Source organism: Pantoea sp. SM3 (genome assembly GCF_000963995.1).
Lineage (GTDB): Bacteria > Pseudomonadota > Gammaproteobacteria > Enterobacterales > Enterobacteriaceae > Pantoea > Pantoea rwandensis_B.
The window spans coordinates 1-57,671 of the sequence record NZ_JZRD01000032.1; the positions used below are offsets into that span (position 1 = coordinate 1).

Below are 57,671 nucleotides of genomic sequence, written 5' to 3' on the forward strand. Positions count from 1 at the left end.
GCGTCCATCAGTTGAACTCACAGCACAAAACGGACACCCACAAAGTTGCAGCACTGCAGTTAACGAACGTCGCTCGCACCTGACGCCACAATAAAGACCTATGCGTCTAAGTTGATAGCACTCGCAGACTGGTGGCATGCGATATCATTCGCTGATAACTTGAATATGTTCGTGAACATGTGCAGCACGCAGAAGACTCTTCATAAACACCCCAAATCGAGGTTAAGGATGATTTCACTGGGTTTTGTGTCAAAAAAAATGCTTGCCAATTGGAATGGCGCCCCGCTTCACCTGCCTGATTTCCAGTTCCACGAAAAACACCGCGCTGTAATCAAAACGAACTGCCCTGAAAAGATCATGCCGCTTATTAAGGCATTCGATCTTGAGCAGGATTCTGTCATCCGGGCATTGATGTCGATACGACAGTTGCCCCAGAAGTTGCAAGGCAAGGCGCCTAAAACCCATGATGATGAATTCGGACTGCAAACGTTCACGCTTCTTCACGCGTCTGATTTAGAACTTTGCTATGGGTTAAGAGGAGAGTTTTGGCGCGCAGACTTTGGCCTGGAAAAAATTTCTAACGCTGAAAAGTATCAGCAGCCCGCGCGGCCGGGTGCTGCTAAGCTGTTGCTGCGCTATCAAGTCAATCTTATCAATGACAGCCAATCCGAACTTATCACTGAAACGTTCATTCACTGCCCGGATAAAGCTTCTCACTGTAAGATGGCGGCTTATTGGCTGGCGATCAGAGCGGGGAGTGGTCTGATCCGACGCAGAATGTTGAGTTCTGTTAAGCATGAGCTGGAAAATACCCTCATAAAAGGTAAACGGGATGATTTCTAAAGAGAATGCTGAGCATTATGTATGGGGTGATAGCTGCGACGGTTGGTATTTAGTCAATCGTCAGGACATGCTGATTATTCATGAGAAAATGCCTCCTGACACGCGTGAAACGCGTCACTTTCACTCAGTGTCCAGACAATTCTTCTTCGTTCTGCAAGGCGTGTTGACGATGGAACTGGAAGGTGAAAAACATGAGATTAATGCCCAGCAAGGTCTCGAAATCGCCCCAGGGTTGAAACACCAGGCCAGGAACGACAGTGGATATCCCGTGGAATTTCTTGTTATCTCCCATCCAACACCACGAGGGGATCGTACTGATCTTTAAACATGCTGAGTTTCGCTTATGATGAACCCTCGACCCTACATGAAGCCAAGCCATGAATCACGAGCAAGAAGCTGAACATATTATTGATCTGTACAGAGAAGGTGCCGAAGTCTGGGATAACCACCGTACTCAGCATTTCATTGAGCAGCACTGGCTGGCGCGTTTTCTCGAGTTGATCCCTGCAGGCGGAGAGATTCTGGATGTCGGCTGTGGTGCGGGTATTCCGATTGCACAGTACTTTTTGCAAAAGCAGTTCAAAGTCACGGGCGTGGATGCTTCCGAGCCGATGATCGCCCGCTGTCGGGAAAGGTTCCCACAGGCGCAATGGCACATTGCCGATATGCGCACGCTGGCACTCGAGAAGACCTTTAATGGCATCATCGCATGGGACAGCTTCTTCCATCTGACACGCGACCACCAACGGGCGATGTTTCCACGCTTTGCTCGGCATGCTCAGGTCGGGGCTGGCTTAATGTTCACCAGCGGCCCCGATGAGGGTGAGGCGATGGGCACTTTCCTTGAACGTCCGCTCTATCATGCCAGTCTGTCTCAAGATGAGTTCCGCCAACGGCTATCGGATAATGGTTTCAGCGTGGTTAAGCAGGTGACTGAAGATGCGACCTGCGGTGGTAGAACGGTTTGGCTGGCACAGAAACAATGAAACTGCTTAAAGCGCGAAATCCACGTGCTGGCCGCCAGGCATATTCACGCCAATCGTTAATTGCCCGCCCAGCGCCTCGACATAACGCTTTAAAGTGGCAATTTTCAGGTCTTCGCCACGCGCTTCAATTGCAGCAACCGACCGTTGGGCGATACCCATCACCTCCCCTCAATCATCCCCCACATCCCTGCAAACACCCCACTCAAACTTTTGTTTCCCACTTCCGAAAGGTGGTTGTCGTCGCGATACAGCGGCACATTCTCCCTCGCTCCGTAGCAGAAACGGCTGTCACATAATCCCTGCGCGGCATCCAGCAAGGTGACATTAGGTGAAAGCGCCGCGATATTGTTGAGCATCGCCAATGCATCCTGATGACGTGCTTGATAGTCGGCACGAGATTGCTGAATTACCGGTGCTTTGCCACGCATCGCATCGCGTGACATGCGATAAATGACGTCATAACCAAATTCCGGCACCGGCGTCATGATAAAGACTCGGTGATGGCTGGCGAGTTGTTTCACTGCGGCGCCAAAATGCTGTTGATAGGCGGCGATGGAACTTCCGTCCTGCCTGAAACTGTAGGTGGGTGCGCTGCTGCCGCTGCCATACTCGCCGTGCAAATAAAACGACATGCGATTGATGATCAATACCGATGCTTTGGGATATTTGCGTTCGATATCAGCCATCGCCGCCTTCACAAAACGACCGCAATCAGGACTGGCGCTGCGTTGAATATCCGGGACCGAAGGGCAACCAGACTGTGCGATGAATACCACGCCATCCTGCGTACTGGCGCTATCCACAATCGAGGACAACATCGCGGCGGCGTGGCTATCACCCAGTACCACCAGATTCACCCGACTGGCATCGCCAAACACGCACTGCGGTGATGTGATGCCGCTGAGCACAAAGCAATTTTTAGCCAGCGCAAAGCGTTGCTGCGAATAGTGATCGATTGAGGCCACCACTGCGGGCGCACGTGAAGGGATTCCCGCCCTCGCTACGATCGTCACCCCGAATAACATCACCACAGCAGCCTGTCCTAGCGCGATATAGGTTTTCCGGCTGAACCAGCTTTGCCTGTTCTCAACCCAGACGTAAGAAGCCCAACCAGCAGCCAGTGACAGCAGGATCAGCACCAGCTGGCTGACAAACGTGACCGGCCAGTCCGCCAGATGCCAGAACACCCACAAGGGCCAATGCCATAAATAGATCGAGTAAGACGTTTTGCCGATGTGCTGCACGAAGCGATGATTTAACCACCGACTGTTCTGCACCGCCGCGAGAAGAATTAGCGCGGTGAATAAGACGGGTAACAGCGCCATAATACCGGGCCAGGCGATGTTTTCATCAAACATTAACGCACATAATATCAGTGACAAAATACTGACTGGCGGAACCCAACCCTGCCCGCTCAGTCGGGTTTTAGGTGCCAGATACACTAATCCGCCAACCAGCATCTCCCACGCGCGGGTGGGCAACAAATAATAAGTGGCGGTGAGATGATAATCAGTGGCGACCATCGCCAGTACTAATCCAAACGACAACAGCGCAGCGATGCCCATCGCCCAGGCAAATTGCTGGCGCAGGAAACGTGCGGTAAACATTAACGCCAGAGGTAATAATAAATAAAACTGCCACTCAACGCTTAATGACCAGGTATGCAGCAGCCATTTATACACCGAACCGGTATCAAAATAACCGCCCTGTTTGAAATAGACTACATTAGAGATAAAACTAAGGCTGGAGATCGCGTGCTCCGCCATGCGCTGATACTCCGCGGGCGGCATCAAAAAATAACCCATCAGCATTAACATTGCGCACAGCACCATTAATGGCGGGATAATGCGTCTACAGCGCGCCGCGTAAAATGCCATCAGTGAAAATTTATGATTTTTAAGTCGTGACAGAATAATACTCGTCATTAAATAGCCAGAAATAACAAAGAACACATCAACGCCGAGGAATCCCCCGCTCACATGGGTAAAACCAAAGTGATAGAGGAGGACTAACATCACCGCATAGGCACGCAGCCCGTTAATGTCAGAGCGGAAAGTCATGGGAATGATCCGTGAAAGAGGTTTTCAGGATAATGTAAAGATTGTGAAAAGACTCAGCAATCGATGAAATCTCTGTAATTTCATGTCCATGACACAAGAAATGGAACTGTACACCCGATGATTTATCTTAAGGTTATTTAATTACCCCTCGGATAATCATCAGGTTGTCAGACGCGCAAACAGGAACAGCTTTACAAAATCATTATTAACTTAAATGAAATGAGATCAAGATATTCAGAATAGTGGCACACTCCCATCAGCCGATATTAACGTTCCAAAATAGTGAGCCATTAAGTTTTATCGGGTGCTAATACCGCAATGGCACCTTTGATTAAACGATAATGTGCAGGTGTGCGACCAATAATTTCCCCATCAGCATTAATGTCATGCGGACGCCGGGTATGCAGGCTAAATTGGGTGCCGCTCAACGTACGCACGCTGCCCCAGCGACCATGCGTACCACGACGCAGAGAGGGAAAGAGCGCCAGAATTTGCCACCAGTGACGCACTTCCAGGCTATAAGCATCCAGACGACCATCATCGGGTGCCGCGTCCTTCTCTATCGTCATCCCACCGCCGTAAAAGCGGCCATTGCCAACTGAAAATTGCACCGTTTTAATGGCTTCATGCTGGCCAGCATAATGCAGCATGGCGCTAAACGGACGGCTTTGCCGCAGCAGGCGCAATGCAGCCAAAGCATAACCCGCTGTGCCCCACTTTTTCTTGGCTGCTGCGGTGAGATTGCGTGCCAGGCTGGCGGAGAATCCTACGCTGGACACGTTCAAAAACAGATGGCCGTTGACTTCACCCAGATCGATACGCCGCGTGTGTCCTGCGACGATGATGTTGATCGCTGCCTCCAGATTGAAAGGAATGCCCAAGGTACGGGCAAAGTCATTGGCCGTGCCGAGCGGCAAAATGCCCAGCGGCAAGCGGGATTGCATCAGTCCTGGTGCTGCCGCATTCAGCGTGCCATCGCCGCCGCCGACTATCACCACATCCACTTGATGCTGATGCGCCAGAATCAATTCACCGTAACTGCGTTCATCCTCTTCGTGCGGTGTAATCAGGGAATAGCCTGCTGCCGATAATAGTTGATGTGCCAGATCCGCCCACTGTGCACCACGGCGTGCCCGACGATTGACCAGTAGGAGCGCGCGCCGCTGCTCAGGTTGAGCACCAGGATTGGTCATTTCGATATTTCCCTGAAATTAAATGCATCAGGCGAAAGTAAACAGAGATAACGAAACTGGCAATCTTCCTTAGATATCTTTACACCCATAATAGGATTTTTCTATATCTAAAAGTAATTAAGATCCTCTTAAGATTTTTGTGCTTCACTTATTCACTGGCGAACACTGGATTTGACGCATTGCGTTATCACAATACTCTCAATGAGCAAGGGTGAATTATGCTGATAAAACTGAAGCGCACCAGAACACACGTTGAAGATCGTAATCTCGCCCTGTGCCTGGCCACATCAGCGGGATTATTGAACGCCATGGCGCTAGCTGCCTTCGGCTTTTTCCCCTCGCATATGTCCGGCAACATTGCACAAATCTCCAGCGATTTGAACGAGATGGATATTCGTAATCTGAAAGTCTTCATCGCCATGATTGGCGCCTTTGTCACCGGCGCGGTGGTGGCGAGGATTTCGGTGGTGCTTGGCGTGATTAATGGGCTGCGCACCATATTTAGCTGCATTTTACTGGTTGAAGGCGTGCTATTAATATTGACGTCGCTGTTCGAGATCTATTATTTCTCATCAAATAATAACGGCGAAATATTGCTGCTATTGGCCTTTTTGATGGGTGTGCACAATTCTACCTCGACGCAACTTTCGAACGGTCGCGTACGATCCACCCATATTACCGGCACCCTAACCGATGCAGGTATCTCTATGGGTTCGGTATTTGTCGCATTATTGCGCCGCGATCCCTCGAAAAATATTCGTGCCTTTAAGCAGCAACTGAACACCCATCTGGTGACCATTTTCTCCTTCCTGACCGGTGGCATTGTCGGCCTGCTAATCTTCAATGCTTTAGGCTTCGGATCGCTGATTGGCCCCGGATTAATTCTGGTAGTGATAGCCACGCTTTCGATTGTTTTCACGCTTTATAAAGTGAAAAGTCGCAGCTACGCCAAAGCGATCCCTTTTTAATACAGAATCAGCAGTAGTCATTCTGCGATGCAGGCGATATAACAAAAGCAGGACAATCTCATCGCAGAGGACAATATGGCGCTTTCACACGAATTGATTTTGATCTACACCACCTATTTTGTTGCCACCGCCAGCCCAGGCCCGAGCAATATGGCGATCATGGGCACGGCGATGAAGAAAGGACGCGGTGCCGCACTGGCGCTGGCAAGTGGTGTGATCAGCTGTTCGATGATGTGGGCGCTGCTGGCAGCCTGCGGCGTGTTGACCGTGCTGGCAACCTTTGCTCAGCTATTGATTGTGCTGAAAATCGGCGGTGGCTTATATCTGCTGTGGCTGGCCTATAAGGCGGGTAAATCGGCATTACGTCGTCCTGATGCGAATGAATTCAGCGCCAGCGGCGACAAAGTCGCTTTTGTCAGGCTGTTTCGTCAGGGTATTTTGATGCACGTCGGCAATCCCAAGGCGATTCTTACCTGGGTGGCGATCATGTCGGTGGCACTGAAACCGGATGCAGCAGCTTCAACTTTACCGATGATTATCGCCGGTTGTGCCACGATCTGCGTGCTGGTGTTTTGCGGCTATGCCCTGCTGTTCTCCACTGCGGTCATGGCAGCATTTTATCGTCGTATCCGCCGTGGGCTGGATGCGCTGCTGGCGTGCTGCTTCGCCGTTGCGGGTTTGAAACTGGTTTTTAGCCGGAGTTAACCGGAAGCGGTGCTGGCAAGCGCAGCACCGCTTGCAACTCATCAGGAGTTGTTCGGCGCAGCGGCCTGGGTTTCGCTAAAGGTCGGCTTCTGACGTGTCACCGAATAGACCACGTTCTTCGGGCCTTTAGTGTCGGTGGTCACATCCACCGACGCAATGGTCACCTTGCCAAAACCGAACAGCGTCTGCACGTAACCACCGACCTGGTGTTTACCTTCACTCACGCGGATCTCTTTATTCTCGCCTTTTTGCAGCAGCCCGGCTTCCTGACCATCTACCGTCACGTAAACGGAAGACCCGTCATCGGTACGCGTGATCAGATGGGAAACGTTGATCACGGTCGGCCCGCTATCAAACTGGGAAGGAATGTTGTCATTCTCGATGGGGGCAGCAGCTGGAGCGTCAGCTTGCGCGGTAGCGTTGCTATCTGCGGCGTGGCGTGCACAACCGGTAAGCATGAGTGCGGCCGTCAAAGCGGCCAGAGTGAAACGCGAAAACATCGTGACGAAAAACCTTTTGCTAAATGAGAAGCAATTATTTTAGCGTGCCTCGCGGAGTGATGACAGTCACACAAATCCAGTATTTTCCGAAAACCTGTCTCGATGTGTTTCATCCAGGGGAAAGCAGCACGGAATGCAAATGGGTAAATTGAGGGCGCCCGGAAGGACGCCCTGCCTTAGGTTGATTACCAGCTGTAGCTCACAGACGCCACAATCGAACGACCGCTGCCGTAGAAGCACGCGCTGGTGTTGCTACAGGATGCAACATAGTGCTTATCGGCCACATTGTTCACGTTCAGCTGCAGCGTGGTGCCACGCAGTGAGTTAGCCGCTTCGCCCAGCTCATACTTCGCCATCACGTCATACAGCGTGTAATGCGGAACCTTGTCCTGACCGGTGGAATCCGCCCAGGCCGTGCCGGTATAACGCACACCGCTGCCGAGCGTCAGACCGTTCAGCACACCGTCCAGGAAGCTGTAGCTGCCCCAGGCCGAAGCAGCATGGCGCGGAATACTGGCAGGTGTTTTGCCGACCTGTGCCGCGGTGTTGCTCTCTTTGGTTTCCGCATCGGTAAAGGTATACGCCGCCATCACCTTAATCTCCGGGGTGATCTGCGCGTGCGCTTCTGTCTCAATGCCTTTGGACTTCACCTTACCAATCTGCTCGTTGTAGCCCAGTTCGCTGTTGTAAGTGGTGATGTTTTTCTGCGTGATATCAAACGCGGAAACGGTAAACACCGCATCCCAACCCACAGGCTGATACTTGATACCGATTTCGGTCTGCTCGCCCGTCGTCGGTGCGAAGGGATCGCTACCCGGTGCACCGGTGCTCAGATTCGGTTCGAACGAGGTGCTGTAGCTGATATATGGCGACAAGCCATTATCGAAAGCATACAGCAGGCCAGCACGGCCGGTGAACTTGCTATCATTCTGCTGGGTGGTGCTGTTCTCAATGCGGTCCTGCGAGCGGACTTCTGACCAGTCCTGGCGACCGGACAGCAGCAGATTCCATTGATTCCATTCCAGCTGGTCCTGCAGATACACGCCAACCTGATCGAGCTTTTTGCGCGTGCTGGTGTTCAATGCCAGATCGCTCTCATTGATTGTCACGCTGGTCGGATTCGCCCAGTCGAGAATGTACTGGTCACCGCTGTCGCGCCACAGTTTGTTGTCGACATCGCTCCATTTGTAATCCAGCCCGCCCAGCACGGTATGCGCAACGTTGCCGGTATCGAACGTCGCTTTAACCTGGTTATCAATGCCCAGTTCTTTGGACTTGATTTTGTCATGCTGTGGACGACGGTTGATCTGATGGTCACTGCCATCCACATCGAAGGTATAGACCAGATATTTGTACGACTCATCCATGTTGCTGTAACGCATATTCTGCGTGAAGCTGATGTTGTCGTTAAAGTTATGCTCGAAGATGTAGCCAACAGAAGTCTGCTCGCGTTTCGCTTCGTTAAAGCTCGGATCGCTGACATTGAAATCGTAAGGAATGTAGCCCGCGCTGGTGTTAAACAGCGTGCCGTTGGCAGGCAGGAAGTTACGGTATCCGGCCTTTGGCTCGTTCTGATACATCGTCAGCAAGGTGAAACTGGTGTCCGCGTTTGGCAGCCACGTCAGCGCGGGGGCAATCGCCATGCGCTGCTGTTTGTTATCGTTCACGAACTCATGTTTGGTGCTGGCGATACCGTTAAGACGATAAAACAGCGTGTTGTCGTCATTCAGTTTGCCGCCGAAATCAAACGCAGCCTCGCCCAGATGCTGATTACCCGTGCTGAGCTGAACTTTATGAATGCTCTGCGCAGTCGGGCGTTTGCTGGTCATCGCGATGATGCCGCCAGGGTTCACCTGGCCATACAACACCGATGCCGGGCCATGAATCATCTCCACACGTTCCAGCAACCACGGGTCGATCTGCCCTGCCGCACCCTGCTGTCCTGACAGGCCGTAGCTCAAGCCATCAAGGAATTTCGGTGCATAGCGGAAACCACGTGCGATGATCTCATCGTTACGATTCGAGTTACCACGGTAGTTGGTCAATACGCCGCTGGTGTAACTCAATGCATCCGCCACCGAAGGTGCCGCCTGATCGTCCATCTGCTCACGCGTAATCACCGAAATCGATTGCGGGGTTTTACGCAGTGGGGTTGAAGTTTTAGTGCCAGCGGCACTCTCTTTCGCCACATAACCTTGCAGCGGAGAGGTCACACTTTCACGCGTATCTGCATTCACGGTGAGGGTCTCTTCCGCCGCGACGCTGAAGGCGGCAGGCGCCACCAGCAGGATTGAGGCCAGTGACAGGTGAAGACGGGAGAATCTGAACGGAAGTGCCACAGCAGGTATTGCTAAATTTTTTGCTTTAACGGACATAGTTGCCATCTCTATTTCAAACTGCCTTGTCGATGAAATAATCCGTCCATTCCCCTTCACCCAACGGCGAAAGCTGTAACGGATTGAAATATAACTTCCTCTGATAAAACACGGTCCTGAATTCCCCTTCAACGCACATCCCAGAATAATCATCTGAAAAATAGGGGATTTATTCGGCGCAAAAATAATATTGCAAATGTAAATCGTTATCAATAGCATTTGCATTACGTTTGTTAATGTAAAGTCTTTGAAGAAAATGTGGAGAGAGATTGCAGGATGTTTCTCAGTGATGCAGAGCAAATGACGCACAACAAGTTGCCAGCCGGAACCGTCACTCAATGGTTACAGCTTGATGATTTAGGCAGTCACCGCTGGTGGGAGCGGCTTCAATCCGTGGGTACGCCGGTGATTGAGCACCAGGCAGGCGGCGAAACCCGTATGCACTTTTTCTGGCGCGATCCGGAAGGCCGTTCCGAGCTATCGTCTACCAAAAAGGTCTATATCGATATAAACGGCGTCACCGATCATCACAGCCAGGCGCCTGAATCCCTTGTTCGCGTCGGTCATAGCGATGTCTGGCATTGGTCGACGCCTATCGAATCTGACTGGCGCGGCAGCTACAGTCTGATCCCGGTAACCGCTGAGCATTTGCCCCCGCTGTTCTGCGGCAACGACGAATCCTGTCGGGTACTCCAACGCAAGTGGTGGATATCGCTGATGCCGCTGGCGATCCCCGATACGCTGAATCCTTCACCCCCGTTTCTGAGTAGCCGCCGTTTTGCGTTGAGTAATGCGCATATGCCCGACGCGCCGGATCAATCCGCCTGGCAACCGCTGGATGCCGGATTGGCCGACACCTGGCCGGATGGCCTGCAAACCTTGCAGTGGCATAGCGATCTGCTCAACGTCACGCGTCACGTCTGGCTTTACACCACCGGAAAGACCGCACAACCGGACCAGCGCCCGCTGGCAATTTTGCTCGATGGGCAAAACTGGGTGTACGGACAGCCGATTTTTAGCGCCCTCGATCAGGTTACTGATACGGGTGAGTTGCCGCCTGCCTGCTGGTTATTTATCGACGTGATCGACAGCCAGCATCGCGAAGTTGAACTGCCCTGCAACGAAACCTTCTGGCTGGCGGTGCAACAAGAACTGTTGCCGCTCGCACGCCAGCATGCGGCGTTCAGCAGCGATGGCAGCCGCACGCTGGTGGCGGGTCAAAGCTACGGAGGCCTCGCGGCGCTCTACGCCGGTCTGCATTGGCCGCAGCGATTTGGCCGCATCCTCACGCAATCGGGCTCGTTCTGGTGGCCGCACCTGCAATACATCCGAGATTACGCCAACCGTGAACAGCACGCGCCGGGTCTGCTGTTGCAGCGTTTGCAGAACAACGCGCTGCCCGCTGGACAACTGAAGATTTTCCAGGAAGTCGGCGATCGTGAGCAGGACATGCTGTTCGTTAACCAGCAAATACGTCCCGCGCTGGAAGCCGCAGGCCATGAACTCTTTTTCCGCTGCTACGCCGGAGGGCACGACGCACTGTGCTGGCGCGGTGGCTTGATCGACGGCTGCCGCTGGTTGCTGGCCGATCTTCTCTCTGACACAACCTCAAAAGGTAACCACCATGTCTGAACAACAGAATCCGTTTGATAACGATGCGCTCGATTTTCTGGTGCTGATCAATGCGCGCCAGCAGTACAGCCTGTGGCCGGCATTTGCCCAGGTGCCCGCGGGCTGGCAAAACGTGGCGGGTCCGCTACCACGTGCCGCAGCGATTGAGTACATCGAAACCCACTGGCAAGACATGCGACCAGCGACGCAACAGACGTCGTCCAGCGCACATTAATTTTTCGTTTTTTAACTTTTCCTTTTTTTGATTTTTTAGACGGGAACATTCCTTTGGCATCGATAATCACGCATTCACCTGCGTATCCTTTGGTGGCGGCTCAGCCCGGCATCTGGATCGCGGACGCTATTGCGCAGCAGCGCAATCAATTTACCGTGGCGCACTACAGCGTGCTGCACGGCGACATTAACCGCGCGGCGTTGGACAGCGCCATCCGCCAGACGATGGCAGAAGCCGACACCGTGCAGGCACGCTTTGGCCTCGATGAAAACGGTGATCCCGCGCAGTGGTTTGATGCGCAGGCTCTGGTGCTGCCGGAGTGGCACGACTTCAGCCAGCGCGCGGACGCCACCGGTCAGGCACATAAACTCATGCAGGCCGATCTGCGTGCCGACCTGGCGGCTGACGGCGATAAACCGCTCTATCGCCACCTATTGATGCGCGTGGGTGATGGCAGCTGGTGGTGGTATCAGCGCTATCACCATCTGCTGGTTGATGGATTCAGCTTCGAGGCGCTGACGCAGCGTGTAGCGGCCATCTATGCCGAACTGTGCCGTGGCGAAGAACCCTCACCTTCACCCTTCACGCCATTTAGTGAAGTGATTGATGAATATCAGCAGTGGCAGGCATCAACGGCTTTTGCCCGCTCCGCCAGCCACTGGCAAACCTATGCAGCTGAACTGCCTGAAACCTTAACCCTCTCCTGTGAAAGCGTACTGGATGCTGGCGATCGTCCCATCAGCTGCCACGTCGCGCTGCCAGAGTTGGCAACGTTGCGTCAGCACGCTGCATTCCAGGATTGCAGCGAAGGCGATATCGTCAGTGCCCTGCTGCTGGCTTATCTGGCGCGCATCAGCGACAGCCCGCGCTTGTCGATTGGCTTTCCCTTTATGCGCCGTATGGGTTCAGCGGCGCTGACGGCGTTGGGTCCCGTGGTCAACGTCCTGCCGCTGATCTTCGACATTCCTCATCAGAGCGATTTAGCCACGCTGGTGCAGCAGGTGCAGGCGGAAATCCGTAAAGCACGCCGCCACCAGCGCTATGAAGCAGAGCAACTCCGTCGCGATCTGGGTTTGGTCGGCAGCAACCAACAGCTTTACGGACCGGTGATCAACGTCAAGGTCTATCATGATGAACTGCACTTCGATGGCATTCCGTCGGCAACTCATACTCTGGCCATGGGACCGGTAGACGATATCGAGTTTGAAGTGGGCTTCCGCGAGGGGGCTTTACAGTTAACGTTGGTGGCAAACCCTGGGCGCTACGACACGCAAATGTTACAGCGTCACGCCAATCGCATTCGTCATCTGCTCACGCAGTTCGCCGCGCAACCACAAATCAGCCTGGATACGCTGTCGATCATTGCCCCAGACGAACAGGCTGATTTGCAGCGCTGGTCCACTGGCCCGGAATTCACCCTGCCTGCGGGCGCGACCACCATCGTGGATATGCTGCTGCAACGCACGGCGCAAAGCGCTGACCAGACGGCGGTCGTCTGTGGCGCACAGTCGCTGACCTACCGCCAACTCACCGATCGCGCCATGCAACTGGCGCATGTACTGATTGCGCGTGGCTTGCGAGCGGACGACGTAGTGGCGATTGGCATTCCGCGCTCGGTGGATTCGCTGGTTGCGATCTTTGGCGTACTGGCGAGCGGCGCGGCTTACATGCCGCTGGATCTCGATTATCCACGCGAACGTCTGGCACTGATGTGCGACGATGCTCAACCCGCATTATTGCTGACCCACTCCGCGACACTGGCGCAGATGCCGACACTTCCCGCGCTGTGCATCGATCAGCTGGAGAATGAACTGGCGGCACAGCCGTCGAGTGTGCCGCACACCGCGTTGTGCGGTGTCGATCTCGCTTATATGATCTACACCTCCGGTTCAACCGGCCGGCCAAAAGGCGTGATGAGCACACATCAGGGATTGCTGAATCTGTTCTTGTCACATCGCGAACATCTGTTTGGACCGGCGATTGACCGCTTCCACGCCAGCAACCCACGCCGGATGCGCGCCGGCCATACCGCGTCGTTCTCATTCGACTCTTCGTGGGAGCCGCTGTTCTGCATGCTGATGGGCTGCGAGCTGAATATCTTCGACGAAGAACTGCGCCGCGATGCCTGGGGTTTGATTCAGCAGATGAACGCGGTGCCGGTCGATCTGCTGGACATCACGCCGTCGTTCTTCTCCCAAATGATCGACAGCGGATTACTGGAAGCGGAAAACCACCGCCCTGCTTTTGTCATGATCGGCGGTGAAGCCGCCACGCCGACGTTGTGGAAACTGATGCAGCAACAGCAGCAGATGGAAATCCACAACTATTACGGCCCGTCTGAGTACACCATAGATACCCTCGGTGCCAGCGTGCTGGCTTCACCGCAGCCGGTAATTGGTCGTCCGGTGGGCAACAGCCAGGTTTATCTGCTCGACAGCCAACTGCGGCCGGTACCGATTGGCTGCACCGGCGAACTCTATATTTCCGGAACGGGCATCGCGCGCGGATATCTGCGCCGCCCGGATCTGACTGCCGCCCGCTTTGTCGCTAACCCCTTCCGTGAAGGCGAGGTGATGTACCGCAGCGGTGATGTGATGCGCTGGCGTCAGGATGGTCAACTGGCGTTTATCGGGCGGGTGGATCACCAGATCAAAGTGCGCGGGTTCCGCGTCGAACTGGGTGAAATTGAAAACGCACTGGTGGCACTGCCCGAAGTGAGTACCGCAGTGGTGATTGCCGAAGTGATGGGTGCCACTCACCGTCTGATTGGCTACTGCTCGGTACAGGATGATGCCCTGCGCGCCGATCCGCAACTCAGCACCCGCTTGCTGGCACAGCTGGGTACCCAGTTGCCGGACTATATGCTGCCAGCCGTGCTGATGGTGCTGGATGATCTACCACTGAATGTGAATGGCAAAATCGACCGCCAGGCATTGCCGAAACCACAGCAGGCCCAGCAACAGCAAAGCCGCGCTGCGCGCACCCCGCAGGAAACGTTGATTTGCCAGGCGATGGCCAGCCTGCTCGGATTGGAGAGCGTCGGCGCGGAGGATGACTTCTTCTCACTCGGTGGAGACAGCATTTCGGCGATGGGCCTCAGCACCGCCGCTCGCCGCGCAGGGTATATGCTGCGCCCGCGAGACATTTTTGCCGAACGTACCGCCGCACGCATGGCACAAGATTTAGCCCCGCTGGCACAGCACTCGCAACATGCTCGTGTGTCACAACAGGGGGCGATTGGCGGATTGCCGATTCTGCACTGGTTCAACGCGCAAGCAGGCATCAATGCCCGCTTCGCCCACGGCGTGCTGCTGTCCGTGCCGCCAGAGCTGCAACTCGCGCAGCTGGAACAGCTGATTGAACAGCTTGCCAGCACCCATCCAGCCCTCAACGCCTTCACACGTGATAATCAGTTAGTGGTGGGCGAACCGCTCTCTGCGCGCCCTGAGCGTTGTCGCGTTATCGAAGTGACAGCCCGTGACCAGGCCGCCGATCAGGTCTTCCGTGACGATGCAGCACGCCTCGATCCGGCGACAGGATCATTGCTACAGGCGACCCTGCTTCAGACACAAGGTGCAAGCTGCGGATTGGTATTAACGTTGCACCATCTGGTGGTGGATGGCGTGTCATGGCGCGTATTGCTGGATGAACTGCAACAGGCCGGTGATGCACTGCTGAGCGGCACGCCGATCACCTTACCCGCTGAAGAGACCTCGCTGCATGACTGGTCCGCTACGCTGCTAGCCAACCTGGCCTCACGCGCCAGCGAAATGCCGTTCTGGCAACGCATGCTGGAGCAACCGTTGCCTGCACTGGGTGAGCGTGCCTTAAACGGTCATGAACGCGCCTTGCATCAGCGCACTCTGCTGGATGCGCCCACCAGCACCGCCTTAATGCATACCCTGCCGCAGCAGTTCCGCGCCACCAGCGAAGAGTTACTGCTGACTCTGCTCTCACTGGCGCTGCGCAGCATGAACGGCAGTGCGTTACAACGCGTGACGCTGGAGTCACACGGCCGTGCCGAGTTGCACGATCATCAGGATCTGGCGCGAACGGTAGGCTGGCTGACAGCGGAGTTTCCTCTGCTGCTCGCCCTGCCTGCTTCGGCCGACCTCAATGACAGCGTGCGCGCGGTGAAATCCGCGCTGCGTGCCGTGCCGGATCGCGGCATCGGTTATGGCCAACTGCGCTGGCTGGATGCCCACCGTGGCATCACGCTGGCGAAACTGGCCGCCAACCATGCGCCACAGATGCTGTTCAATTATCTCGGCCGCTTCACTCAATCCGCTGGTCACTGGCAGCCTCAGCGCACCGCGCAGCAGTTCCGCGACACTTTTGCGGTGATTCAGGACGATGCTATGCCGTTACAGCACGCACTGGAACTCAACGTATTTGTTGATGACCAGCAGCTGGCGCTGAACTGGAGCTGGGCGGAGGGCGTCTTGCATGCCGATCAGATTCAGCAACTGCATCAGGCTATCGCGCTGGGTGCACAACAGCTTTGCCACTTCGCAGAGCAACAGCCACAGCAGGCCGCTAACACGCTGGTCGCTGCGGAAATCAATCTTGAAGGTGTGGATGATGCGCTGCTGCAACTCTTGCGCGCACGTCACGGGGGCTTTAGCCACGTCTTGCCGCTGCTGCCGTTGCAGAAAGGATTACTGTTCCACGCACAGACCAGTGGCGCGCAAGGCAGCTATAACTCACTGACGCGATTAACTCTCAGCGGTGATGTGTCGGTAGCATCCGTGCAGCAGGCGCTCAACCAGGTGTTGCAGCGCCATCCGCAGCTCGCCGCCCGATTTGACAGCGAACTCAGTCTGCAACCCTTGCAGTTGCTGCCGGAAGGCGATCTGCATTGGCCGCTGCAGGTGCTGGAAGCCGGGGATATGGACGCCGCTGAACACCAGGCGCTGTCACAGGATCTGTTCCAGCAACCGGTGATGTTGCAGGCCACGCTGATCCCTCATCAGCCTGAAGCACGCTGGACGCTGCTGCTGAATGCGCATCATCTGGTGGTGGATGGCTGGTCAACGCCGGTGATTTTAAACGATTTACTTAGCGCGTTGCGTCAACAGCCGCTGGCCGCCCAACGCACCCATTATGCCGACACCGTGCGCCAGCTTAGCCAGCGTGATGTGCATCAGGCACGCCAGCAGTGGCAGGAATGTCTGCACGACGTGCGGCCCACGTTGCTTTATCCCAATGCCGCCGACAGTGCTGTTCAGGAAAAACGCATTACCCTGGATGCCACGCTGGAGCGCGAACTCTATGCGCTGTGCCGCACTCGCGGATTGACCCTCAATACTGTGATGCAGGGCCTGTGGGGCATGATGTTGTCGATTGCCAGTGGTCAGCAGGACGTGGTGTTTGGCGCGCCGGTTTCCGGTCGTTTCGGCCAGATTGAAGGGATCGATCAACATGTCGGTCTGTTCAGTAATACGCTGCCGGTGCGCGTGCGGTTTGATACTCAGCGCCCGCTGCTGGAGCAGTTAGCCGCGCATCAAAATCAGCAGATCCAGCTGATTGAACAGGATTGCCTCGGACTGGCTGAAATCCAACAGCTGGCAGGTGCAGGCACCCTGTTTGATACCTTGCTGGTGGTGGAAAACTACCCTGACAATCCATCGTTACAGGATGCCAACGCGCGAGTACGCTGTGAAGCGATCCACAACCGTGGCTACACCCATTATCCGTTGACGCTGCTGGTGCTGCCGGGTGAACAGCTAACGCTGTTGATGGAATATCGCGCCTGCGTCATCGATGCCGATCGTCTGGCTGAACGCCTGTTGCTGCTGTTGCAACAACTGGTCACCACACCGGATCTGCCGTTAACGCAATGGCGTTTACAAACCCTCGCCGAGCAATCGCTGCTCGAGTGGGTCAATAACACCGGTGTGCAGCTGGAGAATGAAACCCTGCAACAAGCCATCGCCCAGCAAGCCGCACGCACGCCGGACGCGTTGGCGCTGAGCGACGTCGATCATCAACTCACCTACCGCGAGATGCAGCGTCAGGCCACATTGCTGGCCGATCGACTCATCGAAGCGGGCGTGATGCCAGGCGATATCGTTGCCGTTGCCTTGCCGCGCTCGGTTCGTCTGAGTATTGCCCTTACCGCCATCTTGCAGGCAGGTGCGGCCTGGTTGCCGCTGGATATTGGTTATCCCGATGAGCGTCTGGCGTACATGGTGGACGATGCACGACCGTGGGTGGTGATCACCGAATCGGCGCTGGAAAGTCGATTCGCCAACTTTGGCACCCTGATGATGTTCGATCGCCTTGCCAGTGAGCAGAGTGTGGCGCGTCATACGTTGCCTAAACCCGACGCGCAGCGACCGGCTTATGTGCTTTACACCTCAGGTTCGACCGGCAAGCCAAAAGGCGTGGTGGTCAATCAGCGCGCCATCGTTAACCGCTTGCGCTGGATGCAAGCCAGCTATCCATTGCGTAGCGACGACGTGGTGTTGCAGAAAACCCCGTGCAGCTTTGATGTTTCGGTTTGGGAGTTCTTCTGGCCGTTAATGACTGGCGCACAGCTGATGATGGCGCCCCCGGATGCCCATCGCGATCCGCAGGCGTTGTGGCAGTTGATTGACGATTATCAGGTCACCACCCTGCACTTCGTTCCGTCGATGCTGGCCGCCTTTGTCGGGCATGTCAGTGCGCAAACCGATCACGCCTGCGCCTCGCTGCGCCGTGTATTTTGCAGCGGTGAAGCGTTAGCCTGCGATCTGGCTCGCAGCTATCAGCAAGTGATCGCGGCACCGCTGCATAATCTTTACGGACCCACCGAAGCGGCCGTGGATGTGACCTGGCAACCCGCCAGCGGTAGCGCGCTCGAAGGCCTGAATGGCCCTGGCGTGCCGATTGGTCGCCCGGTGTGGAACACCCAACTGCATATCCTCGATAATCTGCTGCGCCCGGTGCCGGTCGGCGTGCCTGGCGATCTTTATCTCAGCGGCATCCAGCTTGCCGATGGCTATCTGCATCGTGCCGATCTTACCGCGCAGCGCTTTATTGCCGCTCCGTTTGCCGATGGCGAACGTATGTACCGCACCGGTGATATCGCCTGCTGGCGCGAGGATGGCGCCGTGGAGTATCTCGGGCGCAGCGACGACCAGCTGAAGATGCGTGGACAACGTATCGAACCGGGTGAAATTGAGCAGGCGCTGGTGGCACTGCCGGGCGTGGCGCAGGCAGTCGTGGCTGCACGCAATTTGACACAACAGGCGACGGCGGGTGTCGATAATCGCCAGCTGCTCGGCTGGCTGGTGGCTCAGCCTGGCGTGGCACTGGACATCGAACAGGTAAAACAGCAGTTGAGCACTCGCCTGCCCGCCCACATGCAGCCGGTGAGCTATTTGCTGCTGGACGATTTGCCCCTCAGTGCCAACGGCAAATTGGATCGTAAAGCACTGCCGATGCCGCAACGCAGCGCGCAGGCTGGCCGTCTGCCGGAAACGCCTCACGAGCAGATGCTGGCAGAACTGTTCCAGCAGCTACTGGGATGTGAGCAGGTGTATGCCGACGATGACTTCTTTGCGTTGGGCGGTCATTCGCTGCTGGCGATGCGACTGGCAGCAGAAATACGCCGCCGTATAGCGCAGTCAGTGAGTGTCGGGCAGATCATCGCCGCACGCAGCGTGGAGAAACTGGCGGCACTGCTGGCGGGTGATGTCAGTGACAGCAGCGGCAACGGGGAGTTGCTGCCACTGCGTGCCGGCCAGGGTCCGACGCTGTTCTGCATCCATCCGGCATCGGGCTTCGCCTGGCAGTACAGCGCGCTGCTGCACTATCTCGACGGCGATTTCCCGATTGTGGGGCTGCAATCACCGCGCCCGGTGGGCGTTATCGCAGCCTGTGCCAGCGTAGAAGCCATGTGCGATCGCCATCTGGCCGCTATTCGCGAACACCAGCCACAGGGGCCTTACTTCCTGTTGGGCTACTCGTTGGGCGGCACGCTGGCACAAGGCATTGCGGCGCGTCTGCAGGCCAGCGGCGAGAGCGTGGCCTTCCTTGGTCTGCTGGATACCTACCCGGCCGAAGGACAGGACTGGCGCACGCCCGATGCTGAAGAGGCAGAGCAGGAAGTGGCACGGGAACAGGCCGAATTTATGGCCGCCACCGAAGATGAGCGCGATCCCCTGTTACGTGCTGAGAAAGCCGCGATGTTTAGCACCATCGTCGCCAACTACAAGGACGCTGTTGCACGGCTGGCGGAAGCGCGTACGCCGCGTTATGCCGGTAAAGCCACGTTGTTTATGGCAGAGAAAACCCTGCCTGCCGACATGGATGTGCCTGCGACCTGGAAACCGTTTGTTTCAGACCTGGAAATCTGGCCGATGGATTGTGAGCACGCTGACATTTTATCTGCGGCCTCGCTGCAAGTGCTGGGTCCGCTGATCAACCGGTTGCTGACCGCGACTCGCTTATAACCCGGCCCTCGGCCAATGAATGTGGGCGCGCTGATGTGCGCCCCAGCTCGTTTTTAACAATGGATATTTATGGCTAAGCCTTCAATTTTTCTTGATTTCAGCCTGCTGAAAAACAACGCCGCGTTTCGCGCCATCTTCTGCGCTCGCATGCTATCCGTGTTTGCGCTGGGCATGCTGGCAGTGGGTGTACCCGTTCAGATTCAAGCCATGACCGGCTCGACCTTACAGGTTGGCGTGGCCGTGATGCTCGATGGTATCGGCATGTTTATTGGCCTGCTGCTCGGCGGGGTGCTGGCGGATCGCTACGATCGCCGCAAACTGATCCTGTTTGCGCGTGGCACCTGTGGCATCGGTTTTGTGCTGCTGAGCCTGAACGCGTTTAGCCCTGCCCCTTCATTGTGGGCGCTCTATTTCCTCGCCTTCTGGGATGGTTTTTTTGGTGCACTGGGCATGACGGCGCTGATGGCGGTGATTCCGTTAATTGTGGGACGCGAGCATCTGGCGGAGGCCGGTGCGTTAAGCATGTTAACCGTGCGGCTGGGTGCGATCCTGTCTCCGGCGCTGGGTGGCATGATTATCGTGGCGGCAGGTGTTGGCTGGGCGTTTGCCGTCGCCGCCCTCGGCACGCTGGCGACGCTGATCCCGCTGGTGCGGCTGCCCGCGATGAAACCTGAACAGGAAGAGCCTGAACACCCTTTGCGCGCGCTCGCCAGCGGCATTCAATTTGTCTGTCGGCACAATGTGGTGGGCGCTGCGGTGCTGGTGGGTTTGCTACTCAGTATGGTGGGTGCGGTGCGCATTCTTTTCCCGGCGCTGGCGCAGGTGTGGCAGGTTGATGCCTCAGCGCTAGGGTTAATGTACTCCGCCGTGCCGCTCGGTGCGATGATCGGCGCGTTCACCAGTGGCTGGGTGCGACAGCTGTCACGACCGGGTCTGGTGTTGCTGGTGAGTGCGTTGGTGGCATTTGGCTGCATCGCTTCTCTGGGTCTTTACAGCCAACTGATCCCGGCGTTGCTGGCATTGGTGGCTTATGGCTACAGCAATGCCATCGCGTCCCTGCTGCAATTCATCCTGATTCAGCACCACACGCCGGACGCTCTGCTGGGTCGGGTCAACAGTCTGGGCACCGCGCAGGATGTGAGTGGCGATTCGCTGGGTGCATTAGGACTCGGTGCATTGGCACGTGCGCTGAGCGCGCTCAACAGTGTGCTGTGGTTTGGGGGCGTGGCTGCAGGTTTACTGCTGCTGATCGCGCTGGCCGTACGCGGTTTGCGCACGGCACAGCTGCATCATGAACCTCCAGCCGCTGAGCAAGCTGCCGCTTAGTGTACGAACTGTCGTTCGATACTGTTGAGTATATTGCTACCTGTTAGTGCACGAACTGCCGCTCAATACTGCTGAGCATGTTGCTGGCGCTATAGTAATCGAGGCGGAAAGTGTCGTTACCCATGGCAAAGATGTCGTGATGCTGCACCGCGGGTAAATACGCGAGGAACGGATTCTTCGCCACCTGCGGCACGGTTTTATCATCGGCGGCAAATAGCAACAGCGTATTCCCGGTAACGCCATCCGCCATCGTCTCGCCGTTAAGTTGGATGATGTCGTTGCGTTTGCCCATACTGGTACTGCCCTGCAGACTGGCAGGCGGCATCGCCAGCGTGAAGCCCAGAGCCTTGAGTAGCTCTCCCTGCGCCGAAGCCGGCGTCCATACATTCATCCCGCGACCATCTTCGTAATAAACAATCGCTGAAGTGGGCTGCGGCGGCAGGGTAATTTTGCTGCGCAGCGACTCAACGCGTTGGTCAAACTTTGCAATCACCTGCTTCGCCTCCGCTTCGTGGCCAGTGATATGACCCAGCTGCAACGCCAGCGCCTGCCAGCTCTTATCGCCGTAATCAACCACCAGCACAGGCGCGATGGTTTTCAGCTGATCGTAGAGTTTCAGCGCGGAGTCTCCACCCGTGGCAGCAATGACGATCAGGTCTGGTGCCTCCGCCGCTATCGCTTCTGCGTTGGGCTGGGAAACATACAGCGGCTTGACGTGACGGGCTTTGGCGACCTCCCCCCATTGGGTAAAGAAGCCTTGATCGTCGGAAACGCTGCTGTTGCGGCTGGTGGCGCCCGACCCAATCAGCGGCGCGTTAATCGCCAGTAAGGTGCCGCTTAATGTCACGCTGGTTGAAACAATGCGCTGTGGCGGCTGTTGCAAATTGAACGGCCCCTGCGGTGTGGGTATTGTGCGTGGCCAGCGGGCTGCGTCTTCAGCGGCAAGCACGGGGTTAAACAGCGAGGTGAGGCAAAGCAGTAAGGCCATTACGGGCAAACGCATCAGGTTATCCATCACTTGATAATTGAGAATGGATATCATTATCAAAATGGCGATATGGTGCAAGTTGATTTGGTGGCGAGGAGTTATTAAGGGGGCGATTAGTGATGGGTAAATGTATTGCGGGCCAGCAAATTAGCCAGCCCGCACACCGGTTACTGCTCCAAAGAATAACGTGTCATCGGCGCCACATCTTTGATCAGCCCGTTGGCTTTCATGTATTCACCAAACGCCTGATAACGTGCTTTATCAAAAGTCGCGCTGTGCCCATCAAACAGCGGCAGCGTTGCTTCCCATGCCTGATGATTGAGTTTGGTGTTCAGCTCAGGATACTTTTTGATAAACGCCTTCCAGGCTTCTTCCGGATGCGCACGCAGCCACACAACGCCAGCATCCAGACCGCGTAAAAATGCGGGGATGCGCTTGTCCTGCGCCGCGCGCTTGTTGTTCGCCAGAATAATCAGCTCATCATAAGCGGGCACACCGTAATCTTCGGGTTTAAACACGACGGGCTTCGCGCCCTTATCCTGTAGATCGATCAGCTCGTAATTGCGGAAAATGGTCATCGCGCCATCGATTTTGTGCGTCAGCAGCGCCGAAGTGGAATCCATATTCAGGCTGATCAATTTCACCGAATTAACATCCACTCCCTGCGATTTCAGCATATTGCGGATCGCCACATCTTCCGATCCTGGCACCGCATAGCCCAGCGTTTTGCCGGCTAAATCCTTGAGCGAATGGATATCGCCGGACACGGTGGTCAGCGTATTCAGCGGTTGTCCAATCAGCGTACCCACGCGAATCACCGGAACATCCTTGTCTACCAGCGTGTAAAGCTGTGGCTGATAGCTGATTGCCAGATCGGCTTTGCCTGCCGCCAGCAGCAGCGGCACCGATGCCGAATCAGCCGGGGCGATCATCTCGACATCCAGCCCTTCTTTCTTGAAAGCGCCGCTGTACTGCGCGGCAAAAATGGCTGCATGGTTGGGGTTCACAAACCAGTCGAGCAGCAGGCGAACTTTTTGTTCGGCGTGCGCGCTGGTGGTCGCCAGCAGCAGCAAAGCGGTAATCGCGTTACGTAGGGTGTTCAAGGGACGTCCTTATGTTGAGTGCCAGAGAAATTTTTTACGCAGCATCGCGACGCCGCCGGAGAGCAGCAGCGCCAGCATCAATAACAGCAACAAAGCAGCAAAGCTGGTGGCCGTTTCAAGCCGGGCGTTGGATTGCATCATCAGATAGCCCAGCCCTTCGCTGGCACCAACCCATTCGCCAATCACCACCCCAATCGGGGCCAGCACCACCGCCATCTGCAAACCGGAAAAAAACTGCGGGAGCGCTGCGGGCCAGCGCACGTGCCAGAAAATCCGCGCACGTGAAGGATTCAGGGTGCCCGCCAGTTCCAGCCAGCCAGACGGCGTACGGCACAGGCCATCAAATAGCGACAGACACAGCGGGAAGAAGACGATTAATGCCGCGACCACCACTTTGGAGGCGATGCCAAATCCCAGCCACAGCACCAGCAGTGGCGCCAGCGCAAACACCGGAATCGCCTGGCTGGCGGTCACGAGCGGAAACAACACGCGACGCAGAGTCTGGCTGCCCGCCATCAGAACCGCCAGCATCACGCCCGTCCCAACGCCAAGCAGCAGCGCCAGCACAATCTCTGCCAGGGTAAACAACGCGTGATGTGCCAGCAGCTGGCGATGCAGCCATAATGCCTCCAACACCGCCAGCGGCGAAGGCAGCAAAAAGTCAGGCACGCCATGGTGCCGCGCCAGCAGCCAGCCACACAGCAGCACCGCGATCAGATAGATCGCGCTAAACAGTTTTTTCATCTTGATTCAGTCGGGAAAAGAGTTCGCCCTGCGCCTGTAACAGGCGAGGGTCATCAAGGGATCGGGGAGCATCACCCGCAGGCACCGACCAGCTTTCAACCGCTAACGGCTGGCCATGCAACAGCACGATGTCATCGGCCATTCGGCAGGCTTCGAGCGGATCGTGCGTAACCAGCAGTACCGTTTTGTCCTTGAGCAGCGTGGCGGTCAGGGTTTGCAGGCTGAGTTTGGTCATCACATCCAGCGTGGCGAAGGGCTCATCCATCAGCACCACTTCGCGTTGGGCATACAGTGTACGCGCCAGTGCGACACGCTGCCGCATCCCGCCTGAAAGCTTATCCGGTGCGGCTTGCGCCACCTCACTCAGCTTCACCTGCTCAAGCAGCGCCAACGCACGCGCGCGGTCCGGTTTTTCACCGTTGAGCCGTGCGGAAAGCATCACGTTTTCCAGCACCGTCAGCCACGGATACAACAGATCCTGTTGCCCCATCCACGCCACCTTGCCCGGTAAGCCGCTGATATCGCCCTGTTGCGGCTGTAACAAACCCGCCACCAGCCGCAATAAGGTGCTTTTCCCAATGCCGCTGCGCCCCAACAGCACCGTGGTTTTACCGCTGCGCAGTTGCAGATTGAGTTGCTGGCACAGCGCCTGTTCACCCCAGCTAAAGGTGATGTCATTAAATCCGATTGAATTCATGGTCGCCTTGCCGCCAACATCGCCAGACGGGTAAACCCTCGCGCTTCCAAATCAGAAGCCGCCTGTGCCGCACGTATTCCGCTGGCACAGACCAGTACAATGCGTCGATCCTGTGGCGGCTGCCATTCGGCTATGGCCTGCGGCAGAATGCGTTGGACGTTGTGTGCCACGCTGACGGGGGCTTCTTCCACACTGCGCAACTCGACAATGCAATCCTCTTTCGTCAGCAGTTGCTCATCGATAAAGGGCACGCTGTTTTCTGGCTCTTCTGCACCGTCAAAACGAAATGCGCGCACATGCCAGTTGATGAAGTCACAGTTGATGACGCTGCCGAGCGGTGAAGGTCGCAGATCCAGCAGTACGCTCAGTGCCATCTGAGCCTGCATTGCACCCAAAGCCGCCACCGCCGGTCCCATCACGCCTGCGGTGTTGCAGTTGGCTGCGGAGGCGGGTAAGCGGGGAAACAGCGCCCGATAGCTCGGCGCGCTGCCGCAGAAGCCACCGACGTAGCCCTGACGACCTAATACTGATGCACTGATCAAAGGAATCTGCGTTGTCAGACAGGCGTCAGAGAGTTGATAGGTCACCGCGAAGTTATCAGCGGCATCAATCACCAGATCGATATCCGTCAGCAGGTGCGGCAGATCGCTGGCGCCAATAGCGCGTGGCACGACCTCTATCTTCACATCGGGATTACGTTGCAACAGCGCCTGTTGCGCGCACGCTGCCTTGCCGTGACCAATGTCCTGCATCGTAAACAACGTCTGGCGATGAAGATTGTGCAAGGCCACTTCATCGTCGTCACACAGGCGGATAAAACCGACGCCTGCGCCAACCAGCTGCGGCAGTAACGTAGCGCCCAATCCGCCGGCGCCCACCACGCATACCCGAGCAGCCGCCAATTTTTGCTGACCTTCGACACCGATTTCCGGCAGCATCATCTGCCGTTGATAGCGCTCCATGATGGCTCCTTAACTCAAACTCGCCAGACCGAAGATCGGTGTTGAAACTGCCGCCATATCCCGTTTTTCCATCAAACCAGCGCTACGCGCGGCCTGCCCCGCTTCAATCGCCAGACGGAAACCGTTCGCCATCGCAATGGGATCACCCGCCTTGGCCACAGCGGTGTTGAGCAGGATGCCATCGAAGCCCATCTCCATCGCCTGTGCGGCCTGTGATGGCGCACCGATGCCTGCATCAATTATCAACGGGATGTCGCTGAACCATGCCCGCATCGCGCGTAGTCCTTCAATGTTGCGCAGCCCCTGCCCGGAACCGATCGGCGCGCCCCACGGCATTAGCAGTTCGCAACCCGCTTCCAGCAGCTTTTCACCCACGATCAGATCCTCGGTGGTGTACGGGAAGACCTGAAAACCGTCCGCACAGAGAATGCGTGCCGCTTCAACCAGCGCAAAAGGATCAGGTTGGAGCGTGTCGGCATGGCCGATCACCTCCAGTTTGATCCACGAGGTATTAAACAGTTCGCGCGCCATCTGCGCGGTGGTCACCGCCTCTTTCACCGTGTGGCAGCCTGCGGTATTCGGTAGCACGCGAATATCCAACCCGGTTAGCAGCTCGCGAAAAGCCGCGCCCGCCGCACCTTCACGGCGCAAACTCACGGTGATGATTTCCGTGCCAGAAGCGGCAATCGCCTGTTGCAGAATCGCCGGTGATGGGTAGCCCGCGGTGCCAAGCAGAAAACGTGACTGGGGAGTGAAATCGTAAAACATACGTCAACCTCCCTGCATCGGCGATAAAACTTCTAACTGGCAGCCTTCTTCCAGCTGCTGGCTGCTGTACTGACTTTTAGGCACAAAGTTGCCGTTAAAAGCACTGGCAACGCAGCTAGCATCAATTTGCTGCTCGATCAGCAATTCGCTGAGCGTGCTGGCCTCGGTGCGGATCGTCCGGCCGTTAAGCTGAATGTTCATAGGATTGTTCCCCGAAAAGGCGCTGCATCAGCTGTTCTGCCATCATGGGTGCCAGCAGAAAACCATGGCGATACATGCCGTTAAGATAATAAGTGTCGTTTTGATAATGGATTTCTGGCAGGTTAGCCGGATAAGCCGGGCGGAGTCCGCTGCCGCTTTCCACCACGCGGGCTTCCGCCAGAGCAGGATGTATCGCGTAGGCCGCGCTGAGCAGTTCCATCATGGCGCGCGCGCTAATGGCGCTGGCATCGTCGCTTTCCACCATAGTGGCACCGAGCATGAAATGACCATTGCGGCGCGGCACCAGATAGCAGGGAAAGCGCGGATGCAGCAGGCGAATTGGTCGCGAAAAGTGCACTTCATCGCTGTGCAGGATCACCATTTCACCGCGCACCGCACGCAAGCGCGGTAGATCGGTTTTAGCATGCATGCCACGACAATCAATAATCCGGCCAGAGGGTTGTTGTGCATCGAAACGCACACCGCGCTGTAACAGCTTTTCACGCATTTCAGTGAGCGCCAGACGCGGATCAAGATGCGCTTCTTCGGCAAAAAACAGCCCGCGTGCAAAGCGGCCTGCCAGCAGCGGCTCAATATCACCCGGATCGACCCATTGATGCTGTTCAGTCATGCGCGCAAAACGGTTGAGTTCCTGGCTATCGCGCGGCGGTGCCACCACCAACGTTCCCTGATGCGCCACACTGCTGACGCGCTGTTGCCACCAGGCCGCAGCATGCTGTCCAAGAGCGATCACTTCTTGCGGGGCACTTTCAGACTCACACCAGGGTGCCAGCATGCCGCCAGCAAACCAGGAGGCAGGCTTGCGGGAGTCCTCGCCAATGACGTCGACTTCTTCACCGCGTTCCGCCAGTAGCGTGGCCACGCACAGGCCTGCTACGCCGCAGCCTAATACTGTCCAGCGGCTCACCGCAGGTAATCCGGGATATCAAGGGAATTCACATCGGCCTCTCAGTGTTGACTGAGACCCGCAGATACAGGAGGAGGGAAAGGGCGCAAGCGATCCTCTGCGCCAGACAACGTACAGGATACGCTGTCAGTCTTCCTACGCCAGTATCAACTGGGTCAGGTTCAAAGGGTCGCTAAGCCGCGCATTGCGCTTTTAGCCTCTCAGTCTCTTTGGCGAGACTCCCCCGACGCGTCTATTTGTATTGCAGGCGCCGTTCGGCGTCAAGCGTGGATTTCGTTATGCGATAAAGGCATTTATCGCTACGTGCACGTTCTGGATCGAAAACGTAACATATGGTATACAAAGGCATTATTGCTACTTTTCAAGCGCAAAGAAATTACAGGTGATGTTGGACTCATTATGAAAAATATTAGAATTGCCTTTATTAAAGCCGGTTGGCACAAAGAAATTGTGCACAATGCTTTAGTGGGTTTTGAGCAAGAATTAAAAACACAGAACGTCGAAGCCGAATTAAAAGTACTGGAAGTACCTGGTGCATTTGAAATGCCGCTGCTGGCAAAACGTTTAGCAGAAACCGGCAAATACGATGCGATCGTTGCTGCGGCGCTGGTGGTTGATGGTGGTATTTATCGTCACGACTTCGTGGCTGCCGCTGTGGTGGATGGCCTGATGAATGTGCAGCTGACCACCAATGTGCCTGTATTCTCAGTGTCACTGACGCCACATAATTTCCAGCCAGTTGATGTGCTGGAAAACTTCTATACCGAACACTTCATCAAGAAAGGCAAAGAAGCCGCGCGTGCTGCGCTAGCGATTCATAATTTGTCGATTGATTAATTCTCTCTCAGGAACACTTCATTATTCGCGATGAAGTGTTCTTGCTCTCAATAATACTCCCCTGCCCTTAAGAACAATATGTTCTACGCTATTTCGAAAATCGCATAAGCCACTTTCATTATTCTCCTCTGCAACTTCAACTTAAGTAAATTTTTGTCGTAAACAGCAAAAAGTGGACAAAAACACTTCACATTCATAGCATTCACTATAATGTATAGCACAGGCTATACTTCTCAGGGGATGACTATGTTGACCAGGCACGTTCTATCGGTGGTGATGCTTACGCTCTCGATGAGCGCTTCGGCATTTGCTGCCGACAAACTCAAAGTGGTCACCACTTTCACGGTGATCGCTGACATGGCAAAGAACGTCGCGGGCGATGCCGCCGAAGTGACCTCCATTACCAAGCCCGGCGCTGAAATCCACGAATACCAACCCACGCCGGGGGATATTCGTCGTGCGCAGGGAGCAGACCTGATTTTGGTGAACGGCTTTAATCTTGAACTGTGGTTTAGTCGCTTCTATCAGCGTCTGAAAAATGTGCCTGAAGTGACGGTAACAGAAGGAATCCAACCCCTGGGCATCACCGAGGGGCCTTACAATGGCAAGCCGAATCCGCATGCGTGGATGTCACCGGATAATGCACTGATCTACGTCGATAACATCCGTAAAGCCTTACAGAAATACGATCCCGCAAACGCAGCCATTTATCAGGCCAACGCCGAGCGCTACAAAGCGCAAATCCAGCAAACCCTGGCCCCGATGCGTGCCGCCATCGATCAACTGCCTGAAAATCAACGTTGGCTGGTCACCAGTGAAGGCGCGTTCTCTTACCTCGCGCGTGACCTGGGACTCAAAGAGCTTTACCTGTGGCCAATCAATGCCGATCAACAAGGCACACCACAGCAGGTGCGCAAAGTGATCGATGCGGTAAGAGCCAACCCGATCCCGACCATCTTTAGCGAGAGCACCATCTCAGCTAAACCGGCCGAGCAGGTGGCACGTGAAGCGGGTATCCACTATGGCGGCGTGCTTTACGTCGATTCACTCAGCAACAGCGATGGACCGGTGCCGACCTACCTTGATTTACTGCGTGTCACCACCGATACCGTGGCGAAAGGCATCACCGCCGGGAGCAAATCATGACCCTTAACGTGCAGGATGTCAGCGTGACCTATCGCAACGGCCACACCGCGTTGCGCCAGGCATCGTTTTCCGTGCCATCGGGCAGCATTGCCGCGCTGGTGGGCGTCAACGGTTCCGGGAAATCCACGTTGTTCAAAGCCATCATGGGCTTTGTGCCACTCACAACAGGCAGCGTGACGCTGGCGGAGATGCCCGCCAAAGCCGCGCTGAAACGCAATATTGTCTCCTATGTTCCACAGTCCGAAGAGGTGGACTGGAGTTTTCCAGTGCTGGTGGAAGATGTGGTGATGATGGGTCGATACGGCTATATGAACATGCTGCGCATCCCGCGTGCGGAGGACAAGCGCAGCGTGGATCAAGCGCTGGCTCGCGTCGGGATGCAGGACTTTCGTCATCGCCAGATTGGTGAACTCTCCGGCGGGCAGAAAAAACGCGTTTTTCTCGCGCGGGCACTGGCGCAAAGTGGGCAAATCATCTTGCTGGATGAGCCCTTTACCGGCGTCGATGTTAAAACTGAGGCGGCGATCATCGCCCTGTTGCAAGAGTTGCGCGATGAGGGCCGCACCATGCTGGTCTCCACACACGATCTCAACACTATTCCTGATTACTGCGACCGTTGCGTACTGGTGAAAAACACCGTGCTGGCCAGCGGTCTGTTGCGCGACACGTTCACCGCCGTCAATCTGGCACGTACTTTCGATGGTGAAGTGCAGCAGCGCAATGCCGCGTTATTACAGAAGATTGCCGCACGCCCGGGGGCGGATCATGTCGTGGATTATTGAGCCATTTGGCTATCAATATATGCTGAACGCGATGTGGATCGCCGCGCTGGTCGGGGCGATTTGCGCGTTTCTCTCCTGTTTCCTGATGCTCAAAGGCTGGTCGCTGATTGGCGATGCACTCTCGCACTCGATTGTGCCCGGTGTAGCCGGCGCCTATATGCTAGGGCTGCCCTTCTCGCTCGGCGCTTTTCTCTCGGGCGGACTGGCGGCGGGCAGCATGCTGTTTCTTAACCAGCGTACGCGCCTGAAAGAGGATGCGATCATCGGACTGATTTTCTCCTCCTTCTTCGGTATTGGTCTCTTTCTGGTGTCGCTCAATCCCACCTCGGTCAATATCCAAACCATCGTTCTCGGCAACATCCTCGCGGTGGCGCCCGCCGATATCTGGCAGCTCGGCACCATCGGTGTGGTGACGCTGACGTTGTTGCTACTGAAATGGAAGGATCTGATGGTGACCTTCTTCGATGAAAGCCATGCGCGTTCCCTTGGGCTGAATACTACCGGCTTGAAGATTCTGTTCTTTACCTTGCTCGCCGCCTCCACCGTGGCTGCGTTGCAAACCGTCGGTGCCTTTATGGTGATTTGTCTGGTTGTAACGCCAGGTGCCACTGCTTATCTGCTGACTGACCGCTTCCCGCGTTTATTGATGATTGCGGTGGCTATCGGCAGCATCACCAGCTTCCTTGGCGCGTGGAGCAGCTATTTCCTCGACGGCGCCACCGGCGGCGTGATCGTGGTGGCACAAACCGTCGTGTTCCTGCTGGCGTTTGTGTTTGCCCCAAAACACGGTGTGCTAGCCGCGCGGCGACGTGCGCGCCAGGCTCTGGAGATCAACGCCAATGATTGAATTATTGCTCAGCCCGTTTCAGTTTGAATTTATGAACATGGCGCTGATCGTCACGCTGATGTTGTCACTGCCTTGCGCCATGCTGTCCGCATTTCTAGTGTTGAAAGGCTGGTCCCTGCTCGGTGATGCCATGAGTCACGCGGTTTTTCCCGGCGTGGTGCTGGCGTGGTGGGTTGGCTTACCGTATGCGATAGGGGCATTTATCGCAGGCATGTTGTGCGCACTCGCCACCGGTTTTATCAGCCAGAACAGCCGCATCAAGCCTGATACGGTGATGGGCATTGTGTTTTCGGGGATGTTTGGTGCCGGGCTGGTGCTCTATTTGAAACTGAAACCGGAAGTTCATCTCGACCACATCCTATTCGGCGATATGCTGGGTATTGGCTGGGCAGATATCGCGCAAACTGCTGTGATTGCGCTGCTGGTGGTGCTGGTGCTGAGCGTGAAATGGCGCGATCTTTTACTCCATGCGTTTGACCCACAACAGGCGCGCGCTTGCGGTATAAACGGCAATTTGATGCATTACGGGCTGCTGTGTTTGATTGCGCTAACCATCGTTGCCGCGCTGAAATCGGTGGGCGTGATTTTGTCGATCGCCATGCTCATCGCACCGGGGGCGATTGCGCTGTTACTGGCGCGGCGATTCCTACAGGTGATGCTGCTGGCGGCGTTGATCGCCATTCTCACTGGCTTGTGTGGCGTTTACGCATCCTTCTTCCTCGATAGCGCGCCGGGCCCCACCATCGTGGTGCTGTATAGCCTGTTATTCGTGGTGACATTTGTGAGTGTGAGCTGGCGCGATAGTGAGAATCGTCGCGGCTCTGTGGCTGTTGAGGAATCCTCGGGGCGTTAACACGCCCCAGAATGGGGGGAAATTCAACAGTTTCACTAACAGGGATTGGCGAACGCCCTCAGACAGTTTGCATCCGTCGCTGATTTTGCAAATTCGTCGGCTCATTAACTATTTGGGTACGCCATCCTCGCGTTCATCTATCCCGATAGACAGCGTTCACCCCCGTTTTTGACTAACCCGCGTCGCGACATAACGCTATAGTGGCACTTCTGATTCACGACCTGAAACCGGCATGAAACTGACCCTCGACAACGATCTCACCGTACGCAAACTGCTGATTTTCACTTGCTACATGGAAACGGAAAACCTCGCCAGAGCGGCTGAAGCGTTAGGAATCAGCACCGTGAGTGTGCACCGTGCACTGCACACGCTCGAAGAGAGTTTGCGTTGCCCGCTGTTCGAACATAAAGGCCGCAACCTGGTGGCACTGCCTGCCGCCTCGACGCTGCTGGAATACAGCAAAGAAGCGCTGGCCACACTGAGCCAGGGCATTGATGAAACACGACGTACCGCAGGCATTGGCCTGGGGAATCTGCGGGTTGGCACCTTGTATTCTCTGTCGCTGGAAACCGTGCCGCGCCTGATCATGAAAATGAAGCTGCGACGCCCGGAGCTAGAACTCAACCTCACCATGGGTTCAAATGAATTGCTGCTGCGCGCGCTAAAAGATAATCAGCTGGATGCGATTATCATTTCTGTCAGCGAAGCCGAGATCGATGAAAAGATTTTTGAGCAGGTCGCGCTGTTTCAGGACGATATCTTTCTTGCCGTGCCCGCGGGTAACAGTGACCACAGTGAAAGAGATATCGACCTGCGCAGCTACAGCGATAAACCCTTTGTCTCGTTGGCAGAAGGCTTTGCTACCTTTGCCGGATTTCAGGAAGCCTGCCACGTAGCCGGTTTTGAGCCCAATATCGTCACGCGCGTGAATGACATTTTCTCGATGCTCAGTCTGGTGCAGGCCGGCATGGGCTATTCGCTGGTGCCGGGCAGGATGCGTAAGCAGTATGAAAACGATCTGCGTTTTCTGCGTTTAGCCGAGCCGTATCAAATGCGACAGCAGATCGCCATCGTGTTTCCGCGCAACCGTGAACATGATCCGAATCTGCTGGCACTGGTGGCTGAAGGGCGTATGTTCGCCCTGAGTTTGCAGGAAAAAGTTCAGCGTGCGAGCCGCTGAAACAAACGCAGCGCCACTTCAGCGCCGCTGCGCTCAAGGGCAATACACTCTCCCTGGCACTGCACGCTGCGCGTTAAGCCCGTCAGCACTTCACCGGGCGGCATTTCAACGACCAGACGCACTTCACGTTCTTTTGCCGCCACCATCGCATCATGCCAGCGCACGCTGCGCGCCATGTTCATCGCCAGATCGTCAGCAATACGCTCCGGCTGCCAGAGAACGCGAGCGCTGCTGCCGCTCAGATACGCTAATGGCGGACGCTGTAATCTGACCTTGTCCAGAGCGGCTTTGAGCTGCTGCGCTGGGCTATCCAGTAGCGCGCAATGTGAAGGCACGCTGATCGCCAGCCGCTGCGCTCGCTGTGCCCCTTGCGCCAGCGCTTGCTGCGCCACTGCGGCCATGGCACTGTCGCTTCCCGCTATCACTATCTGGGTTTCGGCATTGATGTTGGCAATGAAACTGTTTTGTCCATCTACCAGCGCTTCAACTTGCGCCAGCGTCATCCCACTGATGGCCGTCAAACCATAGCCCTGTGGATACGCCTGCTCCATGAGTTCACCGCGTAACGCCACAAGGTGCAGAGCATCGGCAAAATCCAAAACCCCTGCGATCACCGCCGCAGGATACGCACCAATCGACAGGCCACACACCATATCGGGCTGCACGCCGCGGGACATCAGCTGGCGTGCCGCCGACACACCCGTAATCAGCAGCGCCAGTTGTACCGCGCGCGTATGTTGCAGTGCGACGGAGGAATCGAGTTGCATCAGCTCCTCTCCCAGCACCTCATGTGCCACTTGCCAGGTCTCATCGCGCGCCAGCGACTGCAACATGCCGGGCCGTTGCGTGCCCTGCCCCGGAAAAGTGAACAGCGTTTTCATTTTATGTCCTCCGTCCAGGGAAGCGTTGTCAGGCGTGGACCGCGTGCGGTTTTCAGCAACACGCGCCCCTCGCGCAGCCACTCATTAAGCGCGAAGGCACCCACCGGCGTTTCCACCTGGGTATCGGCCCGACAGGGCAAACCTGACAGTTGTTGCTGCCAGGCCTTAACCTCCTCCGTCTGCAACGGCAGGGGTGCGCGAATTAACAGGTCGAGATCGCTTGTGGCATGCAGTACCGGCAATCCGGTCGCTAAGGCGAATCCCGTGCTACCGGTCACGCCCCACGACCAAGACCAGCGCTGCTGATAAAGTTGCATCACTGCCTCAACCGTAGGCAATGCGCGAAACACGGAATCGCTTGCGCGCGCCAGTAGCCCCTCCGGCGTATCAATGCGCAGCACATCCTGCCCTCGCACCCATCCCGCCGCCCGTTGATGGCGCGCACTGCCGCGCACGCCAATCGGAATGCGATCCTGCCGCATCACATCGCGCCGCACCACAACCGGCTGCTGAGCGTTCCACTGCTGCGCTACCCAGCTCTCCTGAATATCAAGCAGCGTGGCATCAGCGTGCAGCCAGAGCAGGTCGTGTGGGCGGATATTCATGATTACATTCCTGAAGTTAAGCTAATAAACAGCGGCAGTGACACAATCGACAATAGCGAACTGAGTAACAGCACCGCTTCTGCATCTGGTGATTGCACACCAAAGCGGTTACCAAACACCACACCAAAGAAACCGGCTGACAGCGCAATCATCAGAATCGCGGTAATCGCCACGGTGCCGTGCAGGCCAAACAGCATCACAATCCCCCACGCCAGCAACGGTTGGATCAGCAGTTTGGTGACGGTGGAACTGATCACCATGCTGTTGATCTTCAGCTGACGAGCCGACAGGATCACCCCGGTCAGGAACAGTGCGGCGGCTGTGGCCGCCAGACCGAGTGGTTTGATCGCGGCCAGCATCAAATCCGGCATTTTGATGCCAATCGCCGACAGCACCACGCCCAGTAGGGGCCCCAGCACAATCGGTTTTTTCACCGAGCGCCACATCAGCACCGGCAGCATCGCCAGCGTCGAGCGTTGTGTTTCTCCCGCCGAGCGCGCTTTTTCACGTTCGAGTATCAGCAGACAGAAGGGGGTCATCAGCACTGAACCGCAGGCAATGGAGACGGCAACAGAGAGTGATGTCGCCGAACCTTCTCCCACCACGCTGCCAAGGATGGGTAAACCCAGCGCCGCGTAATTAGGCAACGCCACAGTCAGCGTCAATACAGCCGCATCCTGTGGTGATTTTTTGAAGATTTTAGTGGCAACGAAATAGAGCACCGCATAGGCCACCCACATCGCCAGCGTCAGTACCACAATCAGCGGCATCTGCGCCACAATCCCGCTCCACGGCGTTTGCACCGTAGCGCTAAACAACGCGGCGGGCAGCGCAAAATCCATCACAAAAATATTGAGCAAAGAGACGTTCTTGTTATCAACCATTTTGGCTTTGCCGGCCCAGAATCCGAGCAACATGATAATGAAGATCGGAGCCAGAGCATGCAGAATCACGTAAGTCATAAATCACCTGTTTGTTATTAAAAGAGTGAGTACTGACGCGATGGTGTTGAATTTATCAGTTGCCGCAGAGGCCGGACGCCGCGTGCGCCCGGCATACTGACAGCCGGCAGGTTGATTTAATGCTTTTTATTATTAGGGTGTTACCAGCTGGCGCGCAGACGTTCGCGTACCAGCGCCGAGCTTTGACGATGGGGTGCCGCCAGGCGCGAACCCCGGCCAGGCACACGGCGCGTATCGCCAATCGCTTCCGCCAGCGTGGCTTTAACGCGCGTGACCTCTTCGGCCGTCGGCGCATCCGGATGGGTGATGTCCAGCAGCGACGACAACAGGCCGAGCGTGGCGTAATTACCGATGTCATAGGCCATTGGCGGCACGCTGGCGGCAAGTTTCTCCAGCGCCTCCACGGTGCGCAGGGTGATACGCGCCGCCGAGGCTTTACCCATGGCATGTACCTGCACCGCCGGATCGTTAAAGGCAATCAGTCGATTGGCCTGATAGCCATGCGCCAGAAATGCACCGGACATCGCTTTACCCACAATCAGCCCTATCACCGGATGCCCGGCCAGACGCGCTTGCGCATACGCACCGGCGGCCCCGGCCAATGCCTGATGAATACCAAAGCCCTCTTCACGCCGGCCATAAGCCTGACTCGGCACATCAATCACCGCGATAATCGGCCGTTTCACGGCGTTGGCAGCGTCTTCCGCGAGGGTTTCCTGCACCACTTTCGCCAGCGTCCAGCCCTCCAGCAGGCCCACTTCACCCTGCGCAGCGCGTGGATAGCGATTGTGCGCATCTGGAACGACAGCAATGTAACGGGCGGTTTCGCCATTGAGTTCGGCATCCGCGACCTGCACGGACGGGCAAAGCCCAGTGTGGCGGGCCGCTCCGGCGGTTAACTGGCTGAGCCACAGCTCACCCCGACTGTTGTGTGCGCTCATGATTTCACCTCCGGATGGAAGACCTGATGAATGATGGCTGTGCTGGCCTGTTGAGCGGTATCGAAGTGGCTTAAACGCTCAAGATAAAATGCATAGTTTTCGCTGCGCAGCTGTGTCGGAACCCCTTGTGCTAACGCGGCATCCACTGCCGTTTTCACCGCCTGCACACCGTCTGGCACCAGCGCATCGACCAGCCCGCTTTGATAGCGAATCTCGCCACCGGTCATGCTCCAGATGAACGGTCTGTTACGCGAGTCATACTCATCAATGCCCGCCTCCTGCTCAATCACCTGCGGGCCATTCAACCCCAGACGGGCTTCACGCGTCACAATCAGATGGCTGCACAGCGCTGCGGCAATCGACATCCCGCCAAAGCAGCCAACGGTCCCGGCAACAATGCCAATCACCGGGGTGTATTGACGCAGATCGACGATGGCGGCGTGAATATCCGCAATCGCCGCCAGCCCCAAATTGGCTTCCTGCAAGCGCACGCCGCCGGTTTCCAGACACAGAATGGCTTGCGTCGGAATGCCGTTGCGATTGTCTTCAGCCGCCAACTCCAGCGCACCGGCCATCTTCGCGCCGGAAACTTCACCCATGCTGCCGCCCTGGAAAGTACCTTCAATAGCAATCGCTACGGTAGGATTACCGTTAAGCGTGCCTTTCATCACTACCATGCCGTCATCGGCCTGCGGCACAATGCCCTGCTTTTCCAGCCACGGTGACATGACGCCTTCAAACGGATCGAGCAATTCGCGCGCGCTGCCGCTGTCCAGCAATGCCAGCGCACGCTGACGGGCGCGTAATTCAATAAAGCTGCTGTCATCACGCATGATTCACCTCCTCAAACACCTGTTCGATACGGATACGTGCGACACCCGGCGTGGCGCCGAAATCATGGATCACCAGCTGGCCCGCCGGTAGCTCGGTCAGTTCCGCCAGGCGGCTGAACAGTGCATCCCATCGCGCTTTGCTGTTATCCACCGAGGTGGTGATCGCCACGCTGAGCACGGCACTGCTATCCGCGCGGTACAGCACTTCCATATCACCCGATCCCACTACGCCCGCCAGCGCATTTCCGCTGAGCGTGCGACGTGCCGGGTAAGACAACGTTATCTTTTCCATAGCAACCTCTTAATCAATGAGTGGCGATGCTGACGCGATCGATAAACAGCGTGGCGGCGAGTAAATCAGCCGCGCCGCCGGGAGACGCATTCAGCGCCAGCATCGCGCTATCCAGTTGTTGTAAAGCCTGACGACCCGCTATGTGCGCAGTGCCACCCGCCTGTAACACCGCGTGCGCACCCTGTTGTAAGGTCAGCAAACCGTTCATGCCTGAACGGTTGAGCACGCAGGTGTCACTGAGCGAGGTGAGAATCGCCATCAACGCATCAAGCCGCGCCTCGGTTTCGTTGGCTCCAGATTCACGACTGCGCCATAACTGCGGCAGCGCCCGTTGTGTGATGTGCGGAAAGCCCTGCTGTGCCTCTTCACGTGCGCCTGGCACCTGAAAGCGATGCACCGCACGCAGCCCTTTACTAAAGGTTTTCGGGGCATGCCGATCCGGTAAGCAAGCCAGTTCAGCGGCGCGGGTACAGAGTTGTTCGCTGTTCGCACCACCGCTGTGCATCGCCGCCGCACTGACCAGCAGACCCAATGCCCAGATGGCGCCACGATGGGTATTCACCCCGTGGGTGGCAGCCATCATCTGGCGTTCTCCTTCGCGGCCCAGACGGCCAACGGTTTCGCGCAAAGCGATATCCGCTGGACGCTGCCAGCACTGTTGCGCCAGCGCATAAAAGGTCGGCGTCAGGCTGCGTGCAGAACGTTCCATTAGCGCCAGCGAGAGATCCTGATGCGCGCCACTACCGCGACGATCCACCAGCCCCGGTTTCGGCGTCAGGTTCACTTCTTCGATCAGGCAATCGGTGGCGTGCTGTGCCAGTTGATGCAGGCGGCTTTCAACCGATTGCGGCGCGAGTCGTTTCATTACCAGCTCCGGAATTTTGCCGGTGGGTTGTAAAGGCCATCAGACCATTCGACCAGGTCGGCCACGCTACCGGCCGCCAGCAGCGAACGCGTGGCATCCGCGCGGCGAATGCCGAGATCTTCCGGGAACACCACTTTGCCGCTGCGACGCAGTTCAGCGACGCGTTTGGCATCCACTCCCAGACCGATGTCGGTAATCCCGGCCACCGCCGCCACCATCGCCCGACGCTCTTCGAGATCCTGCGCGCGATACAGATAGGCAATGCCCTCTTCCGTCAGGACGTGCGTCACGTCATCGCCGTAGATCATCACCGGTGCCAGCGGCATCCCGGCATTTTTCGCGACCTCAATCGCATCGAGTTTCTCGACGAAAGTCGGCTTCACGCCGGCCTGGAAGGTTTCCACCATCTGCACCACCAGCTTGCGGCCGCGTTCCATAGCATCTTCGCCATTTTTCATCGCCAGCCAGGCGGCGGTTGCATGACGACGACCGTGCGGATCGTGGCCCATATTCGGCGCGCCACCGAAGCCAGAAAGGCGACCGCGCGTGACCGTTGAGGAATTTGCCAGACCATCGATTTGCAGCGTTGAGCCAATAAACATATCGACGGCATACTGACCCGCCAGCTGGCACATCGCGCGATTAGAGCGCATCGAGCCATCGGCTCCGGTGAAAAAGATATCCGGGCGCGCGCGAATGTACTCTTCCATACCCAGTTCACCGCCGAAGCAGTGCACACTCTCGACCCAGCCACTTTCAATGGCGGGAATTAAGGTGGGGTGCGGGTTCAGCGTCCAGTGTTTACAAATTTTGCCTTTCAGACCGAGTTGCTCACCGTAGGTTGGTAGCAGCAATTCGATGGCGGCGGTATTGAAACCAATGCCGTGATTGAGCGATTGCACCTGATGTTCGGCGTAGATGCCTTTTATCGCCATCATCGCCATCAGGATGTGTTCCTGTTTAATTAGTCGCGGATCGCGGGTAAAAAGCGGTTCGATAAAGAAGGGTTTGTCGGCAACCACCACGTAATCGATCCATGAGCCAGGGATATCGACGCGCGGCAGATCACACTCGTCATCCACCAGTTCGTTAACCTGCGCGATCACAATCCCGTCATGGAAAGCTGCTGCTTCAACCAATGCTGGCGTGTCTTCGGTACTTGGCCCGGTGTAGAGATTGCCTTTACGGTCGGCTTTGTATCCGGCGATCAGCGCGACATTCGGTGCGAGGTCTACGTACAGGCGGGAGTAGAGTTCGATGTAGGTATGAATCGCGCCGATTTCCAGCTGATCGTCTTCCAGTAGCTGCGAAATACGAAGGCTCTGCGTGCCGGAGAAGGAGAAGTCGAGCTTGCGGGCGATGCCTTTTTCGAAGATGTCGAGGTGTTCACTGCGGCCCACGCTCGGCATGATCATATGAAGATTGTGCACGACTTGCGGGTTGACCTCGGCCAGCATGCGTGAGAGGAAATCGGCTTGTTTCTGGTTATTGCCTTCCAATACGACGCGGTCACCTGGCGAGATTAATTTTTCCAGCATCTCGACCATGTGTTCAGTGGGTAACACCTTGCCCTGCACCGGCACGGACGCCTGCCGCCGCTGTTTTTCGATGCGGCGCGTATTCCACACTCGCGCCGTTTGTTGTCCTGATGACATGACTAACCTCCTGAATGAGCGAATATCTTGATGACGTCAATGCAGGAAAGTGTGGTCTTAAGCCGTTCAGCCATCAATCAACCTGAGGATGTGATCGTTAGCCTGAGAGTAATGATTGAGAGGACAGAAATTTGCGGTCGATCAACGATTAGGGGAAATTTATGTGAGTGGTGGAAACCCGACTTCGAAATTGGGGGAAGTAATGCCTATGCGGCTCACATGATTTTCTAAGCCCACTCACAAAAAATAAAGAAAAATGCATTTTTACATTGCAAGTTTAATGTATTGATTTATCGATGATTGTCACTATTTTTATTGAAGGTTATGATTCCCTATCACCTTATCTAATTTCGAGCGAATGAATGAATCGATATAACGTTTCAAATAGTGAGGGAAAATATGAAAATGAGTCTGGCGAGCAGGTATTGCTAAATAAACTGGGGATTGCCAATGCTGAAGAGATAGATGCCGCCGAGCTCGTATTACTAGAGCAGCTTTATCGATCAATTTTCGAAGAAGCATTTCCTATGAAGCAAATTGATGTTGCGATGATTAAATCCTGGCATCGTCGTTGGTTAGGCAACATATACGAATGGGCTGGGCAAGAGAGGACAGTCAACATCAGCAAAGGCGGCTTTATGTTTGCACCTTCCGCTCAGTTACCAAAACTGCTGAACGAATTCGACTCGAAGTATCTTACACAATTGACTCCATGCTCAAAGATGAGTGAACAACAACTCATTGAGGCCATCGCGATAACGCATGTTGAGATAATACTGATCCATCCATTTAGAGAGGGGAACGGACGATTAGCGCGACTTTTAGCCGATGTGATGGCAGTACAGGCCGGATTTAAAACACTTAATTATCAAAGCTGGGAATGCAATAAAGCCCAGTACATTTCAGCCATACATTCAGGTATGTCAATGGATTATGAGCCAATGAAACATTGGGTGCGTAAAGCATTGAAAAGCAACTAAGCCAGGCGAAGATGTGCGAATTTTTTTCGGGCTGCCTCGAGCGAGGCTTCAATTTTAGCGGATGGCTGACCTGTTTCCACCGCCGTAGACGTAGCGACAGAACGGGCAATATCCGCACGAGAGGGCTTCGCATAGGTGACCTGCTCATTTCGGTTATTACTCATCAAACCCTCTCTATTTGCTATTACCCACAGGATACAATTCAACATTCTATCAAGCTTTCAAAATAACATCACATTTTTCGATATTGTTTCATACGGCTTAGAAGAGCAAAAATCAGCAGATTTCTTGTATTGGATCTGTCGCGCCGCGGTAACGGCGCGAGTGTTTCATTTACAACGGCTTATGCGCCGTCTCTTTTGCCTTCCACACGGCAAACAGCGTGATTAACAATGCCAGCGTGACATACAGCGACACCCACAGCGTACTGCCCATTTCTTTATAAAGCGTAGTGATGATCAACGGTGCAAATCCACCGCCAACAATACCGGCCAGCGTGTAAGCCAGTGACGATCCGGCATAACGAACGTGACTGGGAAACTGCTCGGTAACGAATGCGGCCTGCGGACCATACATGATCGCATGGATCAGCAGCCCTCCTATTACCGCCAGCACAATCAGCACCGGCTGCGTGCTGTCTAACAACACGAAGAACACGAAAGACCAGACGATGGCCAACACAGCCCCCGTGATGTAAACCGGGCGGCGTCCCCATTTATCTGATAACGCACCGAACATCGGGACGGTAATAGCATTCCCTATTGCGCCCAACATCGTGGCCATCAATGCTAGCGGACGTGGCAGCTGCAATACGGTTGTGACATACGTCAGGGTAAACACCACCACCAGCGCGTAGAGCACATCGGAACCGATACGCGATCCACCCGCAATCAGCAGCTGTTTCGGATAGTTGACGAACACTTCTTTCAGTGGCGTATGCGTCGTTTTTTCCGCAGCCTGCATCGCGACGAAGGTCGGTGTCTCTTCCACGCCACGACGCAGCCACAATCCAAATAGCACCAGCAACAGACTCAGCAGGAATGGAATGCGCCAGCCCCATGCCTGAAACTGATCGCCGCTCATCATCACCGTCACCAGGGTGATAAAACCGGTGCCAATCAAGGTTCCGCAGGAAGGCCCCACCTGTGCAAAAGATGCATTACGCCCACGCTTATCAGCATCACCGTGCTCCATCGACAGTAAAACGGCACCCGCCCATTCGCCGCCCAGCGCAATGCCCTGCACAAATCGCAGCGCCACTAACAACACCGGACTCCAGATGCCCCACACGGCATAACCGGGCAGCAAGCCCATTAATGCGGTGGTGACGCCCATGATCACCAGCGTAATGATCAGCACCGCTTTGCGCCCAGCGACATCGCCCAAATGACCAAATACAAAACCGCCCAGCGGACGAGAAATGTAGCCTACCGCATAGGTTGAAAATGCCAGAATGGTGCCGACCAGTGGATCAAAGCTCGGGAAGAACACATGGTTAAACACCAGCGCGGCCATGATGTTGTAAACGGTAAAGTCATACCACTCCAGCGCAGTGCCGATAGAACTGGCGGCGGCCAGACGACCAGTTTTTGAAGCGGTGCGCTCATCACGCAACGCCTGCTGTAATGAAGAGTCTGTATTAGCCATGTGCCATCTCCTGTTTCGTTAACTGCCAGCTAAAGGCATAGCGTTGAACATCGCCCATCATCAGTTCCGCTGCCTGTGCGGCCAGCTGGTCACAGCTTGATGCGTTACTGCAGTGAATCAGCAGCATGGGCAGCATTTGACGCTGTTCTTTGCTCTCCATCGGCAACGGAGAACTGAGCACAACATCCGGGGTGAGTAAACTGGAGGCAACATAGCCCGGCGTAGGGCTAATTTGCTGCTGCCACGCAGTCAACACGCTGGCATCCAGCGCTTTCAGCGTCACCACCGCCAGCTGGCTGCCGGTCCCTTTGCCATGCTTATGGGTGATCGCGCTGACCCGGCGCATTGGATTAACCATCTTTTGCAGATTTTTCACTGACCATTCGGTCTGGCGAGTGAAGGCCGCGTGATAATCCGCGCTGGTAAAGGCTTCCAGCGCCTCGGTTTCGTACAGACCAAGATATTTGCACTCGGCATGGATAGCCTGATAGCGCGTTCCGCTTAAGAAGCCACTGATCGCGACGCGCTCTTCTACATGTTCATGGTCGTACCATTGGTTGAAGTACGCTTCGTGTTCAGCGCCAATGTTGGTGGCGACAAACAGCATGCCATGGGATTGAGTCATCATCAGGATCTCCAGTTGAGGGCAGTTTCCACGGCGAGCGACCAGCTGATTAAGCGGGCGTCATCACCATGAACAGAAGCAAGGCTTAGGCCAACCGGCGCACACCCGGTTTGATGGCAGGGTAAAGAGAGCGCACAGCCGTCCAGCATGTTGATCACGCTGGTGTTGCGGAGCATCAAAGCATTGACCTCCATGTACTGCTGCGCATCGTCCAGAGAAGCGATGGTCGGCGCGATACGTGGAACGGTGGGCATCAGTAAGGCGTCGAAGTCTGACAGCGCGCTCTTGATGCGGTGCTGCCACGCTTTCCGCTGTTGATGAAGTTCACTGGCATCTTGCTCCGTCAGCAAGCTGCCACGCTGCACACGCACTAACACTTGAGGATCGTAAGCTTCAGGTTGCGCCAGTGCGGATTGTTGATGCCACTGCCATGCCTCGTAGGCAGTAATGCCGCCACGCGCATTCATACTGTTCAATTCATTCAGCTCTTCAAGTGGCAGTGCAATGAGGGTGGCCCCCGCCTGTTCCAGCACCGCGATAGCGTGTTTCCAGGCCAGCGCAACGTCTTCGTCGAGTCCATCCAGTACACGGGTCTGCGGGATGGCGAAACGCGCATTGCACAACTCAAGCTGCTGAAGTTCCAGCGGCTGTTCTGCGATAACGCTGTCCAGCAGCCAGCAGCTGCGCACGTCATGGGCAATCACGCCGATACTGTCGAGTGAAGCAGAGAGCGGCAGCGTACCCACCTGATTGATGCGATTCGCCGTTGGTTTGAAGCCGGTCAAGCCGCACAGCGCAGCAGGAATGCGCACCGAGCCACCCGTATCAGTGCCGATAGCGCCCAGGCACATGCTGTCTGCCACGGCGACAGCCGCACCAGAAGAAGAACCGCCCGGAATGCGTTTGTCTTCGCGACGCCACGGATTAGCCGGTGTGCCGTAATGCGGATTGATACCCAGCCCGGAAAAGGCAAATTCGGTCATGTTGGTTTTACCGACAATCGCCGCTCCAGCCTGATGTAAGCGATCGACCACGCGGGCATTCGCTGCTGCCGGTTCTGCATTCAGGAGCAAATGTGAACCCGCCGTGGTTGGCTCGCCTTGCACATCAAACAGATCTTTGATGCTGACAGGCAGCCCATCAATAGCACTGAAGGCTTGCTGGGTTTGCCAGCGCGCACTCGCTGCTGTTGACTGTTGAGCGGCCTGGGTGGCATAGCGGGTGGTGAAAACAAGATCCCCCTCTTTTGACGGATCCTGCGCTGCGCGCAATGCCGATTCAGTAAAAGCTTCAGGAGACGCATTACCTGCCTGAAGCTGCTGACTTGCCTGCCAGAGTGTGGTCATTAGCATGCTCCTTAAGCGACCACTGGCAGCGCGCCAGTGCAGTAAGCGTGTTCCAGCGTGCGGTTCAATCGTGGATCGTGCAGTGCCATACGGAATTCACTGGAGGGACGAATACCGCCAATCGCACCCAGGGTGCCGCAGGACATCGCCATCCCTTCTTTAGCCGGGCTGCCTTTCAGATAGCGGGACAGCAGATCTTGTGGTGTCAGTAATGAGGCCAGCGTGCCCTGCTGATAAACCACCCATTCGCCCTGCTCTTTTATCCACGAGGTCAGCTCCAGCGCATCCCAGTGCTCAACCACCTCGCTCATGCGCCAGGCTTTGCTGGCAACCGGTTTAATACAGGCCTGTTTGGAGAGGGCAACGCTGAAGGTTTCCAGATAACGATCGGTGTGATCTGAAGTGAGGGAGACCCACCACTCGCCCCGATGGAAAAAAACAAAGGGTTCGGCTTCCCCGGAGGTTTCATTGCCGACCACTTCCAGCAGTGGCTGTTGGCTCAGTTGATTGGTCGCGACGCGGTAAAACAACGGTACTGCACCGGGAGCGGGCACGCCCAGCGCCTCAAGCTCCCTGATATGGTGCAACACCGCATCACTATCGCGTCCGGCCCAACCCGCAATAATGAAATGGGAAACCTCGACATCGAGCGTGCTAGCGGCTTCATCGCCGGTTGTGAACTGAAGGTGCATGTGATGATCTCCATTTGAAAAATCACTGTGAAATTTCACTGTGTTTTCAAACTAGCGATTTTCATGCCAGATTTTTGTGTAATATGTCTCATTGGCAAAAAAAGGAACGTCGTGATGAGTGAGTCAGTTACTGAAAATGTGAACCCAGCCAGCCGGGAAAAGAGCCTCTCTTTGAATGAACAGGCTTATCTGGCGTTCAGGCACAAGCTCATCACGCTTCGCTACAAACCGGGGGAGTATTTAAATACCGCTCAGGTGATGGACGATTTGGCAATGGGCCGAACACCGATCAATCAAGCGATTCATCGGCTGGCCACCGAGGGGCTGTTGCAGATCATCCCGCGCAAAGGCGTAATGGTGGCGCCTTTGTCGATAGATGATGCACTGGAGTTAATTGAGGTGCGATTGGTCAATGAAACCCTGTGTGTCGAACTAGCCAGTCAGAAAGTCATTGATTCACACATTCAACAGCTGCGCGAACTGAACCAGCAAATCGCCAGAGCGAGCGAATCACGTAGCCGCGAAGAAATGATGTTGCTGGATCGCGAATTTCATCAGGTGCTGGCGGATATCGCCGGAAACAGTCGGCTGTCAGATATTCTGAGTGTGATTCATGCGCAGGCACAGCGCTTTTGGGCGACAACGTTGTCCAATGTTGTCCATATGGATGAGGTCATTGCGGAGCATAATGAGATTATTAACGCGCTGGAGTCCGGTGACACGCAACGAGCGGCCGATGCCGCCCGAGCTCATATTTTCTCGTTTAAGCGTGCCCTGCTCTCGACCTGATTTCTCCGGAAATTTCCCTCATGACCAGGCGTTAAGCGCTTGTGTTGGCAAGGCACCCAGCAACCGACTCGCGGTCACTGCGCGATTCAATCTTGCTGCCGAATCTAGCGGCGACTTGAAATTTTTCTGCTGTAAAAGCGCTTTTTCTTTTTACCATGTACAATGGCATAAATTGAAAATGCCAGGACTAAACATAATATAAAAACCAAAACCAGTTGTGACATGACCTGCCTTATTATTGTTTACAGACAATACCTTTCGCAATATAGATCAGTGCTCGCTCAGAGAATGAACTCCTGATATGCAAACGCCTTTTGCAGTATGAAAAGTTGTTTTTTATCGTTGAATAACTTCTGTTCATCAGTGATGCAATATCCGCAATCTCGACACCCAATGATTTCATGTAGATGATTTGCATACTTTGCAACGATAGCCTGACGGCTCTACTTTCATGCAATATCACCGCACTCATGATGTAGCACAGTAGCGCATTGGCTGATGATCTCAGTGAAACAAAGTGAATACGGGAATAGATCTCGTAATTGTCTTTATCCTGCGTCAGCACAAAAATAAATGTGCGCTCGCCATATCTTTTTCGTAATACGAAAACATCATTCATTCTTGCCTCCAGAGACATCGAGCAGGCATTGACGATGATGATGGTACTGTCAGTGGGTTGCTGTGGAAATCTCTCACGCATCATGGCTGAAATACCGGCTACGGTATATTGGCAATCTGAATACAGCACGAGCGAAGTCGTTCCCAGATTAAGTACCCTGGCGTTAGTCAGTGGCATACGAATACTCACGCAATGTTGCAATGAATTAGGTTTTTTCTGATTTACATTGGACTTAAGTCTCAAAAAAATCATACACCTTTCATATCCTGCCGCGCAGGGTTATTTCATTTCGCTTGCGTGTTCTTAGCGGAATACTTACGCACCAGCAATGAGATATGCCGATTAGGGTTAATTTATTCAAATAATTGGGGTTTGATAGAGAAATAATCTTCGATAAATTTGAATGTGATGCATTTGGCACGCCGTTCTTAATGAACTTTACGTGCCAATCTAAAATGGAGTCTGCTAGGTCAGGGTTGCGCTGCTAACCGCAGCGCAACCCTTTACTTCACGCTCATCAGCCTATCATCCGCCCCGGCTTCACGCGGAGCCGACGGATTGATATCGCAATTACGCGGCAGCAATGCCGTAATAATGCCGGCCACCACCAGCGATCCCGCCAGCCAGCACACCGCCACACTCTGCCCATACAGCATCGTCATCATGCCGACCAGATACGGTCCGCAGAACCCACCCAGATTACCCAGCCCGTTGATCACGCCACGCGCACCACCCGCCACTTCTGGCGAGGCGATACGGCCGGGAATCGACCAGAACGGGCTGGTTGCCGCTTTCAGGAAGAAACCGCACACCACCAGCGCAATGTAAGATGCGACGATATTGCTGTGCAGCACCACCGAAGCCAGCAGCGCGGCGGCGAAACAGAGCAGGGAAACCATCACCCACAAACGGCGTTTTCCAGTGCGGTCGCTGAGCCACGAAATCGCATAAATACCCAGGATAGTGGCCACAAACGGGATTGCCGCTAATAAGCCGACCCCCGCCATATTTGTGCCGGTAAGATTTTTCAGGATACTCGGCAGCCACAGCGTGTAGCCGTAATCGCCGGTCTGATAGAAGAAGTTCAGTGCCACCAGTTTCATCAAGCCAGAATGACGGAAAACCGCTTTCAATGGCGCTTTGTTCGCTGGCGCAGCGCTGCGATGGGCGGCGCGCTCGCGGGCCAGTTCCCGTAACAGATACGCTTTCTCACGGGCAGGGAGCCAGCGCGCTTCTTCCGGACGATCGGCGATCACCAGCCACCACACCAGCAACACCGCTGCAGAGAGCAAGCCTTCAATTATAAACAGCCAGCGCCAGTCGAGCACATTGATGATGTATCCGGAAATCGGCGCAGTAAACATGCCACCCAGCGGCGCGAACATCATCACGAAGGCATTGGCGCGTCCGAGTTCTTTTTCAGGGAACCAGTTACTGACCATGGTAAGGACCACCGGCAGCATGCCGCCTTCGGAGATACCCAGCACAAAGCGCAGCGCCAGCAGTTGGTAGTGGTTAGTGACAAAACCGGTGGCGATAGAGACTACCATCCACGCGATCAGTGACCAGGCGATGAAGCGTTTACCGCTGCCATTCACCGCGATTCGTCCGCCCGGTACCTGTAAGAACAGATAACCAATAAAGAAGATGCCGCTGACCATACCGGCCATCTGACTGGTGATCGCCAGATCCTGATCCATGCCGCCTGGCAGCGCGAAGCTGATGTTCACGCGGTCCATAAACGAGATGATGCAGGTAATTAAAATCGGGGCAATAACGCGATACCAACGTGTTCCGGGGATTTTCTCGTGCATAACGCCCTCTCTCTTTGCGCAACCATGCTTAAGCTCAATGGCTCCTTATTAAAGAGAGTTTGGTAATAATAATTGCGATCCTAATCACTGGGATGAATGTTAAGAAACTGTGTTACTTACGGCGTGATCGCAGGGGCACAATTCACCGGTTTTAGAGCCATCAAGCGCAGCCATACGATTTTTAGCGGGATGATTGATTCGGATTGGTGGCTGAAACAGCAGGTGTAACCTGATGCCGTAACATGACATGCAACAAGGTCGCCATTAATGGTGAAATGCTGGTTAGATTGAACATGGATAAACGGCCAGAGCAAAAGCAATCACCTCCCCTGCCCAGTTTAATGGCAGGGGAAATCATCCCCGCACCGCATCCCTCACTTGATATTTCAATCATCAAACTATCAGCAGGCTCTCTACTGCATCGTATTCATCTTGCTCGTTATCAAGCCGAGCAATTCAATCCAGGGAGAGGGAATGCCCACTGGCGATTCAGCGAGTTTGCTGAATGATGCTGATATCTATGGTGCCGTTCCAGACCTGGCCGTGAGAATTGGGGTGCTGATAGTCTCTGCAAAATGACTTAAAGTATTTTTATTGACACCACTCATCGTTAATCATGATCGACGCTTATGAGAAATACGAATAGCGGTGATAAATCAGCAGCGGCGTTTTCACATCCGCCGATGAGCGCTCACTCAACGGCTGTTCAAATATCGCCAGGCACTGCTCAATTTCGCGCCGCATATCATGCCCCAGCACCATATCCATCGTCCCCTGCTCAAGCAGCAACCGACACGATTCACTCAGTTCGTGTCCGGTAAAAATCACCTGCTCCTGCACACCAAACGCTTCCAGCGCTCTGGCGACACCTTCATTCCCTCCCGCCGTGTTGTAAATTCCGGCCAGCGGTTTCCCCTCTTCCAGCCACTTTTTCACGCTGTGCCAGGCCGTTTCCGCTTCGTCGTTGATATTGACGCGGTCGCGGATCGTCAGCCACGGAAATGATTCGCGTAGCACGCGGCGAAAGCCGATTTCGCGCTCCTCCTGGGTGCGATAAGTCGAACTGCAAATCAATAAAATATTGCCTGGTTGCTGCGGCGGCAGCATGCGGCCCATAAACCAACCGGCGGTCGCTCCAGAGGCGATTTGGTCGATACCGACATAAGCGGTTCGGCGGGAATTCGGTAGATCGCTGGTCAGGCAAATGACCTGCACACCATCGTCAATGGCGGCTTTCACCGCGCGATTAATTTTCACATCGTCACGGCATACCAGAATAATGCCGCTGGCTTCGCTGGCGCGGCGGGTGATCAATTGGCTGAAACGGTCGGCGTTAAACTGGACACTCGGCAAGGTATCCATACTGATTTGCAATTGCGGGCGATCCGCCATCACCACGCGCGCCTGGCGCTCAAGCTGACCGCCAAAACTGCTACCCGATTCGCAGATGATCGCCACGCGCTGAACACCGGCACTGCGGCTCTCCCCCTCCGACTGCAGACCTAGCCGCGCCATGGCAGAGTCCACTTTCTTGCGCGTCACGTCGCGCACGCCTTCACGTCCATTAAGAACTCGATCCACCGTGGCCGGACTGACACCCGCTTCCTGCGCGATATCCTTAATGGAGGGTGATTTCCAGTTGTGCAGTGCCATGACGGTTCCTGATGTTATCCACCTCGTGATGGCAACAATACCCTGATAAGTCTAAAGAAATCAAATCGATATAACATACTGTATTGACTTCATTAGTTTTGTTTTGAGGTGATAAACCTCAAATTTATATGTGATCGACCTCATCCTTTCACCCTACGTTTTGGGCTTTGTTTTGACTTAACCGCACGCTAAGTCGATTAATAGCGCCATCACCTGTCGCCCTTAATAGGAAAGAAAAATGCTAAAAGTTGCTCTCTTAAGTGCTGGCCGTATTGGACAAATTCATGCCGGGAATATCGCCGCCCACCCGCAGTGCAGTCTGGCGTATGTGATGGATGTTTACGCCCCTGCCGCCAATGCGCTGGCCGAGAAATACGGCGCTCAAGTGGCGGACCTCGACACCATACTGGCGGACAGCTCGATTGACTTGGTGGCGATTTGCAGCGCCACTAACACCAACGCAGATTTGATTGAAGCCGCCGCCCGCGCTAAAAAAGCCATCTTCTGTGAAAAACCGGTAGACCTGAGCCTGGAACGCGTGCAGAGCTGTTTAGCCACAGTGCGCGAAGCGGGCGTGCCGCTGATGGTGGGATTCAACCGTCGCTTTGACCCAAGCATGGCGCACCTGCAGGCGTGTCTGCGTGATGGCGAGATTGGTGAAACCGAGCTGGTGACCATTAGCTCGCGTGACCCAGGCGCACCGCCTGCCGAGTACGTTAAAGTCTCTGGCGGCCTGTTCCGTGATATGACGATTCATGATTTCGACATGGCGCGCTGGTTGTTAAATGAAGAGCCGGTATCGGTGTTTGCCAGCGCAGCTGCACTGGTGGATCCTGAGATTAAAGCACTGGGCGATGTGGATACCGCAGTGGTAACCCTGACCTGCGCCAGCGGCAAGATGGCGGTGATCACTAATAGCCGTCGTGCCAGCTATGGTTACGATCAGCGTATTGAAGTACACGGTAGCGAAGGGATGTTACAGGTGACGAATCAGCTGGAGTCACAATTAGTGAAATCCGTTGCCAATGGCGTGGTGGCGCAGAAGCCGCAGCACTTCTTCCTGCAGCGTTATGCCGAAGCTTATCGCAATGAACTCGCGACCTTGATCGAAGCGCTGGTCAAAGGTGAAGGACATTATCCCAGCGGTAATGATGGATTGCAGGCGTTACTGCTGGCGGATGCCGCGCTGGAGTCATTGAAAACCGGCAAGCCGGTAGCGCCGCAGTCGTTGCTGTAAAGCGGTGCCGATAACGGGCGATCCCGGGTTCGCCCCCTTCAACGGCTCCCAATAGGGATGGATGCGTCATTCAAAGTCCACCGGAGCTAAAGCAACCCGTCTGGAACGCAACCTGGACAGCAGCATCCCTTGTGTTGTCCATTGAAGCCGGCGTTAAACAGCAAAAACGCATTATGCGTCAGGGCGTCCTTTAAGACGCCCTGACTTTAATTAACGCTGGGGATGATTCTCTTCGAGCGGACGCAGATCAAACAGTAATACTTCGGCATCATCACCTTTGCTGAACTGCAGTGCCGTTTCGTTACGCACGCGCGCACCGTCACCTTGTTTGAATTTTACGCCGTTCACTTCGATGCTGCCGCGTGCCACATGAATATAGGCATAGCGATCGGTATCCAGCGCGAAAGTCTGCTGCTCTTCACCGTCAAAGAATCCTGCATAAATGCGAATATCCTGACGTACGCTCAAGCTGCCCTCTTCCCCTTCTGGCGAGATAATCAAACGCAACTGGCCGCGTTTCTCACGCTCTGGCACGGAAATCTGCTGGTAACCCGGCTGAGTGTTGCGCTCGCCTGGAACAATCCAGATCTGCAGGAAGTGCACGTTATCGCTTTTCGAGTGGTTGAACTCGCTGTGCGTGACGCCGCTGCCCGCGCTCATTAACTGCACATCACCCGGGACGATCACCGAACCGGTGCCCATCGAATCTTTGTGCTCCAGCGCCCCTTCCAGCACATAGGAGATGATCTCCATATTATTGTGCGGATGCGCACCAAAGCCACGTCCCGGAGCAACACGATCATCGTTGATAACCAGCAAATCGGAGAAGCCCGTTTGTTTTGGATCCCAATAGTTGGCGAAAGAAAAAGTGTGATGCGAATTCAGCCAACCGTGGTCACCCACGCCGCGTTGTTCTGACAGACGTTGTTCAATCATGGTTTGCTCCTCAAATATGCTGTGGTAGGCGTTTGCCCTTCCGAATTAGGATCAGTATACGTAAACTGATTTGCTCAACAATGCGCTAACCTGACAATGACTGTCACCAATAAGTGGACAATATGCAGATAGAAGATCTTCGGATTTATGTCGCTGTAATCCAGGCCGGCAACTTTACCGCCGCCGCCGAGCAACTGATGCTGTCGAAGCAGTACGTTAGCCGTCGTATTGCTGCACTGGAAGAATCCCTCGGCGCACGCCTTTTGAATCGCAACACACGCAAGCTATCGGTCACCGACAACGGTCAGGTGTTTGCCCAGCACGCGCAACGCATTCTTGACGATGTGCAGGAAGCCGAACTGGCGGTGTCCGGGCGGCGCCAGGTGTTGCAAGGCAGCTTCCGACTCAGCGTGCCGATGTCGTTTGGTATCAGCCATTTGTCGCCCTATATCGCCGAATTCCTTAGCCAGCATCCCGGATTGCAGTTTCAGGTGGAGTTGGCGGACCGCTATGTCGATATGGTCGGTGAAGGCTTCGATATGGCGATCCGTATTGGCACCCTGCCCGACTCCAGCCTGATCGCCAAACGCCTCGGCGTATTTCGCCGCGTGATTTGCGGCAGCCCGTCATACATTCAGGGCGCGGGCGCACCACGTGAACCGGAGGATCTGCTCAATCACGCCTGTTTACGCTATGGACGTGAAAGCCAGACTGGTTGGGAACTGTTTAACGGCGACAAGCGCAAGGTGATGGCAGTGCAGGGCCCAATGGTGAGCAATAACGGTGAGATGTTACGTGATGCGGCGGTGGCCGGATTAGGCTTGATTCTGCTGCCGGAGTTTATTGTGGCACCAGCCTTAGCCAGCGGTGAGCTGATGACGGTGCTGGATGAGTGGCAGCCTTCCTCACTCAACCTGAACGCGCTCTATCCACAGCATCGACAGCGCAGCGAAGTGAACAGAGTTTTTATGGCGTTTCTGCAGGAAAAGTTGGCAGGATGAAGCAGCTTTAACCCCAACCTGCTGAAAAGCACAATGACGTGATGTTAAAGAGGGCACCCTGCTTATGGCCTAAGCACCTCTGCGGCTGCCGGGCTATCCGCAGCGCAGAGGCTTTTACGTTGAGCCAGGAGCCCGTCGCAGGGATGCGACTGTCAGTTCGGGTTGGCCAGGACGGCCTTACCCGGACGATCCGTCGGCACGACGTGGAAGCCGATGGCACCGCGTCAGCGGCGCGAGGACGGTCCGGTAGCCGCAGAGGGGCTACGGGCCCACGTTCAAGCCTACATAGAATGGCCGTTAAACCCCGCCCTCATGCGCAAACGTAATCGACTTTCTCCGTGCATCGCGCACGGCGACACCGTGGATCAGCAAACCCAACACCGCCAGAATCGCACCGACCCAACCCGTAGACTGCCAGCCAAGGCCCGCTGAGATGGTCACGCCACCCAGCCATGCGCCGAGCGCATTCGCCAGGTTAAACGCGGAGTGATTCAACGCCGCCGCCATGGTTTGCGCATCGCCCGCGACATCCATCAAACGGATCTGCAGCACGCTCGCCAGTGCCACCATGGTGCCGACTAGCATCACATTCAGTGAACCGGCAAACGCATAGTGCGCGGTGAACACAAAGGCGCTCAGCACCAACACCGACCAGATCAGCACCATACGAATGGTTTTCTCCAGCCCGCGATCAGCCAGACGCCCCCCCACTACGTTACCGATGATCATGCCGAGGCCAAACAGCGCCAGCACCGCCGGGATCCAACTCACCGGCATCTGCGCCAGCTCGGTCAGCGTGGGTTTAACGTAGCTGAACACGGAGAACAGGCCACCGCTGCCGATCGCGCCAATCGCCAGCGTCAGCAGTACCTGTTTACGCGTCAGCGCCGACAGCTCTCGCAGCGGACTGGCCGTTTTATCACCGGCCACGTTCGGCACCCATAGGCCCACCAGTACCATGGTCAACAGCGCTAACACGCCAACAATCGCGAACGCTTCACGCCAGCCAAAAACCTGCCCAATGGCTGTCACGGCGGGCACGCCGAGCAAATTCGCGATGGTTAATCCAAACAGCACCATCGACACCGCCTGGGCACGCTTTTTGCGCTCCACCAGTCCGGCCGCCACCAGCGCCGCCACGCCAAAGAAAGTGCCATGTGGGAAACCAGCGAGGAAACGAGCCAGCAGCATTGAGTAGTAGCCCGGCGCCACTGAACTAAACAAGTTACCCGCAGCAAACAGGCCCATCAGCGTCATCAGGAAATTACGACGAGAGGCACGCGCGCCGAGCACAGCCAGCAGCGGTGCGCCGATCACGACACCCAGCGCGTAGATACTGATCAGGTGGCCCGCGGTGGGAATGGAAACATTGAGACCGGTGGCAGCATCGGGCAGCAGGCCCATAATGACGAATTCGCCGGTACCAATGGCAAAGCCACCGGTGCCGAGCGCAAACAGCGCTTTCAGCACACTGGCGCGCGGCAGCGATGCCTGCTCCGGCAGCTGATTAAGTTGAGGTTGTGCAGATGACATGGTTTTCCAGTAACGCAGGTGAAGAATCCAATCACAATCGTGGCGGCATTGAAGGCCACCATCGTTGAGACTGAAAGGATTTAGCTGCTTATGATAACTGATTTGGATGAGAATTCGATGGCAGAGAATTATGTGGCCGCTAATTAATTGTCAATCAGCCGCTCTGCGCCCATCACGGCGCAAAGCAAGGGCGTCTTTACTGACATCGCTGCAGAGTGACGATGTTCCTTAAGCGATCTGTCGCGCCAGCAGCGCCGCTCCGATCATCCCACCGTTATGTGCAAATGCCCCTGGCACCACCAACGGATACAGAGTGCTGCGCAGCACATAACGCTGCACTTCCTCATTTAACGCTTCCATCAGCGGCTTAACTGAAGCCAATCCTCCGCCCACCGCCACCCGCGAAGCGCCGGTGATGTTAATGGTGTAGGCCAGCGGCTGGCTAACAAGTTGTAGCCAAACCTGAAGGGTGCGTTTTGCCTTGTTTTCCTGCTGTTGCCAGCCGGTGATAATGTCGATGCTGCTCGCATTGACGTTATGCAACGTGCGATGGAGATTCTCCAGACCGCGTGCGCCGCCGTAGCTATCGAGACAGCCTTTTTGACCGCAGGGACAAGGCTGACGCGGCAAGCGTATTGTCTCGCCTTCAATGTCCACTTCAGTCAGCGTAATCGGACCATGGCCCCACTCACCCGTCAGGCCATTTTGCCCGGTGATGATTCGCCCATCCGCCACCAAACCGCCGCCCACACCGGAACCAAGGATGGCACCAAACACCACTTTATGCCCTTTGCCGACGCCAGCGTGCGCTTCCGCGAAGGTGAAACAGTCGGCATCGTTATGCACGATCACGTTGCGTTGCAGTAACTCGCCCAGTGACTGGCTGAGATTACGTTGGTGAAAAGCCGGAATATTGCTGGCAAACATCTCTCCGGTATCGGGTGCAACGATGCCTGCGGTTGAAATTGCCAGCGGTGAATCCGTGCTGAAATGCTGCTGATGTTGCTCAATCAGGCGGCCGATCAGCGCGGTAAACGCTGCCCAGCTGTCGGCGGGAATTTTTTGCTGATCGAGGAGCGTCAGCTGCTGCTGCACATCCATCACGCCCAGTTTGACAAAGGAACCGCCCAGATCGAGGCAAATCACTGTCGGGGTTGTACTCATAAACGTTTATCCATCACATCGCGCAGGCCGTCACCCAGCACATTAAAGCCGAGCACGGTAATCAAAATCGCCAGACCGGGAAACAGCGACACGTAAATATTCAGCCCAAGGAAATTGCGACCATCACTCATCATGGTGCCCCACTCCGGCATCGGCGGTTGCACGCCTAACCCTAGAAAGGACAGACTCGCCGCCGACAGCACCACTGCGCCCGCTGTCAGCGTCGATTGCACAATCAGCGGACCAATGGCGTTGCGCAGAATGTAATGGGTAATGATGCGCGGGTAGCGCACACCCAGCATGTGTGCCGCTTCGATGTACTCCATGTTCTTCAGGCCCAGCGTTAAATTGCGGCTGAGACGCGCATATACCGGAATCGAGAACAGCGAAATCGCGATTAACATATTCGCCAGGCCTTCACCCAGTACGCTGACAATCAGGATGGCTAACACAATGCCCGGAAAGGCAAAGATGATGTCCATCACCCACATAATCAGCGCATCGATTTTACGCCCGGCCAGACCGGAAACGATACCGAGCGGAATGCCAATCACCATGGATAAAGCGACGCTCAGGGCGACTTCAAATAACGTGATACGCGCACCGTAGATCACACGGGAAAAAATATCTCGTCCATAGTCGTCTGTGCCAAACCAGTGCGCAGCAGACGGGGCCTGTAACGTATTCAGCAGATCCTGCTCGATCGGATCCCAATGGGTCAGCAGCGGTGCCAGCGCTGCCGCCAGTACCACCAACAGCACTAACCCGCCGCCCATCGTGATCGACGGATTGTTCAGCAGGAAACGCAGAAGCTGGCGACCGCGCGACTGCGCAGGCACTAAAGCGGAATCAAGGCTGTGCATCAGTCGAACCTTATTTTTGGATTGAGCAGGCCAATCAATATTTCACCCAACAGATTCATCAGTACCACGCCCGTGACGGCGACCAGCGTAACCCCCTGAATGACCGGGTAATCGCGGTATTTCACCGAGTCCACCAGCAGGCGACCAATTCCGGGCCAGTTAAACACCGATTCCGTCACGACTGCGCCACCAATCAGGCTGCCAAAGTTGAGCGCAACGATGGTGACAATCGGGATCAAGGCGTTGCGCAGCGCATGTTTCCAGTGGATATTCGCCGACGATAATCCTTTGGCTTTGGCCGTGCGAATGTAGTCCTGACTCAGCACATCCAGCATGCTGGACCGCGTCATACGGGCGATCATCGCCATCGGTAAAATCGCCAGCGTGACGGTAGGCATCACGTAGTTTTTCCATGAGTCCGCGCCCAACAGCGGCAGCCAGCCGAGTTCCACCGCAAAGTAG

The 57,671-nt window shown here is 55.5% G+C and carries 52 protein-coding genes, 1 pseudogene and 1 riboswitch (1 of these 54 running past the window's edge); of the genes and pseudogenes, 20 read left to right on the forward strand and 33 right to left on the reverse strand.

The genetic code is table 11. The features are described 5' to 3' along the window. Positions 1–228: 228 nt before the first annotated feature. Genes VI01_RS17865 through VI01_RS17875 form a run of 3 tightly spaced genes read left to right on the forward strand, consistent with a single transcriptional unit; the run spans position 229 to position 1,829 of the window. Entirely contained in the window at positions 229–843 is a 615-nt protein-coding gene (locus tag VI01_RS17865) for a hypothetical protein (RefSeq protein ID WP_045816189.1), read from the forward strand. Next, entirely contained in the window at positions 833–1,168 is a 336-nt protein-coding gene (locus VI01_RS17870) for a cupin domain-containing protein (RefSeq protein WP_045816106.1), read from the forward strand. The genes VI01_RS17865 and VI01_RS17870 overlap by 11 nt, the downstream gene beginning before the upstream one ends. A gap of 52 nt (positions 1,169–1,220) precedes the next feature. Then, positions 1,221–1,829, forward strand: a complete 609-nt coding sequence (locus VI01_RS17875; protein ID WP_045816107.1) for a class I SAM-dependent methyltransferase — start codon at positions 1,221–1,223, stop codon at positions 1,827–1,829. 6 nt (positions 1,830–1,835) lie between these two features. Here the strand turns inward: VI01_RS17875 and VI01_RS17880 are convergent. The 3 genes and pseudogenes from VI01_RS17880 to VI01_RS17890 form a co-directional block, all read right to left on the reverse strand. Then, positions 1,836–1,988, reverse strand: a pseudogene (locus VI01_RS17880) (helix-turn-helix domain-containing protein); the annotation flags it as partial. Continuing rightward, complete coding sequence (locus VI01_RS17885) at positions 1,988–3,889, reverse strand: acyltransferase family protein (RefSeq protein ID WP_045816109.1); 1,902 nt, start codon at positions 3,887–3,889, stop codon at positions 1,988–1,990. The pseudogene VI01_RS17880 and the gene VI01_RS17885, both read right to left, overlap by 1 nt. A gap of 290 nt (positions 3,890–4,179) precedes the next feature. Beyond that, positions 4,180–5,082 carry a lipid kinase gene (locus VI01_RS17890; RefSeq protein ID WP_045816110.1) on the reverse strand — a complete coding sequence of 301 codons (903 nt, stop codon included), beginning with the start codon at positions 5,080–5,082 and terminating at the stop codon, positions 4,180–4,182. Between the two features lie 218 nt (positions 5,083–5,300). Here VI01_RS17890 and VI01_RS17895 point away from each other — a divergent pair, with 218 nt between their 5' ends. Both VI01_RS17895 and VI01_RS17900 read left to right on the forward strand, forming a co-directional pair. Beyond that, the gene (locus VI01_RS17895) at positions 5,301–6,050 is read left to right on the forward strand and encodes a YoaK family protein (RefSeq protein ID WP_045816111.1); all 750 of its coding nucleotides are present in this window, start codon (positions 5,301–5,303) and stop codon (positions 6,048–6,050) included. Positions 6,051–6,125: 75 nt separating this feature from the next. Next, positions 6,126–6,755, forward strand: a complete 630-nt coding sequence (locus VI01_RS17900) for a LysE family translocator (protein WP_045816112.1) — start codon at positions 6,126–6,128, stop codon at positions 6,753–6,755. A 41-nt stretch (positions 6,756–6,796) separates the two neighbouring features. On the opposite strand, the gene VI01_RS17905 is transcribed toward VI01_RS17900, so the two are convergent. Together VI01_RS17905 and VI01_RS17910 are read right to left on the reverse strand one after the other, a co-directional pair. Beyond that, the gene (locus VI01_RS17905) at positions 6,797–7,255 is read right to left on the reverse strand and encodes a hypothetical protein (RefSeq protein ID WP_045816113.1); all 459 of its coding nucleotides are present in this window, start codon (positions 7,253–7,255) and stop codon (positions 6,797–6,799) included. 185 nt (positions 7,256–7,440) lie between these two features. Then, complete coding sequence (locus VI01_RS17910) at positions 7,441–9,630, reverse strand: TonB-dependent siderophore receptor (RefSeq protein ID WP_045816114.1); 2,190 nt, start codon at positions 9,628–9,630, stop codon at positions 7,441–7,443. Positions 9,631–9,906: 276 nt separating this feature from the next. On the opposite strand from VI01_RS17910, the gene fes reads away from it, so the two are divergent. The 4 genes from fes (at position 9,907) to entS (ending at position 21,240) form a co-directional block, all read left to right on the forward strand. Then, positions 9,907–11,262: an enterochelin esterase gene (gene fes, locus VI01_RS17915; RefSeq protein ID WP_052697014.1), complete on the forward strand. Its 1,356-nt coding sequence runs from the start codon at positions 9,907–9,909 to the stop codon at positions 11,260–11,262. Further along, on the forward strand, positions 11,255–11,476 hold the full coding sequence (locus tag VI01_RS17920) for an MbtH family protein (protein ID WP_034830344.1): 222 nt from the start codon (positions 11,255–11,257) through the stop codon (positions 11,474–11,476). Before fes ends, VI01_RS17920 begins: the two co-directional genes overlap by 8 nt. A gap of 53 nt (positions 11,477–11,529) precedes the next feature. After that, positions 11,530–19,914 carry a non-ribosomal peptide synthetase gene (locus tag VI01_RS17925; protein WP_156149376.1) on the forward strand — a complete coding sequence of 2,795 codons (8,385 nt, stop codon included), beginning with the start codon at positions 11,530–11,532 and terminating at the stop codon, positions 19,912–19,914. A 69-nt stretch (positions 19,915–19,983) separates the two neighbouring features. Next, on the forward strand, positions 19,984–21,240 hold the full coding sequence (gene entS / locus VI01_RS17930; protein ID WP_045816115.1) for an enterobactin transporter EntS: 1,257 nt from the start codon (positions 19,984–19,986) through the stop codon (positions 21,238–21,240). Between the two features lie 43 nt (positions 21,241–21,283). Here the strand turns inward: entS and fepB are convergent, their stop codons facing one another. The 8 genes from fepB to VI01_RS17970 form a co-directional block, all read right to left on the reverse strand. Further along, positions 21,284–22,243 carry a Fe2+-enterobactin ABC transporter substrate-binding protein gene (gene fepB / locus VI01_RS17935; RefSeq protein ID WP_045816192.1) on the reverse strand — a complete coding sequence of 320 codons (960 nt, stop codon included), beginning with the start codon at positions 22,241–22,243 and terminating at the stop codon, positions 21,284–21,286. A 152-nt stretch (positions 22,244–22,395) separates the two neighbouring features. Further along, entirely contained in the window at positions 22,396–23,331 is a 936-nt protein-coding gene (locus tag VI01_RS17940; protein WP_045816116.1) for an ABC transporter substrate-binding protein, read from the reverse strand. Between the two features lie 9 nt (positions 23,332–23,340). After that, entirely contained in the window at positions 23,341–24,075 is a 735-nt protein-coding gene (locus tag VI01_RS17945; RefSeq protein WP_045816117.1) for an ABC transporter permease, read from the reverse strand. After that, on the reverse strand, positions 24,059–24,772 hold the full coding sequence (locus tag VI01_RS17950; protein ID WP_045816118.1) for an ABC transporter ATP-binding protein: 714 nt from the start codon (positions 24,770–24,772) through the stop codon (positions 24,059–24,061). The genes VI01_RS17945 and VI01_RS17950 overlap by 17 nt, the downstream gene beginning before the upstream one ends. Further along, a complete protein-coding gene (locus VI01_RS17955; protein ID WP_045816119.1) occupies positions 24,769–25,734 on the reverse strand; it encodes a HesA/MoeB/ThiF family protein in 966 nt (321 codons plus the stop codon). The genes VI01_RS17950 and VI01_RS17955 overlap by 4 nt, the downstream gene beginning before the upstream one ends. A gap of 9 nt (positions 25,735–25,743) precedes the next feature. Further along, complete coding sequence (locus VI01_RS17960; protein WP_045816120.1) at positions 25,744–26,502, reverse strand: thiazole synthase; 759 nt, start codon at positions 26,500–26,502, stop codon at positions 25,744–25,746. 3 nt (positions 26,503–26,505) lie between these two features. Beyond that, a complete protein-coding gene (gene thiS / locus VI01_RS17965) occupies positions 26,506–26,703 on the reverse strand; it encodes a sulfur carrier protein ThiS (RefSeq protein ID WP_045816121.1) in 198 nt (65 codons plus the stop codon). After that, positions 26,687–27,631 (reverse strand): FAD-dependent oxidoreductase, encoded by a 945-nt coding sequence (locus VI01_RS17970; protein WP_045816122.1) that lies wholly within the window; start codon positions 27,629–27,631, stop codon positions 26,687–26,689. The genes thiS and VI01_RS17970 overlap by 17 nt, the downstream gene beginning before the upstream one ends. A gap of 115 nt (positions 27,632–27,746) precedes the next feature. After that, positions 27,747–27,866: riboswitch (TPP riboswitch) on the reverse strand. A 164-nt stretch (positions 27,867–28,030) separates the two neighbouring features. Here VI01_RS17970 and VI01_RS17975 point away from each other — a divergent pair. From VI01_RS17975 to VI01_RS18000, 6 genes are all read left to right on the forward strand, one after another. Then, complete coding sequence (locus VI01_RS17975) at positions 28,031–28,468, forward strand: 6,7-dimethyl-8-ribityllumazine synthase (protein ID WP_045816123.1); 438 nt, start codon at positions 28,031–28,033, stop codon at positions 28,466–28,468. A gap of 276 nt (positions 28,469–28,744) precedes the next feature. Beyond that, positions 28,745–29,614 (forward strand): metal ABC transporter substrate-binding protein, encoded by an 870-nt coding sequence (locus VI01_RS17980; RefSeq protein ID WP_369801884.1) that lies wholly within the window; start codon positions 28,745–28,747, stop codon positions 29,612–29,614. Beyond that, entirely contained in the window at positions 29,611–30,396 is a 786-nt protein-coding gene (locus tag VI01_RS17985) for a manganese/iron ABC transporter ATP-binding protein (protein WP_045816125.1), read from the forward strand. Before VI01_RS17980 ends, VI01_RS17985 begins: the two co-directional genes overlap by 4 nt. Beyond that, complete coding sequence (sitC, locus tag VI01_RS17990; RefSeq protein ID WP_045816126.1) at positions 30,380–31,243, forward strand: iron/manganese ABC transporter permease subunit SitC; 864 nt, start codon at positions 30,380–30,382, stop codon at positions 31,241–31,243. The genes VI01_RS17985 and sitC overlap by 17 nt, the downstream gene beginning before the upstream one ends. Continuing rightward, positions 31,236–32,096 carry a metal ABC transporter permease gene (locus VI01_RS17995; protein WP_045816127.1) on the forward strand — a complete coding sequence of 287 codons (861 nt, stop codon included), beginning with the start codon at positions 31,236–31,238 and terminating at the stop codon, positions 32,094–32,096. The genes sitC and VI01_RS17995 overlap by 8 nt, the downstream gene beginning before the upstream one ends. Positions 32,097–32,328: 232 nt before the next feature. Next, positions 32,329–33,276 carry a LysR family transcriptional regulator gene (locus VI01_RS18000; protein WP_045816128.1) on the forward strand — a complete coding sequence of 316 codons (948 nt, stop codon included), beginning with the start codon at positions 32,329–32,331 and terminating at the stop codon, positions 33,274–33,276. Here VI01_RS18000 and mdcH read toward each other — a convergent pair. The 8 genes from mdcH to mdcA form a co-directional block, all read right to left on the reverse strand. Then, positions 33,258–34,157: a malonate decarboxylase subunit epsilon gene (gene mdcH / locus VI01_RS18005; protein ID WP_045816129.1), complete on the reverse strand. Its 900-nt coding sequence runs from the start codon at positions 34,155–34,157 to the stop codon at positions 33,258–33,260. The genes VI01_RS18000 and mdcH overlap by 19 nt on opposite strands. Continuing rightward, a complete protein-coding gene (locus VI01_RS18010; RefSeq protein WP_045816130.1) occupies positions 34,154–34,762 on the reverse strand; it encodes a malonate decarboxylase holo-ACP synthase in 609 nt (202 codons plus the stop codon). Before VI01_RS18010 ends, mdcH begins: the two co-directional genes overlap by 4 nt. A gap of 2 nt (positions 34,763–34,764) precedes the next feature. Beyond that, entirely contained in the window at positions 34,765–35,724 is a 960-nt protein-coding gene (locus VI01_RS18015; protein ID WP_045816131.1) for an AEC family transporter, read from the reverse strand. Positions 35,725–35,864: 140 nt separating this feature from the next. Then, positions 35,865–36,665, reverse strand: a complete 801-nt coding sequence (mdcE, locus tag VI01_RS18020; RefSeq protein WP_045816132.1) for a biotin-independent malonate decarboxylase subunit gamma — start codon at positions 36,663–36,665, stop codon at positions 35,865–35,867. Then, positions 36,662–37,498 (reverse strand): biotin-independent malonate decarboxylase subunit beta, encoded by an 837-nt coding sequence (locus VI01_RS18025; RefSeq protein ID WP_045816133.1) that lies wholly within the window; start codon positions 37,496–37,498, stop codon positions 36,662–36,664. Before VI01_RS18025 ends, mdcE begins: the two co-directional genes overlap by 4 nt. Continuing rightward, positions 37,491–37,790: a malonate decarboxylase acyl carrier protein gene (gene mdcC / locus VI01_RS18030; RefSeq protein ID WP_045816134.1), complete on the reverse strand. Its 300-nt coding sequence runs from the start codon at positions 37,788–37,790 to the stop codon at positions 37,491–37,493. Before mdcC ends, VI01_RS18025 begins: the two co-directional genes overlap by 8 nt. A 13-nt stretch (positions 37,791–37,803) precedes the next feature. Beyond that, the gene (locus VI01_RS18035; protein WP_045816135.1) at positions 37,804–38,655 is read right to left on the reverse strand and encodes a triphosphoribosyl-dephospho-CoA synthase; all 852 of its coding nucleotides are present in this window, start codon (positions 38,653–38,655) and stop codon (positions 37,804–37,806) included. Next, complete coding sequence (mdcA, locus tag VI01_RS18040; RefSeq protein ID WP_045816136.1) at positions 38,655–40,310, reverse strand: malonate decarboxylase subunit alpha; 1,656 nt, start codon at positions 40,308–40,310, stop codon at positions 38,655–38,657. Before mdcA ends, VI01_RS18035 begins: the two co-directional genes overlap by 1 nt. Positions 40,311–40,672: 362 nt before the next feature. Here mdcA and VI01_RS18045 point away from each other — a divergent pair, with 362 nt between their 5' ends. Beyond that, positions 40,673–41,290: a Fic family protein gene (locus VI01_RS18045; RefSeq protein ID WP_045816137.1), complete on the forward strand. Its 618-nt coding sequence runs from the start codon at positions 40,673–40,675 to the stop codon at positions 41,288–41,290. Positions 41,291–41,623: 333 nt separating this feature from the next. On the opposite strand, the gene VI01_RS18050 is transcribed toward VI01_RS18045, so the two are convergent. From VI01_RS18050 to VI01_RS18065, 4 genes are read right to left on the reverse strand one after another with little or no spacing between them, the layout of a single operon-like run. Further along, complete coding sequence (locus tag VI01_RS18050) at positions 41,624–42,937, reverse strand: MFS transporter (RefSeq protein ID WP_045816138.1); 1,314 nt, start codon at positions 42,935–42,937, stop codon at positions 41,624–41,626. Further along, the gene (locus tag VI01_RS18055; RefSeq protein WP_197079605.1) at positions 42,930–43,565 is read right to left on the reverse strand and encodes a DUF4286 family protein; all 636 of its coding nucleotides are present in this window, start codon (positions 43,563–43,565) and stop codon (positions 42,930–42,932) included. Before VI01_RS18055 ends, VI01_RS18050 begins: the two co-directional genes overlap by 8 nt. Next, a complete protein-coding gene (locus tag VI01_RS18060; RefSeq protein WP_045816139.1) occupies positions 43,565–44,908 on the reverse strand; it encodes an amidase in 1,344 nt (447 codons plus the stop codon). The genes VI01_RS18055 and VI01_RS18060 overlap by 1 nt, the downstream gene beginning before the upstream one ends. Positions 44,909–44,919: 11 nt before the next feature. Further along, positions 44,920–45,600, reverse strand: a complete 681-nt coding sequence (locus VI01_RS18065) for a DUF2848 domain-containing protein (RefSeq protein ID WP_045816140.1) — start codon at positions 45,598–45,600, stop codon at positions 44,920–44,922. Between the two features lie 114 nt (positions 45,601–45,714). On the opposite strand from VI01_RS18065, the gene VI01_RS18070 reads away from it, so the two are divergent. Next, positions 45,715–46,389 (forward strand): GntR family transcriptional regulator, encoded by a 675-nt coding sequence (locus VI01_RS18070; protein ID WP_045816141.1) that lies wholly within the window; start codon positions 45,715–45,717, stop codon positions 46,387–46,389. A 235-nt stretch (positions 46,390–46,624) separates the two neighbouring features. On the opposite strand, the gene VI01_RS18075 is transcribed toward VI01_RS18070, so the two are convergent. Beyond that, complete coding sequence (locus VI01_RS18075; RefSeq protein ID WP_156149378.1) at positions 46,625–47,185, reverse strand: hypothetical protein; 561 nt, start codon at positions 47,183–47,185, stop codon at positions 46,625–46,627. A gap of 326 nt (positions 47,186–47,511) precedes the next feature. Further along, positions 47,512–48,822 (reverse strand): MFS transporter, encoded by a 1,311-nt coding sequence (locus VI01_RS18080; RefSeq protein WP_045816143.1) that lies wholly within the window; start codon positions 48,820–48,822, stop codon positions 47,512–47,514. Between the two features lie 242 nt (positions 48,823–49,064). On the opposite strand from VI01_RS18080, the gene VI01_RS25430 reads away from it, so the two are divergent. Further along, the gene (locus VI01_RS25430; RefSeq protein ID WP_156149379.1) at positions 49,065–49,331 is read left to right on the forward strand and encodes a hypothetical protein; all 267 of its coding nucleotides are present in this window, start codon (positions 49,065–49,067) and stop codon (positions 49,329–49,331) included. Between the two features lie 118 nt (positions 49,332–49,449). On the opposite strand, the gene VI01_RS18085 is transcribed toward VI01_RS25430, so the two are convergent. Beyond that, complete coding sequence (locus VI01_RS18085; RefSeq protein WP_045816144.1) at positions 49,450–50,475, reverse strand: LacI family DNA-binding transcriptional regulator; 1,026 nt, start codon at positions 50,473–50,475, stop codon at positions 49,450–49,452. A 238-nt stretch (positions 50,476–50,713) separates the two neighbouring features. Here VI01_RS18085 and iolG point away from each other — a divergent pair, with 238 nt between their 5' ends. Next, a complete protein-coding gene (iolG, locus tag VI01_RS18090) occupies positions 50,714–51,712 on the forward strand; it encodes an inositol 2-dehydrogenase (protein WP_045816145.1) in 999 nt (332 codons plus the stop codon). Between the two features lie 210 nt (positions 51,713–51,922). Here iolG and VI01_RS18095 read toward each other — a convergent pair whose 3' ends face one another. Then, positions 51,923–52,648: a pirin family protein gene (locus VI01_RS18095; protein WP_045816146.1), complete on the reverse strand. Its 726-nt coding sequence runs from the start codon at positions 52,646–52,648 to the stop codon at positions 51,923–51,925. Between the two features lie 122 nt (positions 52,649–52,770). Here VI01_RS18095 and VI01_RS18100 point away from each other — a divergent pair, with 122 nt between their 5' ends. Further along, the gene (locus tag VI01_RS18100; RefSeq protein WP_045816147.1) at positions 52,771–53,649 is read left to right on the forward strand and encodes a LysR family transcriptional regulator; all 879 of its coding nucleotides are present in this window, start codon (positions 52,771–52,773) and stop codon (positions 53,647–53,649) included. A gap of 297 nt (positions 53,650–53,946) precedes the next feature. On the opposite strand, the gene VI01_RS18105 is transcribed toward VI01_RS18100, so the two are convergent. From VI01_RS18105 to VI01_RS18120, 4 genes are all read right to left on the reverse strand, one after another. After that, complete coding sequence (locus VI01_RS18105) at positions 53,947–55,182, reverse strand: MFS transporter (protein WP_045816148.1); 1,236 nt, start codon at positions 55,180–55,182, stop codon at positions 53,947–53,949. A gap of 228 nt (positions 55,183–55,410) precedes the next feature. Further along, the gene (locus tag VI01_RS18110) at positions 55,411–56,346 is read right to left on the reverse strand and encodes an ROK family protein (protein WP_045816149.1); all 936 of its coding nucleotides are present in this window, start codon (positions 56,344–56,346) and stop codon (positions 55,411–55,413) included. After that, a complete protein-coding gene (locus VI01_RS18115; RefSeq protein ID WP_045816150.1) occupies positions 56,343–57,209 on the reverse strand; it encodes an ABC transporter permease in 867 nt (288 codons plus the stop codon). The genes VI01_RS18110 and VI01_RS18115 overlap by 4 nt, the downstream gene beginning before the upstream one ends. Then, on the reverse strand, positions 57,209–57,671 hold the 3' portion of the coding sequence (locus tag VI01_RS18120; RefSeq protein ID WP_045816151.1) for an ABC transporter permease. Its footprint extends 458 nt past the window's final position; 463 of the gene's 921 nt are visible here — the last part of the coding sequence; the start codon falls outside the window, past its right edge; the stop codon is at positions 57,209–57,211. The genes VI01_RS18115 and VI01_RS18120 overlap by 1 nt, the downstream gene beginning before the upstream one ends.

What these genes read in the sequence shown, in the direction of transcription:
- VI01_RS17865 (WP_045816189.1), top strand. Translation starts at nt 229, where the DNA reads ATGATTTCACTGGGTTTTGTGTCAAAAAAAATGCTTGCCAATTGGAAT.
- VI01_RS17870 (WP_045816106.1), top strand. Translation starts at nt 833, where the DNA reads ATGATTTCTAAAGAGAATGCTGAGCATTATGTATGGGGTGATAGCTGC.
- VI01_RS17875 (WP_045816107.1), top strand. Translation starts at nt 1,221, where the DNA reads ATGAATCACGAGCAAGAAGCTGAACATATTATTGATCTGTACAGAGAA.
- VI01_RS17885 (WP_045816109.1), bottom strand. Translation starts at nt 3,889, where the DNA reads ATGACTTTCCGCTCTGACATTAACGGGCTGCGTGCCTATGCGGTGATG.
- VI01_RS17890 (WP_045816110.1), bottom strand. Translation starts at nt 5,082, where the DNA reads ATGACCAATCCTGGTGCTCAACCTGAGCAGCGGCGCGCGCTCCTACTG.
- VI01_RS17895 (WP_045816111.1), top strand. Translation starts at nt 5,301, where the DNA reads ATGCTGATAAAACTGAAGCGCACCAGAACACACGTTGAAGATCGTAAT.
- VI01_RS17900 (WP_045816112.1), top strand. Translation starts at nt 6,126, where the DNA reads ATGGCGCTTTCACACGAATTGATTTTGATCTACACCACCTATTTTGTT.
- VI01_RS17905 (WP_045816113.1), bottom strand. Translation starts at nt 7,255, where the DNA reads ATGTTTTCGCGTTTCACTCTGGCCGCTTTGACGGCCGCACTCATGCTT.
- VI01_RS17910 (WP_045816114.1), bottom strand. Translation starts at nt 9,630, where the DNA reads ATGTCCGTTAAAGCAAAAAATTTAGCAATACCTGCTGTGGCACTTCCG.
- fes (WP_052697014.1), top strand. Translation starts at nt 9,907, where the DNA reads ATGTTTCTCAGTGATGCAGAGCAAATGACGCACAACAAGTTGCCAGCC.
- VI01_RS17920 (WP_034830344.1), top strand. Translation starts at nt 11,255, where the DNA reads ATGTCTGAACAACAGAATCCGTTTGATAACGATGCGCTCGATTTTCTG.
- entS (WP_045816115.1), top strand. Translation starts at nt 19,984, where the DNA reads ATGGCTAAGCCTTCAATTTTTCTTGATTTCAGCCTGCTGAAAAACAAC.
- fepB (WP_045816192.1), bottom strand. Translation starts at nt 22,243, where the DNA reads ATGCGTTTGCCCGTAATGGCCTTACTGCTTTGCCTCACCTCGCTGTTT.
- VI01_RS17945 (WP_045816117.1), bottom strand. Translation starts at nt 24,075, where the DNA reads ATGAAAAAACTGTTTAGCGCGATCTATCTGATCGCGGTGCTGCTGTGT.
- VI01_RS17950 (WP_045816118.1), bottom strand. Translation starts at nt 24,772, where the DNA reads ATGAATTCAATCGGATTTAATGACATCACCTTTAGCTGGGGTGAACAG.
- VI01_RS17955 (WP_045816119.1), bottom strand. Translation starts at nt 25,734, where the DNA reads ATGGAGCGCTATCAACGGCAGATGATGCTGCCGGAAATCGGTGTCGAA.
- VI01_RS17960 (WP_045816120.1), bottom strand. Translation starts at nt 26,502, where the DNA reads ATGTTTTACGATTTCACTCCCCAGTCACGTTTTCTGCTTGGCACCGCG.
- thiS (WP_045816121.1), bottom strand. Translation starts at nt 26,703, where the DNA reads ATGAACATTCAGCTTAACGGCCGGACGATCCGCACCGAGGCCAGCACG.
- VI01_RS17975 (WP_045816123.1), top strand. Translation starts at nt 28,031, where the DNA reads ATGAAAAATATTAGAATTGCCTTTATTAAAGCCGGTTGGCACAAAGAA.
- VI01_RS17980 (WP_369801884.1), top strand. Translation starts at nt 28,745, where the DNA reads ATGCTTACGCTCTCGATGAGCGCTTCGGCATTTGCTGCCGACAAACTC.
- VI01_RS17985 (WP_045816125.1), top strand. Translation starts at nt 29,611, where the DNA reads ATGACCCTTAACGTGCAGGATGTCAGCGTGACCTATCGCAACGGCCAC.
- sitC (WP_045816126.1), top strand. Translation starts at nt 30,380, where the DNA reads ATGTCGTGGATTATTGAGCCATTTGGCTATCAATATATGCTGAACGCG.
- VI01_RS17995 (WP_045816127.1), top strand. Translation starts at nt 31,236, where the DNA reads ATGATTGAATTATTGCTCAGCCCGTTTCAGTTTGAATTTATGAACATG.
- VI01_RS18000 (WP_045816128.1), top strand. Translation starts at nt 32,329, where the DNA reads ATGAAACTGACCCTCGACAACGATCTCACCGTACGCAAACTGCTGATT.
- mdcH (WP_045816129.1), bottom strand. Translation starts at nt 34,157, where the DNA reads ATGAAAACGCTGTTCACTTTTCCGGGGCAGGGCACGCAACGGCCCGGC.
- VI01_RS18010 (WP_045816130.1), bottom strand. Translation starts at nt 34,762, where the DNA reads ATGAATATCCGCCCACACGACCTGCTCTGGCTGCACGCTGATGCCACG.
- VI01_RS18015 (WP_045816131.1), bottom strand. Translation starts at nt 35,724, where the DNA reads ATGACTTACGTGATTCTGCATGCTCTGGCTCCGATCTTCATTATCATG.
- mdcE (WP_045816132.1), bottom strand. Translation starts at nt 36,665, where the DNA reads ATGAGCGCACACAACAGTCGGGGTGAGCTGTGGCTCAGCCAGTTAACC.
- VI01_RS18025 (WP_045816133.1), bottom strand. Translation starts at nt 37,498, where the DNA reads ATGCGTGATGACAGCAGCTTTATTGAATTACGCGCCCGTCAGCGTGCG.
- mdcC (WP_045816134.1), bottom strand. Translation starts at nt 37,790, where the DNA reads ATGGAAAAGATAACGTTGTCTTACCCGGCACGTCGCACGCTCAGCGGA.
- VI01_RS18035 (WP_045816135.1), bottom strand. Translation starts at nt 38,655, where the DNA reads ATGAAACGACTCGCGCCGCAATCGGTTGAAAGCCGCCTGCATCAACTG.
- mdcA (WP_045816136.1), bottom strand. Translation starts at nt 40,310, where the DNA reads ATGTCATCAGGACAACAAACGGCGCGAGTGTGGAATACGCGCCGCATC.
- VI01_RS18045 (WP_045816137.1), top strand. Translation starts at nt 40,673, where the DNA reads ATGAATCGATATAACGTTTCAAATAGTGAGGGAAAATATGAAAATGAG.
- VI01_RS18050 (WP_045816138.1), bottom strand. Translation starts at nt 42,937, where the DNA reads ATGGCTAATACAGACTCTTCATTACAGCAGGCGTTGCGTGATGAGCGC.
- VI01_RS18055 (WP_197079605.1), bottom strand. Translation starts at nt 43,565, where the DNA reads ATGATGACTCAATCCCATGGCATGCTGTTTGTCGCCACCAACATTGGC.
- VI01_RS18060 (WP_045816139.1), bottom strand. Translation starts at nt 44,908, where the DNA reads ATGACCACACTCTGGCAGGCAAGTCAGCAGCTTCAGGCAGGTAATGCG.
- VI01_RS18065 (WP_045816140.1), bottom strand. Translation starts at nt 45,600, where the DNA reads ATGCACCTTCAGTTCACAACCGGCGATGAAGCCGCTAGCACGCTCGAT.
- VI01_RS18070 (WP_045816141.1), top strand. Translation starts at nt 45,715, where the DNA reads ATGAGTGAGTCAGTTACTGAAAATGTGAACCCAGCCAGCCGGGAAAAG.
- VI01_RS18075 (WP_156149378.1), bottom strand. Translation starts at nt 47,185, where the DNA reads ATGCCACTGACTAACGCCAGGGTACTTAATCTGGGAACGACTTCGCTC.
- VI01_RS18080 (WP_045816143.1), bottom strand. Translation starts at nt 48,822, where the DNA reads ATGCACGAGAAAATCCCCGGAACACGTTGGTATCGCGTTATTGCCCCG.
- VI01_RS25430 (WP_156149379.1), top strand. Translation starts at nt 49,065, where the DNA reads ATGACATGCAACAAGGTCGCCATTAATGGTGAAATGCTGGTTAGATTG.
- VI01_RS18085 (WP_045816144.1), bottom strand. Translation starts at nt 50,475, where the DNA reads ATGGCACTGCACAACTGGAAATCACCCTCCATTAAGGATATCGCGCAG.
- iolG (WP_045816145.1), top strand. Translation starts at nt 50,714, where the DNA reads ATGCTAAAAGTTGCTCTCTTAAGTGCTGGCCGTATTGGACAAATTCAT.
- VI01_RS18095 (WP_045816146.1), bottom strand. Translation starts at nt 52,648, where the DNA reads ATGATTGAACAACGTCTGTCAGAACAACGCGGCGTGGGTGACCACGGT.
- VI01_RS18100 (WP_045816147.1), top strand. Translation starts at nt 52,771, where the DNA reads ATGCAGATAGAAGATCTTCGGATTTATGTCGCTGTAATCCAGGCCGGC.
- VI01_RS18105 (WP_045816148.1), bottom strand. Translation starts at nt 55,182, where the DNA reads ATGTCATCTGCACAACCTCAACTTAATCAGCTGCCGGAGCAGGCATCG.
- VI01_RS18110 (WP_045816149.1), bottom strand. Translation starts at nt 56,346, where the DNA reads ATGAGTACAACCCCGACAGTGATTTGCCTCGATCTGGGCGGTTCCTTT.
- VI01_RS18115 (WP_045816150.1), bottom strand. Translation starts at nt 57,209, where the DNA reads ATGCACAGCCTTGATTCCGCTTTAGTGCCTGCGCAGTCGCGCGGTCGC.